The following is a 52,069-nucleotide window of genomic DNA, read 5'->3' on the forward strand; positions in this document are numbered from 1 at the left end:
CTATGGGTTAATGCGTCGGTAACTACGCCCGAAGAAATCGGAGCAGAAACGCCAAAAGGTGCGCAGGACAAGGCGAACAAAGCCGAAGAGACTGCAATCGCAGAAGCAGCGGAAGACGCGGCGATCAAAGCGAAGAAGGCCGAAGAAAAGGCGATCGAAGTAGCCGAAGAAATGGACGAAGAGATTAAGATCGAAATGAAGTCATATGTCGAAGGACTAACGGAAGAAGTCGAAGCCGAAGTCAAGAAACATGCGGATCAAAAGGCGAAAGACGCCGAACTGAATGCGAAACTATTCGCGGAAGGTTATGCGGAAAAAGAATGGCACTACGGCGAGACACCACCCGAAGACCTAACACAAGTATGGTTTGACATGTCTAGCAAGCCAAATAAGATCCGTAAATACAATCCAAACACAAAAACATGGGAAGCAGCGTCACCAACGAAACCAAGCGACATAGGGGCGGAAACACCTACGGAAACACTAAAGAAAGCGCAGGACGAAGCGAAGAAGGCGCAAGACGCAGCTATCAAGAAAGCCGAAGAAATGGACAGGGCGATCAAGACAGAAGCCGAAAGGATCGCTAAAGAAGCCGAAGGAGCAGCGAAGAAGCATACGGACGAAGTAACGAAGCAAGTCGAAGAGGCATTAAAGCAAGATGCTGATACAAAAGCGAATGCAGCGAGAGACGCAGCGATTAAAACGGCGAAAGAACTAGACGCAGCCTTGAAAACAGAAGCCGAAAGACTGGCGCAGCAGGCACAAAAAGAAGCAAATGCACATACGGACGAAGTAACGAAACAAGTCGAAGAGGCACTAAAGCAAGATGCGCAAAACAAGGCAGATGCAGCAAAGCAAGGCGCATTGAGCGAAGCCGATAATCGTATTCTAGCAGCTCGTAAGGAAGCCGAAAAGAATGCGAAAACAGAGGCAGAAAGACTGGCGGAAGAAGCACGCAAGAAAGCCGAAGAAGCCGCGGCAGCAGATGCAAAGAAAAAGGCAGATGCAGCGCAGAAAGCGGCAGAAGAAAAGGCAGCGAAAGAACTAGGGGACAGAATCGCAGGTTTATCGAATGTCGGCCGCAACTTACTACTAGGTACAAAGGGCGTAACGCATATCGTAAAAGACGGTGCTGCAAAAAATCATACGTACTTTAAATTCGTAGATTATGCGATCAAGGATATTCAAGGGAAGCCGCTAACGGTATCACTAAAAGTGTCGGGTAAGGTAGCGACGATCGGCAATACAAATCCGTGGATCGGTATGGAAGTAAGGATCGATTATGTAGATGGAACATCGCAATACATCAGCGGTAGAGGCGAGAAGATTATAAAACCAAACATCGAATATAGTCGCCTTTTACTATCGGGGACAGGTAGCGTATTCGATAAACCGATCAAATCACTATCCGCGTATGTATTGGCTCGCGACTTTACAGGCGGGACAATTACGCTAGAAGAATTCAAAGTCGGGATCGGTACAATGGCGACCGACTACGACCAACCACGAGAAGAAGAGCTACAAGAAGTACGAGACACTATCGGATCAGCAAGCGGTCAAAACTTAGCCTTAAATAGTGCTGCGAAATTAGGTTGGTTGGGTTGGTCGGCTACACAAACAGGAGTCACTGATAAATGGACGATCGGAACTACTGGCGCATTAAACGGGTTTACGCACGTATTCCGATTAATAAACAAACAACCTTCAACGGCCGAAAACTTCTTAATCAATACAATTCCAGTCGCAAACGCTCGAATCTTAGGGAATAAAGTACAGTTCGGCGGGTGGGTTTATACCCACTCAATGACAACGGGCGGTATTCGTTTCTATGCGAGATTCCGAGGTATGGACAAAGACGGAAAAGAGATCATGAAGTACGCAAACGCAGGCGCAGCAAACGACATTCGCGGCCGCGGGTGGGAATGGATTACGTTCGAATTTAACGACTGGGCAGGAATGACAAGCCTCGACGAAGTTCGAATCACGGCGAACTGTCTAAAAGGATCTAACGGCGAGGCTTGCGTCACTGGCGTAATGATGAAAGTAAGCGAGGTATCTTCACAATGGACGCCATCACCGCTAGATTTCGAAGAGCTAGCAAGCGACGCGGGTTTTCTCACAAAGGGTACGTTATCCGCTGAAAGATTATACGGACAAACGATCGATGGGAATAAAGCAAACTTCGTAAACCTTAATGCTAGCAACATTAGTACGGGTACGTTAAACGCAGAACGTATCGGAGCAAATTCGATTAATGCCTCGAAGCTGCAAGCGAATTCCGTTACGGCTGAAAAACTCGCAGCGAATGCAGTCACGGTAGACAAACTCGCAGCAAATTCGATCAACACTTCGAAGTTACAGGCGAATTCCGTAACCGTAGATAAGATCGCAGCAAATGCGGTTACTGCTGATAAGGTTGCGGCGAACGCGATCACGACGGACAAGCTGCATGTACTAGCGAAAAGTCTAGTCGCTAACACTTCGATAACTGGAAATGATTCTACAGGGTGGCAAGTATCGAAACATGCGACATCTACGGTAAACCTTCGAGGATCTGAAAATATGGGTGATGTTCTTGTCCATACGTTCACGACGACGGAGCACGATACACCTACGCTATATCATTCAGAGTTTTTCGAAGTAGATCCAAACCAAACATACAAATTCAGTATCGGAATGTTTGTCGAGAAGAACGAGAGAGAAGGATCGCAGTACTTCGGTGTACAAGCATACGACAAGAATAAAAAGGAACTTCCGATGCAGCCGCTAAATCCAACTAACGGCGCACTAAGCGGAACACCTCGTACGAATCCGTATTTTTGGTCAGGATTGGGTACGGTTGGACAGTGGCAGTTCATGGACGGTTATGCGGTAGCTTCGCAATCAGACGGAAACGAAGCGCCACAAGGTAGAAACATACAGTCGTCATATCGAATGCACCACGCTACAAAGTACTTACGTATGCGATTCTATAGCGGGTATTATCCGAAAGCGAAGAACAAAGCAGCGTCTATTTTATGGCATTCACCTTCGGTTACTGCGGTAGATAGCGGCGCAATCGTAGCGGATCGTATTACGGCAGGTAAGATCGATGCGAACAAAGTAGACGTTGTGAACTTAAAAGCGAATAACATTACGTCGGGTACTATGACTGCTGATCGAATTAATGGCGGTACGATCAACGCAGCGAATACGAATATTATCAACTTAAATGCAGGTAATATCACGAGCGGTACGATCGATGCAGCGAAGATCGGCGTTACGAATCTAAAGGCGGAGAATATTACGTCAGGGATTCTAAACGCAGCTAGAATCGGGGCGAACGCAATTAATGCAGACAAGCTCGCAGCGGGTTCGATCACTACCGATAAGATTGCGGCGGCGGGTATCTCAGCAGATAAGATCACGTCGGGTACAATCGATGCACGTAAGATTACTGTAATCGGAATTAATGCGGCAAACATTACATCGGGTACAATCGACGCAGCGAAGATCGGTGTTACGAATCTAAAGGCGGAGAATATTACGTCAGGTATCTTAAATGCAGGTCGTATTGGAGCTAAGTCGATCTCCGTCGATAAGCTAACCGTAGGTGATTTTACAAATATGTGCCCTAATCCGAATTTCGATAGAGGGTCGGACGCAGAGTGGAACGGAATAACTGTCAAGGCATGGAATGCTACGGGAATCCCTGCGGGATCACCAACCCCTAACGTCGGGTCTATGAAAGATAGAAGAGACGCAACATGCGGGCAATTAATCCCAGTTAACGGCGGCGATCGTTTTCTGATCGAATATTCATCGTGTCATATCAGCGGCAACAATCAATTCGCAGTCGGGTTCTTCGTATTCGATCAAAATAGAACGGTATTTAATTACCCTGCTATACGACGCAATGCGGGCGATTGGTCGAAGATGTCGGGCGAAATTCAACTACCTGATAACGCTAGATATATACAAGTATGGACGCAGATTAATGCAACGGAAAAGCACGGCGAGTGGGTGTTTACTGACGTAACGATCCGACGAATGACTGACAACAAACTACTCGTAAACGGATCTGTACATGCAAGTAAAATCGCAGCAAATGCGGTTACTTCCGATAAAGTGGCAGCGAATGCGGTAACTGCGGATAAGATTGCAGCCAATGCCGTTAACGCTTCGAAGATCGCAGCAGGTTCGATCACTACCGATAAAATCGCAGCAGCAGGGATTACGGCGGATAAAATCACGTCAGGTATTCTCGATGCGAATAAGGTACAAGTACGAAACCTAAGCGCAGCCGTTATCACTTCGGGAACGATGTCGGCGGATCGTATTACGGGCGGAACGATTAACGCTAACAATACGAATATCATTAACTTAAAGGCGCAGAACATTGCGTCAGGTACGATAAACGCCGATAACGTAACGATCAGTAACGGACGTGTAACGATCGGTAAGGATGGTGTACAAGTAACACAAGCCGACTTCCTAGTGAAAGACGCGAAGACAGGGTTTACACATTCTCTACAATCGCAAACCAACCTGATCGTCGACCACTCATTCGAAATGTTATCGGCGGACGGCGATATATGGAATCAATGTTATAGATTCATTAACTGGGAATTCATTACCGAGAATGATCGTTACGGTAGATGGGCTAGAGTCGGTTCACCTCGTATGATCGACGGATACAACACGGATGTACCCGAAGGATCAAGCGCATTCGGACGAAAGGCCGTCCTAGTTAATTCGAGCGCTTACGTATATCAAGACATCGATGCGAAGGCTAACACAAAGTATACGATATCATTCCACGCGAGTAAGCCGTTTTACATCGGAGCAGGTGCGCCACAAGTACAAGTCGAGTATGTCAAGAATGGTAGTGTCATAGGGTCGGAAGTTAAAAACTTCGCCATACCTTCGACGCCTGCGGGAGAGTTCGTACGTTATGGATTCACCGTAACCACGCCATCAACACTAAATCACGAGAGAACGAACAGGATTCGCCTACGTTTCCGTGTAAATGGCGGTGAACATGCGTTAATCGACGGCGTACAGGCGGTTCAAGGAGATAAGGCCGTACCTTACGATTCAGAAGATAGTCTATGGGTGATGTCAAATGGACACTTATCACCCGTTCGTATGCACCTTCGAAATCTTATGATGCAAGGTAATACGCGAGTAGAGGGCGGCGGATTAAGTATCGCAGGTCGAAACGCAAACGGCGTAGGTCTTGAAATGTCTGAACGTCTTCGTATATGGGGAAATAACCCAATCGAAGTTCGTCAAAGCCACGTAGAGGCTATGGGATATCGTTGTATTGATTCACGTCCTGCGGGGGTTGATCGCATGATATGGGTCGGTTGGCACGATCAGGCGGGTAACGCAATCTACGTATATATCGGCGGTTCGTGGAAAGTCGCAGTAAGACTATAACCAAAATAGAGGGCGGTCTAGCGTTTATGTTCGTGAGGCGCTAGATTCGCCTTAAATACAATCATGGAGGTACGCATATGACACAACAAACAACAATACAAGAAGACGGCCTTATTAAGTTGCCTCACGAGATCGTACGAAGAACGGGCGTATTGCCTGACATGGAAATGAGCATCGAAGGAGATCCATCGGGAACGATCACACTACGACCAAAAAAGCAGCGCCGAGACTTCTGCCAATCGTGTTTTAAAACGATCAGCACGATCAACTGGTCGGGAATTCGCGTATGTCGTGAATGCTACACAAAATTAACAGGTCGTATATGGGTAGATCCAACGCCCGAAGAAATCGAGCGCATTATTAAGGGTGAGCCTGCAAGACTGCGATATTACGTTGTCTATGAGCAATTACGAGAGCTAGACGAAATCGAGCGGCTATACGGTGAGCCATTGCCGTACGACGAGTTATATTGGTTTCTTCGACTTAGAAATCGTACGCCTATCGCTATGATTCACGGTGATTACACGGATTTATACGAGGAACTAGTACCATCTCTAGAAAAGCGAGAAAAAGAGCGTATCGCAGCATTAGAAGCATTTAGCGATAAGTACCGATTAGATCTTCGAGGCGCAAGGGAACGCGACTCATTCGGAATTGCTACACATCTAAATTGGAGACTATCGAACGACGAGTTTCTAGAACTACGTAAAATTATGGGAGGTAATGCGTAATGTCACAAGTACACATCGACGTAAATCACGATAATATCAGAAACGATCTAGCATTACAGATCGCAAGTTTAACGACGGATAAAGCGATCTTGTCCGAGCAGGTGCGAGTACTAGCTAACGATAAATTAAATTTAGAGGTACGAGTACAGAAGCTAGAGGCGGAACGATCCGCAGCTAACGCCGCGAAAGAGCCTTCGCAACCTATGACGGAAGTAATCGACGCACCACAAACACCCGAAATTTAACGAGAGATAGGGCGGTAAATTACCGCTCTTTTTCTTTTTGGATAATTTAGCAATCTGCGAAAGGGAGTGCGTGAGTATGACGGCAGAAGCAAGGGAAATGACGCTAGCCGACGTTATCTTCAAGCAGCAGCAATTAGAGCGAGCGATCGCAAAGCTGCGAGAGGTTACGTATTACACGAAGCAAGAGGCGGAGGAAGCGCATAGAAAGATCGCCGTACTAGAAAGGCGTATGGACGAAATAAACGCCCTCCTGATCGAATTAACGAAGTCTAGTGTTAAGCAAGGCGAGAAGATCGATAACTTCGATAAGAAGCAAGATGTTTTTATGTCGAATCAAATGCAGTTAGTCAAATGGTTCGTAGTGATTATCATTGCGATCTTAACGGTACTAGGCGGCCTAGTCGGAATAAAACTCGCATTTCCGATCTAAATACGGGACGAGCCGCGTTTATGTACATGTAGGGCCGCTCACTCGTTCTATAAAAATCAAATAGGGGGAATTTAAATGACAAACGTAGATGTAGTAATCGACGCAGGACACGGAGCGCACGATAGCGGCGCAGTAGGAAACGGATTGCTAGAGAAAGAGCGAGCGCTAACACTATCGCACATGCTAAACGAAGAACTTCAAGCGAGCGGTGTTAGTACGTATATGACTCGTACGACGGACGTATTCGTAACGTTGTCTGGCCGAGCTAAAATGGCAAACGATCGAGGCGCAAAGGTATTCATTTCGAATCACCTCAATTCTTCGGACAATCCTAGCGCATTAGGGTACGAGTCATTCGTATACAACCGTAATAACGCCCGTACGAATCAGCTACAAGACTTACTTCATGCGGAAGCGATGAAAGTACTAGCGCCTTTAGGTTTCCGAGATCGTGGTAAGAAAACGGCAAATCTTGCAGTAGTTCGCGAAACTAATATGCCCGCAGTTTTAACAGAGAACGGATTCATCAGCAACGCGTCAGACATGGCACATATCCATAAAAACGAAGTGCTACGAAAGTTAGCGCAAGGATACGCAAAAGCAATTTGTACGTTCTTAGGTAAGAGCTACAAAGACAGTGGGAACACTGGCGGCAGCACATCGCAACCAACGCCACCACCAACGAGCGGCGGTGGATCTTCGCAGCAAGGTATCGGAACAATTACGATCAATGGCGAAGGCGTTCGAATCCGTACAGGTGCGGGCACAAACTATCCATTCAAACGATACATTCCAAAGAACGTTTATATCCTATGGGCTATGGAAAATGGTTGGGTTTGCGTAGGTAATGGCGAATGGGTGTACGCTGATCCATCGTACACAACGTTAAAACTATACGGACAACAACCGCAAGCAGTAACAGGCGTTGTATACGTTACAGGTACTAACGTACGTGTTCGTAAAGGCGCGGGCACTAACTACGAGGTCGTTAAGCACATCAATAGCGGCTCATTCAAAGTATGGGGAATCGTAGGCGACTGGGCTTGCGTCGGTACAGACGAATGGGTCAAATTAGATCCGTCATATACACGTTTCGTACGTGACTAATAAACGAAAGAGGCGATCATATGTTAAAGAAAATCGGTAATAAGCTATACTTCCGAAAGCTAAAAGCTCGCCTACTTAACAAAGGGACGTTGCTAGCGTTAGTAGCGTTCCTAGTTAAGCAAGGACTGGCATACGGCTATATTCCAACGCAGGAAGTCGCAGACAGTATCGTAACGTTGGCGGATTGGTTAACGACTGTCCTGATCGGTCTAGGCATCATTAATAACGCGTCGATCGGTAGCGGTTACGGCGATAAACCTAGCGAGGCCGTAACGTTCTTAGGCGCGAGTGAGCGTTGGCAGCACGCACAAATTACGAAAATCGATCAAGATTTAACCGAACGCGGGCTAGGCTAGGCGTTTATGTACATGTAAGGGTTGTGGCGATCCTTATTGCGTGGTAGTTTGTGGCGAACTGCTGCGCGGCTTATTCTTATTCTTCATAAAACATCTATCTCCAAAAACTGCGACAACGTTGCGCCCTACTGACGAAGTTCTAGGGCGTTTCGTTTTGTCTTTAAAAGGATTTTGAATGTGGTACGTGAAATTATTACGCAACTTGAGTAAAATAACCTTTGAAAATTTTGCGATATCGATTTGACATTAAATTAACAAATATGAATGTAGCAAAAAACGACGAAAGAAGGTATTCGATGATTGTCGATATATTAATAGGAACATTCTCGATATTAATAGTCGGAAACGTAGTCTATGAAATTATAAAAGAAAGAAGGAAAGAGAAATGAAAAATTCCACAATTGAAATGTTCAGAAGATCACTAAAAATAGCGGTATGTCTAGGTTTTATGTATTACGTACTTGTGTTATTCTCGAAAGCAATAGTAGCAACGATGTAGGACGATCAGCGGCGATCGTTCTTTTTTATTGCGAAAAACGCGTCGGTTGTAGTCCTAAGTTGCAGGGTCGTTGCATGGCAAAAACTACGCAGCAGGGCAATATTTCGACGAGATTCCCGACGGTGCAACTTTTTCATTGACAATACGGCGATATCGGTGTATTCTAGTTTTAGGCAAAGAAAAAACCGCCAACGATTGCAGTCGCTAGCGGTAAAGGTAAAGCCTAAATATCAAATTAAAAATATAAAGAGTAACAACGTACTCTATATAATTCGTAAAGCCGTTGGCGCGGCAGAACGAAACCTACCACGATTATACTACATATATCCCCGTAGGTAAAGAGGCGTTGTTATATAAGGAGAATATTTATTATGACAAACGCAACTACAAACAAACACTACATGAGCGAATACGCTAATTTATCGCAATTCGATTCTATCGAAGCAATGGACGAGACGATCGCAATTGCTAAAAGTTACCACGCTGAAGAGTTAAGTTATACGCAAATGGAAGTTCTAGACTTCATCGCACAACATGCGGTTAAGGTCGTAGGCGTAGCGAAACTACTCGTAAAAACTATCGCAGGTGCAGTCGGCAAATCAATCCGTACAATTAACTACGCAACTAAGAAACTAGAAGATCTAGGAATCTTGTACAAAGTCGAGACTCGCCGAAAGAAATCAGGCGGACTAGGCGCAAATGTATATGTACTTTCAAACGCTATTGCAGGATCAGTTGCAGGATCAGTTGCAGAGCGACCATGTGACGAAATCCCTTGCGAGAGTAAGGACGAGCAGCCGAAAATCGAAAGTGAAACTCTTTCTAAAACCCCAGTTAAAACCTTAAACAATAAAACATTAAAAGACTTCGAAAAGAATAACAATACTAATCTAGTTAAAGATCAAAAAGTAAGGGAAGTCGAACTATTTGCAGATACACCACAATGTTTACGAACTGCATACGCAGGTTTAGAAAATGATCTAGGCAATAAACTAACAAAAGATATTATTCTAGCATTCAAAAATAGCGAACTATCTCAAAAGACAGAATGGACACTACAAGAGCTTTGTATACAAGACTGCTTATTTGCTACGGAATTAGGAAACCGCATAAGAGATTGTGTAATTAGGCATCGTAACGGCGATATACATACGACACTAGGCGGCTATATTTATACTACTGCGTTAGAAATGTTTAAGGATCGCTTAACTATGATCGAAGCGCCTACCGTTGATCCTAACGAAGAACTAGATCTATTTAACAACGAAATTGCAAATATATTAAAAAACACGAAGATTGAGCGACCTACCTTCGTAATGCCTACCGTTTATGGTAACGTACATATAGTTCCAAACGATTTCAATAACGACGATCTACCGTATTGAATATAAATCTATACATTCCGCTACACTTTTTTGATATTATGTAGTTGATCTATGGAAATTATACAAAATACTACCACTGACTATATTGCGATACAATATCAAGTGTAGTATAATGTAGTTATCGATAGTTAAATATATTAATTTGGTGGGGGTTATACATATGACGGTAGATTATATCGGCGTAGAGGCTGCGAATTCGTTCGTAAAAGTTGCATCAGTAAACGAAGATTTATGCTATTTGAACACATCGCGAAGAGTGGAATCATTCGAAGATACAACAGGGTTAACGGTTTATACATACGAAGGCGTACAATACGTTATCGGTGAAGAAGAGAGCGCAAGCAGTAGCGCAAGAAATGATGATCGTTATTCTAGCGCGGGATATCGTACAGAAACGATCCTAGCAGTAGCGCAACTAGTTAAAGACGGAAGCGAAGTTGTTATCGGTACGGGACTTCCTAGCGAAGATTATAAAAACGAAGAGAATCACGAAAAGGTAAAACGTAATTTGATCGGAAAACATACGGTTAAGATCAATGACATAGAAAAGACATTCGAAGTAGTTCGCGTTTATACGCCTATGCAGCCGATCGGATCGGTAGTGAATCGCATTTATGATTACAACCTAAAGATCCGTAAAGGTATGGAATGGGAAAAAGATGCGCGCAAACTAGTAATCGATATCGGGTTCGGTACTACTGACGTATGCGAGGCGAAAGGATTACGCACAATACGTTACGACGGCGTACAAGTCGGAATGATGGAAGCAAACCGCATCATTAAAGACGAGCTTACGAAACAAGGCGCTAGGGGTATCGTATCATTCTTGCATATGGATAGCCTGTTACGAAGTGCTAAACGTGAATACATTAAAGACGAATTCACCGACAAGGAAGTCTTATCGAAAGTAATAATTGAGACGGGCGGCAAAGAGTACGATATTAAAGATATTATGGAACAAGCGCTAGAATATACGGCACGTACCGTAATGCAGCGTGTGGATAATTTAGGATATGTATTAAAAGATTACGACGTAGTACTATTCACGGGTGGTAGCTTACTAGCATTACACGAATACATTAAACCGTACTTAACAGGCGTTAACACGAAAGCAGAACAAGGCGCACAAACGGCAAACGCTAAAGGCTACGCTAAATATGCGATGGTTCAAGACGTGAAAGCAACGGTTTAACTAAGGGGGTTTACTAATGGCTATCAAGCAGCATTCTTTCAAGGCGGACTCGTCAAAACCCGACGAAAAGATGATTAATGATTTTCTCGAAGGCAAGCCAACGCAGTACCATATAATAGAAGCAATGAAGATTTACGTTAGGATAGAGAACGCAAAACAGGCGGCAATTGAAAAGATGATTGCAAATATGCAAACAGGACTATTCGCGCAATCTAGCGAACAAGCACCACGAGAAGCGCCGAAAGCTAATGACGCAATTAAAGAATTCGATCTCTAATTTAATATAAAAATGACAAAAAGACGATACCGCGAAGGTGTCGTCTTTTTTGTTGGTCGAAACATAATACGACAAGCATTTATGTACGTAAAGGTATCGAAAAAAGGAGGAGATTTACAACAATGGTTAAAAATGATTTATTCGGCGGTTACGTCAATGTCACGGGGACGGGTTTCGAGAATGAAATACGCGTCGAAGTTATGACCGATAAGGGTTACAAGTACATATAGGTAGACGAAAAGACGTTTTACAAAATGCTCGAAGAAAATCTACACGTAAAGGTCGTGGCGTCATGATTAAAACAACAATAGTCGCCTTTGTAGCGGCAGTATTGTCGGCGGGGTTGTTTACTATTATAGGAAGTTTAAACGCGATCACGAAATATTAGAGCGCTGCTATCGAGGTGTTGAATAATGCACTATCAATTATGGATCGACTACCGTTATGTAAGTATCGGAACGTTGGGCGAAATGCAGGAAAAGGCGAAAGACTTCATTAAAAACTATCGACAAGGATGTAAACATATAAAAGTAGAGTATCGCTATGCAGGCGGGATCTAAAAGATCTCGTCTTTTTTGTGTTTACGGCGTTTATGTTCGTAGTCGAGTTTTTAGGAGGCGATAAGATTGCGCAACGATGAAATGCAAAACGGCGAAGTATTCGTCAAATTTTTCGTGAATGCCCGTAACGGCTTAATGGCAGCAATGGGCGCTGAATTGTGGCATACGTACTGCGTGCTTGCAACGTACATGGATCGTAACGGCAAATGCTATCCGTCGCAGGATCAACTAGCGCGAAATTTAGGGATTCGTAGGGAGACGGTGAGTCGTCGTATGAAACGATTATTAGATTTCCGTTGGAAAGGCGAGCCGCTTGTAACTGCGGAATGGGTACGTACAAATGATAATCAATTTACGAATATCGTATACACGGTAGATCCTTCGAAGGCTTTTCGCATATTTACCGAATGACACACGATCCCCGTGTGACGTCTACGTAACATGGCTCAGCGTCACACTAACTAGAACTAGTATTAAATAATAGCTATATATAAATATATGTCTGCGTAATTAAAAGAAATATACGCAGTATTGATATGACCTAAAAGATCGTCGTACTTGCGTTTATGTACTCGAAGGGAGCTGATAGCATGGCACGTAAAAAATTACCGCCTGCGAAGAATTGGAAAGAGCGAGACATAGACGATTGGAACGCAGTTACGTTTTTCAATTTCCTATGCGACAAACATCGAGAGGTACGAGGGATTGACTATTTTGCTAGTCGTGGCGTGAAATTGGATAACGCGATGATTAAACAAATGTATGAAAAGCACGGCAAACTCGAAACAAAAATGTTTATTGAAGAGTGCCTAAAAGAGTATAAGTCGTCACCGAAGTATAAAGTCTGCTCATTTATGTTCATGAGAACATATATGCTTGCTCAGGTGATGCCGAAAGTGCTCGATAGTATAAAATGTATTAAAGAGCTAGAAATCGCGTCAGAGGATAATCTCGACGATCTGACGTTCTAAGGAGGCGATAGTATGGAAAAGGGAATTCTAAGAAACGCACTACATGACGGACTAACACAAGCGGAGATCCTGCCGCATGTAATTGCGATACATGGATATAGCGGAAACGGCGGGCGTGTACACGCTGCAAATGTACCGAAGCAATATCGAAACGAGCTGATCGTAGACACGAAAGTACGCGAAAGCGAGCTGAAGATATATAACGCACTAGATCGTTACGTTAAAACGTTCTCTCGTCAATTCTCAGGTGAACAAATTATGGGGCTATACCTTTATTCACCTAACACAGGAAACGGCAAGACAACGACCGCCTGCGCCCTTATAAACGAATTCATTCTACGTCACTACGTCGGATCACTAAAACGGGGTTTGCGTCCATTGCAGCAGCCTGCGTATTTCTTCGATGCGAACGAGTGGCACATGCTCTATACGCAATTCAATAGGCCGAATGTGCCGCGACATATTGCTGAGGAAGCAGCCGCGGAATATTACCGAAGGGCAAAGATCGCGAGAGAAGTTCCGTTCCTTGTAATGGACGATATAGGAGTCAGAGAAGACATAACAGAGCCATTCCGAATGGACTTACATGCGTTAATCAATCACCGCAATGTCGAAGAGTTACCGACGGTCTACACAAGTAACGTACCGCTAAAAGAGTTAGCGGCGTTGTACAAAGATCCGCGACTACCTGATCGCATTCGTGATATGACGCGAGAATTAACGTTCACGGGAACAAGTAAGAGAGGTAAACGCAAATGAAGAACTTCGAAAAAGAAACGCTAGAAGAAATCGCGTCACTTTACGACTGGGCGTACGGCAGCGCAGGAAGTCGAAGGCTATCAAAGCAGAATGCACAATATGTATTATCTGAATTTCGTAAACTAGCAAAACGATACAAGGAATTAAAGGGGGCGTCGGCAGATGTCGAGAACGGGCGAGAAGCTACTATCGAAGATCATTCAAAATAACGATCCGCAAGCGATCATACGCTTTAATTTACGTTCAGATCATTTTAGAACGAAAGAAGAGCGCGACGTACTACGATTCATTAAAGGTTATGCGGAAAAGAATCGAAATCAAGCGCCGCCATTCAATACGGTAGTCGAGGAAGTACTAGACTTTAATTACGAGCCGAACGTAGGCGATACTTACGAATATCTAGTAAACGATCTAAAGGGTACGAACGCAAAGTATATGTATCTACAACTCTTACAAGGAGCAGCATCGAAGAAGTTTACCGAAATGCCCGATAGTGAGGGGATCGAGTACGGACAATGGCTATACGATCAGGTTAAGAATGTACTAGACGTTAACTCGATCGGCGGGAAAATTGGTATGGACGCAAAAGTCGATACCGAAGATTTCTTATACGAACTGAAACGAAGGCAGCAAGGTGAATCGTTTAAAGTATGGCTATCAAAGTTCGAAGATATAAACGAAGCGATCGGCGGCTACTTTACAGGAAATATGTATACGTTCTATGGGCGATCAGGTCGAGGGAAGTCGGCGACGACTCTAGCAGAATGCGTACATATGGGAATGGAAGGCGCTAACGTTTTAATATGGGCGTTGGAAATGTCGAAATACGAGGTACTTGTACGTATCTACTCGATCGTAGCTGCTACGAAAAAGCTATTCAAAACAAAGATCAAGGGCGTTGAGTACGGCGCAGGATTTAATACAAAGGATCTGTTAATGGGTACGATCAGCGACGAGCACATGACGCACTTCGAAAACTTCTTAAAGAATATCAACGATCACATTAAAGGGAATATCGTTATTCGCGGCGTAGACTGCGAAAATTTCACAGACCGTAGTTATAAGGCACTAGAAAAAGACATCATTAACAGTAATGCGGACGTTGTACTAGTCGATCCTTTTTACTACATGCACACACCGAAGAACGAATCAGGCGTTAACGGCGGGAACTTCGCAGCTCTATCGATGAAACTGCGGGCGCTCGCAGGTCGCACGAAGGTTGTTCTCATGGTAATTACGCAAGCAGAAGAAACAAAAGACGAGAATGACAAAGAGAACGACGAGCGGATCTTACGACCGCCAATGCGTGACGAGATTAAGAAGACGAAGCAAGTTCTCGAAGATGCGACGAACACGTTCGGAATCGACACGTTAGACGGCGAAGGAGTTATCAAACTAGGTAAGGGACGTAACGGCGGTGAGGGCGTATGCGTGAATATAATTTACCTTGCAGGGTACGGTATTATTTCGCAAATGCCTACAGGAACAGTCGCAGCCGAAGCGTTAAAAGATGATTGGTAGGGGGGCGATAATATGATTATGTTAGGTGTATCGATATTAATAGGAATTATCGCAGGATTTATAATCGACGAATTATGCGACAACGGTATAAAAGGATTTCTAGTTATGTTGGGGATCGTCGGTACTGCGCTCGTAATATTCTTCGGTCTATTCTTCACTATCGATAAAAATGTCGAAATGGTAACAAAACGCGATGTAACGGAATTAGTCGCATTAGGTGACGGACAACAAACGAAAGGTCGAATGTTCTTAGGTTCGGGATACGTAAACGGCGAATTAACATACAAGTATGCGTATAAAAAGGGCGAAGGTTATGGAATCGATATGGAGCGAGCGGATTACGTAGATGAATTACGATACATCAAAGACGGATCAAAACCACGTATCGAAAAAACCGAAGTCGTATATAAATCGACGTGGGCGAATGTACTAGTCGCGCCATTCTTCAATACTGCGAAACATATCTATGTACCCGAAGGTACGATACAAGAGACGTTTAATATCGATCTGAATTAGGGGGCGCACATATGGCGATCATTAAAGTACACGGAAGAGAGATCGACGTAGATGTAGAAAAGGAAATACAAAAATATTCGTGGGATCGTCCGAAGTGGAGGGCGGACAGGCTGATCGCTTGTTCTCCTTTCCGTGCGGATTCGTCACCGTCATTTTACGTTTACTTCGAAGATACTGCGACGGCATTTGCGGGGTCATGGGGCGATAGTGGTGGCGGCGAATTTCAAAAGGGACATTTTACGCAGCTACTCGCATTTCTAGAGAATTGCAGCGAAGAAGAGATCATCGAGTATCTATTATCTGAATATGCGTCAGAATGGGACGGTGAATCGAAACTAGAGATCGACCTGTCACGTTTAAAAATGAAAACGAAGGAGCGAGGACTAGATATGAAACTACTAGATAATTTAGCGATCACAAGTGAGTATCTACTAGGTCGCGGGATCTCATACGAGACGCAGCGATACTACAATAACGGATATGACGAGGCGAATAACATCGTTACTTTTCCGTACGTAACGCCAAACGGTCGTCTAGCTGCGTTGAAAAAACGACGTACAGATTCGAAAATGTTCTTTTATGCAGGTGGTGGTATTCCGATGCGCGAGCTTGTTTATGGTATCGATCTTGCATATCGTGACGATCATAAAATTGCAATCGTAACCGAAGCCGAAATCGATGCGGAATATGCATACGAAGTTACTGAGATCTTAGGTATTGCGATGGGAACGTCTTCGATCACTGACGAAAAGGTATCGGTAATCGAACGAAGCCCGATCGAAGAGCTTATCATCGGGTCGGATAACGACGAAGCAGGCGAAAAACTAAAGAAACAAGTAATTAACAAATTCGGTATGATCCGACTATATACGATCGAGTTTCCCGAAGGCTGCAAAGACCTTAATGATATGACACCGCGGCAATTAACGGAAGCGATCAAAAACAAAAAAGCCGTAGAAACTTCGCTATTTAATGTAGCGTAGTTCGCGGCTTTCTGCTATATTATATTAATACAGTAAAAAGAACACTTGTTCTCTATTTTAGATAAAATTCGCGTGTTACTATATCTATTGTGATAAATATACGTATATATATATAATTCGCGCTAACTACTTGCTATGTCTTCGATATAAAGCTACGAAATCATTAAAAAGCTCGTCTTGCTGCTGATCGCTTAGTGCTTCACTGTTTGTAACGTCGTAGATCATTCTTAAAATATCCTGACGTTTTGTTAACGTCTCTAGTACAGATGTCGGTATTTTACGATACGCGATCGCTATTTCGCATTCGTCCATCTCGTACACTCTCGCGATTCCGCTAATAGCTGCGGTAGAGGGTGCTTTTAAAGCTCGTTCGATTTCGCTTAGAAAAACGAAACCGATCCCGATCTTATCGCTCGCTTCGACTAGAGTAAGGCCTTTTCCCTCTCGTATGCGTCGAAGTTTCTGCGAGATATCAACAAATTCGGGGTGAATCTGCGGTTTCTTTTGCACTCTCTTTTTAGTTGATTTTTCTGCATTTTCTTTCATTAAAAACACCTCTGTAATGTAGTGATATCAACGCTTATATAAACCGACTATATACATCGGAATATCGTTTACAGTATGGATAAACTTTGCTATAATAGAAAAGTGTGGAAAAAGACTAACCACCTTTTACACAACTTGCGAAAAGAGGTCTAACCAATCTCTATTTTACGTATAAGGCTAACCATCTTATACCTTTATTTTTTTTGCGCAAAAACGAACTAAGGGAGCGTCACCACAACGCACCCCTAATCAAAAATACTATAAAAGTAAATATCGTTTGTATCGCTCACCACAAGCGAAACAATGCTTTATTGTACATGTTTTCTACCACAAAAACAAGTAGTACAATTCTGCCAATTTTTAATATGACATATATTGTAATAATGTAGAATATATTACCTATTATCTTCTACAAAACTTATTATATATTAGGATTTTTGAGTTGAAAAGAGAACGACTGTTCGGATTTGACTCTTTTTTTCGCATATTGCTTAATTTTTCTGGGTGAGTACCTGACTATTTTAGTCGGGTTACTCGCCTTTTTTATTTGCCTAAATTTAGCAAGTTGCGTAAATGAATGCGTCAACGGCGCGGGTTGGGGCGTACATGCGTTCTTAATTACGCAACTTGCGTAATTGATCTGACGAGCCGAAAACCTGACGAAAAAACTTTCCTAAAAAATTTTTAAAAAAATTTAACCCAAACGGAAAACAGGTCGGCGTTTATGTCCTTGTAAGCACAAAAACACATTTGAAAGAGGTCATGGATCATGAAAAGAAAAGAAACGAAATTGACAATGGATTTTACGAAAGCAATGCATACGGAATTAAACGAACTAGCTGCGGTTGCGGGCGAAGAGATCCGCAATGCATACGGAAAGGTATCGACTGATCGTATCTTCCAATCAGTAAACGGTGAATTCGATAAGGCGCAAGAGTTGTTCGTGTATTTCCTGGAAGATTTCGAGGCGATCCGCGAGAAGTACTGGCACGCAATGAATAGCGAAGAAAGTTTTATTATCGACTGCTATAACAAATTACGATATGCGGCACGAACTTACGACATCAATAAAGGTAATTTCATCGCAAGAATTGAGCCGTTAATCAGACGAGTGACAGGCGATCATTGTACGAGACGAGGCGATCGACGTAAGGTACTCGAATCTAGAGACGCAATTCTAGAAAAAGACGAGGGTACGAGCGGCGTTCAAGGAAAAAATCCAGTATTTAACGACGTGGACGAATCTGTAAATGTACAAGCTAGTGCGATCGAGACTGCGAGAGAACGTGAGCTAGTCGAAAAGTACGGCGATAACGACCGCAATAAAGCAATCTTGGAAATCATCATGCAAGAAAAATCATACATAAAGCAAGCTGACATTGCTAGACGTCTAGCCGATAAGTTATCTATATCTTTCGATAGCGCTCGCGGATCAGTACGAACATTCATTAAAAACATGAAGGAAGGTATCACGACAAATGACTACATCAGCGCTTAAATTTACATATCACGCAATTAAAGAAATGAGAGAAGAGTTACAACAAGACGAAATGATCGTCTCTAGTGGCCGCATGAGTGACGAAAAGGTTCGCCAATATATGCGTGAATTCATGAAAGAATCTACATATTTAGGTGAAATCACGGATCATACAGGAAAAACTGACCGATTATTCGCATATCGTCGATATTGCTTCGTATTAGATCGTACCGATGATGTAGTAATCACGGCGTATCGTCGAAACATTGCATCGGACGAGCTGCGCGACATTATTAAGCCGATCTTAATGTCGAAGCTAGAAGACATGGAGCGAGAGATCGCAAAGTTACAAGCTGAGTTCGATAAGCGAGATCGCGAATATAAGCTAGAACAAAAGATGTATGACTCACTAAGACGTAATGGCTATTCGACTGGGATTCATCGTCGATTGAGAGGCGAAGCACGATCGAAACTTATTGCGGCAAAGGTCGAGAAAAGCAAGATCGCAAAAGGAATCGCGCTATTTATATAAACAGGGGGAATTAACATGAAAAAAGGATTCACGTTAAATCTAGATTGGAAACAACAAATCGCATTAATGGGCGCACTAGCTGCCGTCATGTCCGAAGAGGATATCGAAATTAAAAACGAAGATCAGTACGATTTCGATGCGTGGCAAAAGGCGGGACGAGACGAACAATTCGAGCGACTGGGTAGTGACATCGATACGTACCAGTCAAACGAAGACATCGGCCGTACACTTAACGAGATCTTGGAAACCGTAGCGAAAGCATTCTTAAAATCAGGGGGTAACGAATAATGAAAATGCAAGAATTCAGACTAACACCAATCGAATAAAAGGTAATCGCGCTATCTATAATCGGAATTATGGAGCGCAACGGGGTTAAGGATCATGGCGTAAATGACGCGGTATTAATCTTCGACCTAGATAACGAACTTATGGCGCAGGTGGCCGAGGCTATTCCACCACATGAAATTAACAATCACGTAGTTAACGAAATGCGATCACTATTACCACTGTTTACCGAAGGGTACGGCAAATAAGGCGGCATATAGTCGCTCTTCCCTTTTTCGACTTGAAAAAAGTTATTGACATTTGACCGATCGTGCGATCGGTAGGGCGTTTATGTCTACGTAAGGCAATCGCCAAATAATCGATAAAGGGGAAATGTGAATATGTCATACATCGTATCTACAGGAACAGAGGCAATCGACGCAGCACTCACGGAGAAGGCAGATACTTCGAAAATGTTAACGTCCGTTAAAACAGGAAAAGTATTAAAGGTTCGTGCATTACCTACGGCGGTAGTTCGTTACTTCGCACATTCTGCGTACAAAGTGTTCTATACAACGCCATGTACGAAAACTAGCGGAAGGCCTGATCTATACGATTTAGCTTGCGACTTACTATACAAAGACGCAAAGGCTGCCGAAGATGCGGGCAAGTCTGCGGACGAAGTAAAAGAAATTAAGGATCGTGCGTATGCGTTAAAGGCGAAAGAACGCTATATGATCGGCTTCGTCAACTTAGAAGACGGGCAACCGATTATCGTAGACTTTACATCGAAACAAGGTAAGGCAATTGTAGCGGATCTTAAAAAGTATGCGAAGAAGTTAGACAAATACCCGTTCGAATTAACGAAGACAGGTTTGTCAACTGATACGCAAGTATCGTTCTCACTCGTGTTAGATCCTGAGGACGACTTAAAAGAATCCGAATACAAGAAGTTCGAAGAGTCAAAAGGCTTCGAATTCCCGATGAACGCATTCGGTGAAGTGTTACAAGTTAACGATCTTGAAAAACAGATCGAAGACTTAAAGGCATTCGGCTTCGATGTATCTCGACTAGGTATCGAAGAGACAACGCAAGAAAACGAAGGTGACGACGATACAGGATTCTAAGAGATAGGGCGCTATATGCGCTCTTTCTTTTTATCTAAATTACGAAAGGATTGATCGTATGAAACTAGATTTACAAATCAATTTAGAAATGGCGGATAATAGCGAGGCTAAGCGAAGCCGCTCGAAAGAAGTCAAAAAGAAAGTCGCGGAAGCAAACGAAACCGTCGAAGAAGCGCTACAAAGGATCTCGCAAATGTCGTTAACGAAGAAAGAAGTGCGACAATTACAAGCCGCAATCGAAGCGTTTGCCAAAGGTAAGGCGGGACGTACAAAGAGCGGTAAAATGGCGAAGGGCGAAGCGTTATCGATCGGCGAGAAGTATCTACGTAAGAAAGAAGCGCAAACCCGAAAAGAACGCATACAAGATGTACTCGACAATCACCCGAAGAATTTCCACGTATTAACGGACGATTCGCAACTAGAGCCATTCTTGCAAAGATTACGTAAAGAAGTGCGACAACAAGCGAAGCAATGGGCGGATCGTTTCGAAATGCTAGACGTAAAATCGTTAACCGCAAATGATTTCGAGGGAACGGGCATAGATTCGTTCTTAGATTTATCGATCGGCTTTTCGATATGGCTGCCGATCCTTAACGAAGGTTACTATCTTGCGTATGGTCACGTTGACATAAACGATCCCGAAATCCCGCGCGAGTACGCATTCAAAGAGGGCGACAAGCAACTAACGAGGTCGAAAGTTCTCGCCGCAATTTCGCCGTACTTATCGAATAAGGATCACGGAAAGTCGTTTCATATGGGAAGCGCCCGTTACGATTTACATATCGCCGAGAATGACGGCTACACAATTAACGGTTGCGTATGGGATTCACTGGACGCAATGAAGATCATGACAGAATCGCTAGACAAGTACGGACTAAAACCGTTGATTCAACGATACGGAAGTCGATTTTTAGGGATTCATAACGAAGTTTATACGTTCGAAGATCTATTCGGAAAACGATCACCTGCACCATTTAATACTACTATCGTAGGGATCTACGCAATATACGACGTTTACTACGGTTGGAAGTTGACCGAATGGCAATTCGAAACTATGAAGAAAACGGATCGATTGCTAGAGTGTTACGCAAAAATCGATAGTAGGCTGCCGCAAGTTGATACGTACTTAATGCGATCAGGATTCCACGTTGACCTAGACGAATTAAGCGGACTAGAAAACGAATTCCGAGAAAAAGCCGAAGAAGCTACGCAAGCCGTATTCGAAGTGTATCAAATCGACGATAAATTCTTAGAGGCCATGTCCTATACGAATAACAGTAAGAAGATTATCGAATGGCGCAAAAAGAATAAAAAGAAATTAGATACGCTAGACAAGCGATTATCGAAGCTATATGCGGATCGTAAGAAAGCCGAAGAAGACGGCAAGACTCATACGAAACGTTATGCGGACATTCTCGCACGGATCAAGAAATATAAAGACGAACGCGCCGAATTGAATGTGTTAATTAAATCGGACGATCACCCGCACAAGATCGAATCCTTCGAATTCACTAATGGCAATCACATCGGCTATCTTATCTACGATCATCTAGGCATTAAGGATCGTACACACAAGATACAAAAAGGTAAGAAGCGATCGACTTCGGCGGACGTACTAAAGATCTACTTCGAAGACGAGCCGACATTAAAACCGCTCGCAACGGTGGCGGAATATCAAACGTTATTAAACACATTCGTACTAAAGATCCCGCAAGTAATGGAAGTAGACGGTCGCTTTCATTCGAAGTTTGATGCGGGCGGAACGAATACGGGTCGATACAGTTCGGCTGCGTACACTGGAAGACCGATCGATATACTGGACGAATTTAGATAGGGCGCTATATGCGTCCTTTTTCTTTGTCGTTAACCCAGTTCTGAAAGTTTACTGCGTTTATGTACGTGTAAGGGGAAAACACCTTAACAAACAATTGAAACGAGGTAATTAATTATGACAAACACATTCAAAATCGGACAAAAGGTATCGGGCGGTTTAGCGCTTTTAGCGATGGAAACGCACAAGATTAAAAATATCGATCACGGCGGTTTCGTATTTTGGTATGAAAACGGCAAGTTAATGGGATACGCACCTGACGTAAGAACAAGCGAACGCGAGCGTAGTATCGCATATTTCCACAAAAACACATTCGAGGTAATCGGACTTATCGAGTCTCCATTCAAAACAGGCGATTTCGTACGAGTAGATTCACATCAAGTGGACGTATTACTAACTATGGGTGAGGTCGTGGAGGTAGTCGGATATGACGAAACGAAGCACTTCCCGATTCGAGTTAAGAAGGAAGATGGGCGCGAAGCGGTAATTATCGAGAAGTTTGCTAGGAAGCTATCAGAAAGCGAAGTTGCGGAGATCAAAGCCGCAAGACATAGAAAAGCAATTAACGAATTAGAAGTAGGCGCATTCGTGCGAATTACAAAAGGTAGTCAGTTCGGCGATGATTTCGAGACTGGCGACATTGTAGTCGTAGTTTATCAGGAAACGAAAGAGAGTAACTGCCCGATCAAAGTAGCGCCGCTACATAATCCGAAAAAGGCATTGTCAGAGTGGGCGCGATGTCAAGAAGTCGAAGTCGTTACGGAAGAAGAAGCGATTAATGCGAAAATGAGCGAAAACGGTTTTACGTTCTCAATTCATGCGTTCGATTTCGAGATCATGACGCCGAAGGAGATCGAAGAGTACGAAGCGTCTCTAATCAAAACGGAAGTTGGATCATATCTAGTCGTAACGAACAGTCACGGAAATCCGAAGTTTAAAGTAGGTGAAGTTGTAATCGTAACGGGGATTCCAAGTGCTAGCGGCATCCATGTTAAAAGTGTAGACGGTAAGGAGAGCGGGTATAAGTTCTTAGAAAACGTACGAAACACAACGGCGAAAGAGATCCGTGATGCGCAAACAGTTAAGTACAACGAAGGTGATTACGTTGTAAGTGTTGACGGCTGCAACTACCCGATCGGGGAAGTGCTAGAAATTACGAAAGTCAACGGTAACGATCACTACGACGTAATGAATTTAGAAGGTAAAACAGGCGGAAAGCAATCATATAACATTCGCAAGGCTACTGAAGAAGAAGTTAAGAAGGCGAAGAAAGAAGCTGCTGCGAAAAAAGAACGCAAGATTTTCGAAGATTTAGGACGCAAATACGGCGAACTAAAAGAGGGCGATGTCGTACGAGTTATCGACAATTGCCTCGGTCGATTAAAAGAAGGGGATATCGGCGTAGTCAGACATCAGGATCGATTTAACTTCGCTGACGATGATCGATATAGCGCTACAGTAACGGTTAATGGTCGCGATAAGGTCGCAAACAATGCACTAGTTAAGTTAGTCGTATCAGTAGAGCACCGATTAGATAAATAACGAATAGGACGCCTTCGGGCGTTCTTTTTATATCCAAATAAACGAAAGAAGGGTGATAATATGGCGGCATTTCCTATCGACGTTAACGATAGCAATTACATCGATATAGTAAAGAAACTTGTACAGAATGACGATAAAGTATCGAAGGGATCAAACCTGCAAAACATTCCCGCAAGATCGAAAGAAGGTAAGCGAGTACGTGGCGCGTTTAAGCCGAAAGAAGGTTGGTTCTATCTAGCGGCCGATCTATCGCAAATAGAGCCGCGAATCATGGCACATATCATGTGGATAGTGTACGGCGATAACTCGCTGCGATCAATCTTCCTAGAAGGTCGCGACCTATATACGACAATGGCGATGATGGTTTTCAATCTAGAAGAAAAGTACTGCGTCGATAAAGCGTACGATCCTACAGGACGTTTCCAACCTCGCACAATGATGAAAACGGGCGTACTAGCGAAATCATACGATCAGAAAGTCGATAATTTCTGTACGACGATGGGCGTATCTCGTGAAGTGGGCGACATGTTCTATGAGAAATTCGATACGGCGTTTCCATCTTTTATACAAATGGTTCGTGATAAGCGTAAATTCGCGTACGATCACGGCTATAGTGAGACATTGTACGGACGAAAACGCCGATTCCCGTATCTTGCTGAGTACTCGAAACTAGTTCGACGTAATGAGCGCAAACTAATGGATCTGTACATCGAACGTAAGCGAGTACGCAGCCAATATGTGAAATCAAAAGCGAAGCACCTGCAAGAAAGACTCGATCAGCTCGAAGAAAAGATCAAGCCACTGGCGGAAATGCGAAACCTTGTATCGTACTGGGAACGTGCTAGCTTTAACTCAGTAATTCAAGGTACGGGCGCGGACATTCTAAAGATCAATATGATTCGATTATACGAAGAATGCGTTAAGCGCGGTTGGTATCTAAACGCAAGTATTCACGATGAAGTAAAGGTCGAAGTACCTGCGAAGGATCTAACGAAAGAAAACTGCGATCTTATTACGGAGATCATGACGAAATCCGTAGAACTATCTCTACCGCTGAAATCCGATACAGTAATCGAGACTGTATGGGGTGCTGAATACGATCCCGACGACTGGGACTTCGAAACACAACAACCGAAATCTGCATAAGTTAACCGAAAAGGCGATCGACCTGCGTTTATGTACGTGTAAGGCTGATCGCCTTAATTCATTTGAGAGGATTGATGTAAATGTTTAAGAGAAAGTTTAGTTACACACCGCGTACAAAGTTAGGTGAAAAGATTTCCGAAAAGCTAGACGGCAAGACGTACGCGCCATTTAGCGGCATAAAGTGGGACGTGTTCTACGTCGTATCGTTCGCGATCTTCGCATATATATCGGCGTTTGTGAAAGGTAGCGTGGTTTGGTTCGTACTCGATACGATCTTTCTAGTCGCTGCGTCTATTACATTAGGGATCAACATCAAAGGATTGGAGGAAAAGAAATAATGACAACACTATATAACTACGAAAATGTACTAGCGGAAGCACCTGCGAAAGAGGTATTTACGGTATTCGACTTCGAGACGACGGGACTCGATTACAATACGGAACAGGTCGTAGAAGTGGCCGCAATTCGTACGGATCTAAAGCAAGAACTAGGACGCCTACATATGTACGTAAAATTACACGAAGGTAAAAAGCTACCTGACTTCCTGATCGATAACACAGATCTACGTGAGCACATGCTAACAAATGGCGTACACGAATTACAAATGATGATCGTACTTAACGCGTTTATCGGTAATAGCACGTTAGTAGCGCACTACCTGCCGTTCGATTCTGCGTATCTATCGAAGTTCGGTATTAATCACGAACATTTCCTATGCACACGATCAATCGAGCGTTTCTTAAATCCGAATGAAAGCGCAAGTTTAGGTCCTACGGCAAAACGTCGCGGCGTTAAATTAGAGGGCGCACATAGAGCGATGAACGATATCGAAGCTACGATCGGCGTACTGAAATCGCAACTACAGGAGATCGAAGAACGCAAGATCCCGCGCGCTCACATTTCGAATATAATTATCGATAGCGAAGAGCGTCCGAACAAATTCAGCCCTAAGTATGCGAAGGTAAAAACACCGAAGGAAATCGATCTAGTAGGTAAGCGTGTAAAGGTACGAGATAAAAACAATCGATTCCATAACGAAAAAGGGACGATCATCGAAGCGTACTTACAAAACGTAGTCAAAGAAAACAAAGGCATGAAGATCGAAGGTAACGAAGGTGAACGCATTCTAGTAATTCAGCTAGACGAAGGGATAGGACAGGTCGTATTAAACGATAAGTTCGTTAAGTACAACGGGGGTTACAAGGCATGAGAGAATACGCAATCAATCGAATTATAAGTGAACGAAACGTAGTTAAACGTACATTCGTTGTGGATAACTTCGGGCTACGTCCCGTTGCGCTGCATGACACGATCATCATTATCGAGATCGGAGCACCAAACTGTACGCAACAAATTACGAAACGATTTCCTACGAAACAATGGCAAGAAATTAAAGAACGCGGCTTCGTAACAGTCGGTTAATATAGATCGGAATAGGGCGGCATATGGTCGCTCTATTTATTTATTTATTTATTTATTGTCGACATGACGTAGGTATCGGTGAAATATAATAGACAAGAAAACAAAACAGCCAATCTACGAGCTTAACCTCGGATGTGACGACTAAGGTGCGGGATTAAAATATAAAATGATGATAAGTTTGTTATATCAATGGAAGTTACAAACGCATTTAACGAAAGAAGACATAAATTACTAGCCGAAGGCGAGATCGAGCCGAAGTATTACGCAATCTTCGATCTAGGTAACATTTTCCTAGCGGGTGTAGTCGGAGCAAGTGACGAAGACAAGGCGGCAAGATTCTTCGATAACGTGATCGGCTGCGAGACGGAACTAGGAAAGAAGTATGGTTGTACTGAGGTAGAAATTACGGACGATAAAGCCGTAGAAATGATTGGATCAGGTGCAACATATTATGACGCATTCACATTCGAAAAGGTGGCAAAATAACATGATGAAATTTTACGGAATTAAAGACTTTAATATCAAGAAAGGTAGCGAGATCGTGGCGGTAATACAGACGAAGTCGCACGTAGATGCACGTTGGTTCTACGTTAATAAACTGAAAGACGGCGAAACGTTTATCGTAGATATCTCTTCGCATGAATTGGACGGAATGCAAGCGAGGAAACTGCATAGCGGCGTAGAGTTTCATACGTTCGAAGGTGTAAACGAATATCTGAACATCGCATAGGGCGACATAGTGTCGCTCTTTTTTGTGCGCAAAAATAAACTTGACATATCGCCTAGTGTATGTGTCGGACTGCGTTTATGTACTTGTAAGGCACGAACGATCCATGACAACTATATAGGAGGCGATAAGGTGGAATTATTTACACCCGTAGACGTTTTAGGGACGGCGAAAAAGAAAGGCGCACCTAAGGCGAAGAAAGATATCTCAGAACTACCGAAGCGTGGCGGTGATAGCGAAGTCGCAAATCGATTTATCGAAATGCTCGATAAGTGGCACGGCCATAAAGAGGTTTGGGACGACGAGCTAGACGCACAGATCCATTATTGGGAATACGAAATTCGTACGACTAACAAGAAGCGCTTACCGTGGGGTAAGAAGGGCACGAAGTACTTTACGCCATCGAGTACGAATAGCGATAGCCGCGAATTGTACATGAAACATTCGGGCGCTGCTCGCGATCAACACACTGGGCGACCGCATCAGGGACGTTGGACTCGAATGGGTACGGCCTTCGGCGATATGGTCCAACGCGATCTATTATTCATCGAGAAACACTGGAAACGTGAATTCGGTGAAGATCCGCCGTTCGTTCCGTACTATGTCGAAGTCAACGGCAAGCGTTATCCTGCGTGGGAAAAATTTAGCCAAACGATCGAGCACGTAGAGCATAACGGACAAATTGTATCGATCTTAGGTCAATGTGACGGCATCTTAGTAGATACGAAAACAGGCGAACTAGTACTGCTCGAAGTTAAGTCGAAGCAAACGACGTCCGCGCAAACTGGATTCTACTCTATGAAGGAAGTCGGCGAGGATCATAAAATGCAATCGATCACGTACTCAATGCTATTCAAAAACATGCACATCAGCCGAGGTATCGTCCTGTACGGCAACCTATCGAAAAAGGCTTGGATCATGAGCGAAGAGGACTACGTAGCAAACCCCGATATCAGGGCTTTCGAAATCAAATTCGATCGTGAGACACAAACGCAAATTCTCGATAAGTTCAAGCATGTGCTAGATTGCGTAGAGAATAACAAGCCGCCGAAGTTCGATATTACAAAATTTACGTTCAACTCATATAAAGAGGCGACTGTATCTTCGCTAACGGCCGAAGAATACGCGGAAATAGGCGAGCAAGTCAAACGTATTTCAAGATCCCGTATGCCGCAATGGAAGAAAAATAGCGTGTTAGAGGCATGGCGCTATATCGAGGGAAATTGGAAAGGTGACGACGCGCAATGCGACGCCGATTTTTAGGACTCGATCTTTCTTTAGCGAGCGCGGGCGTGGCGATCATCGATCTAGAAGGCGGGAAGCTAGATCTTGTTCACAAATTCCGAATTAAAACGAATCCGAGGCAACGACACGGCCAACGACTACACGTAATCGCAACGGAATTAAAAAAGGTATCAATAGAATTCGCGCCATTCGATACGATTATTCGTGAAAAAGGGTTTAGTAGATTCGCACAAACTACGCAAGCACTATTTAAAGTCGTTGGGATCAGCGACCTTGTACTTCGCGATTATGCGATCGAAGAAATTTCACCTACTACTATCAAACGCGTAATGACGGGCGACGGCAAGGCGGATAAGGATGAGGTAGAGAAGTCCGTACGTCGCTATCTAAATTTAAGCGATGATTTTATCTTTATATCTGACGATGAATCGGACGCCTGCGCGGTAGTTCTGACGCATCTAGTAGAGAAAAAGATCATCGAGAAGAGGGGTTTCTAATATGAACAAGGGGGAAAAGAATGTGATAGTATGCGACGGAATCGTAGGCGTTGGTAAGACGACGCTAGCGAAATTAATAGAGAAAGAACTAGGCATCAAACTATACGAAGAAATCGGAAGTCGGGACACTCTAAACCTGCTCGATCGTTTCTACGCAAAGAAAACGCGATGGGCGTTTACGACGCAAATCCACTTCCTTAATACGCGATTCGCACAAATTAAAGAGATCCATCGTACAGGCGGCGGCATCTTAGATCGCTCGATCTTCGGCGATCGTATCTTCGCGGAAATGTTAGCGGAAGATCTCGAAGACGGCGGCGAGGGCATGACGTGGGAAGAATTCCACACATACGATACGCTACTAGATTCAATGCTAGAACATGCGCAAGCACCTACATTACTAATCTATCTAGATTGTGACGTAGATACGGCCATGAAACGAATTGCGAAGCGTAATCGCGGCCTTGAAAGTGAAGTAGAGCGCGGCTACTGGGATCGCCTTTACGCAAAATATACGAAATGGTACGAGAAGTACGATATTTCACCGAAGATCAAAATTAATGTTGCCGAGCTAGAGTACGTCAATAACGAAGAAGACAAAAAGAAAGTCGTACAGATCGTTAAGGACGCACTAATTAAAATCGGGAGGTTGCCCGCATGAACTGCGAAGCTGTAGCCAGAGGTAAAGAGTGCGGAAAGCCTGCGGAAAGCCTGCGGTATGTAGCGGCGTTGTTCTAACAATGAGCGGCGTCGTTACCGTACACGCCTGCGAAACGCATCATAAAAGAAGCGGATTTTTCGAAGACAAACAAATAGATAATCAGGAGGTAACAGAATGATTAGAGGGATCTTAGGCATTATCGGAATTCTAGCGATCGCATTCTTATTATCAAAGGATCGCAAAAATATTAAATTACAGACGGTAGGCGTTGGGCTGGCAATGTTGATCGGCTTCGCTGCGTTCGTTATGAAATCGGACATCGGGATCGCTGCGTTAGAAGGCGCTAGTAACGGCGTTCAACACTTCATGGATTATTCGAAGGGTGGTATCGAATTCGTATTCGGTGATCTAGCGACAGGGAACTTCGTATTCTTCTTCCATGCGTTAATGGTTATCGTGTTTATTAGTTCGCTAGTATCGTTACTATACTACTTCGGGATCATGCAACGAATCGTTAACTTCTTCGGCACAATCATTTCGAAATTAATGGGTGTATCAAAGCTAGAGGGCGTTAATGCGATCGGCTGCGTAGCGTTAGGCGCATCAGAAGCGCCGATCTTAATTAAGCCGTATCTTACGAAGCTAAACAAAACTGAGTTATTCACGATCATGACGTCGGCGCTAGCGTCGGTGGCGGGTTCTATCCTAGTCGGATACGCTGCGCTAGGCATTCCGTTAAACTACTTACTTACGGCTGCGGTTATGGCGATTCCTGCGGCATTACTAATCGCGAAGATTATTATGCCAACTACGGAAGAGTCGCAAATCAAAGACGTAAATCTAGTTAAAGATGAAGAATCTGCGAACATGTTCGACGCAATGGCGAAGGGCGCGCAAGAGGGTATTCAAATCGTAGTTTCCGTAGCTGCTATGTTAATGGCGTTTATCGCAATCGTAGCATTCGCTAACGGTATTCTAGGCGGAATCGGTTCGCTATTCGGCATTGAAGGATTAACGATCGAGTTAATTCTAGGTTACTTATTCGCGCCGTTGGCGTGGCTTATCGGCGTGCCTAGTGGCGAAATTATGCAAGCCGCATCATTCATCGGCCAAAAGACGGTACTTAATGAATTCGTAGCATTCGGGCATTTAGTTGACGTCACAATGTCACCGAAAGCGATGCTAGTAGTTACATTCGCATTGTGCGGGTTCGCTAACTTCTCAGTAATCGCGATCTTACTAGGGTCAATCGGAGCGTTAGCGCCTTCTATTCGTAAGGACGTAGCGCGACTGGGATTCCTAGCATTGATCGGCGGGCTGCTAGCGAATTTATTAAGCGCTGCGGTTGCGGGTATGATGTTCTAAAAAATAATGAGAGTTAAAAGACGAGGTCTTCGGATCTCGTCTTTTTGTTGTTTAATGGCGTTTATGTATGTAGGAGGCGATAGTATGAAAAAGGATCTACAAATTAAACCTCGATACGTGTTGGTAATTTATGACACGCCCGAAGAGAGGGACGAGGCTAACAAGCTATACAACGAATACGACGAGGATCTAGTGTTCATTCGTAAAAACGTAAAGCTCGAAGCGATCAGCGTAGGACAATCGATCCATGGCAAGCAATGGCGAGGGCAACGACCAACGAAAGTAATCGATTGTACGGTACGCCGACCTATCAATTTTGAATGGTGGTATCGAGGTGTGAAGCCATATCTCGTGAAAGATTGCAAATTCGATAAAGGAGAGCGATTCGATGTCTAAAGAAAAAACATTCGTAATCAAATTCACGGGCGATGTATCTGCGCGAAGACTAGAAGACGCGCTATATCATGGCCTAGAGCGCAACGAGGAAGCGTGGGAAAAGTTTAGTATTGAAGAGGTGGCCGAAGATGATTAAGCTAACACATGCGAAAACAGTCGGCGAGCTGATCTAAGTCTTATCGCAATGTAGATTCAGTACACCGATCAATACGTCTTGTAACGAATGTCGTCACGGTTGGTCTGGCGGATCAGTAAGTGTCGAAGATTTCACGGATCAGACATACGGGTATATAGATCTACACATAAACCAATTAGGCTATAAATCGAATTTAACGCGCGATAAGAAGGTATTTAAATGCTATAAAATGGCGCACCTACTAGGACATGATACTTCGGAAATGCCATGCTGCTTTTACGATATGTTAGACGGAAATTTACATGTCGCATATACGAGTTTATGGAAAGAGCTATACGAAAGGTCTACGAGAATATGAACGAAGCTATTCGCGATAATATTACGCAAAGACGTCATCAGATCTTAGTACATTCGTGCATTTACTATCAATACAATACAAATATCATAGACGATCACACCTACGATCGTTGGGCGATGGAGCTAGGGCGACTACATGCGGAATATCCTGCGGAAGCAAAGGCCGCTGATATGACGAAAGAGTTCGAAGGATTCACGACGGAAACCGCATCGGGATTCGACCTGCCGTACCACGATCCGCGAACGGTAAGTACGGCGGCATGGCTGATCGATTATCATAAAAAGCAAATAAAAAATAGGCGCTCAAATTAATGAGTCGCCTTTTCTTTTTGTCGTAGATTGTGAATGCTATCGCTTTCCGTGTATTCCGTATTCTGTATCGGTACTGTAACCATAATATCAGTGATGTTACAACCCAGTACGCTGCATATACGCACAAGATGTGTAACGTTTAGTAGTAACGCTCTATTCTCACAAATGTCATTTACAGTCGGCTGATTTAATCCGCTTAGTTCGGCTAGAGATCGTTGTGATAAACCTATCTTTTCTAGATATTCACGTAATACGAATCGTATGCCTGTACCTGTATTTGTTCGATGTAGTGGCTCGAAATCCTTGTATTTAGCTTTTTCCCAACGCGGATCGTCTTTCGTGGCGTTGTGGAAATTCACATACTTTAAGTTGTTCATCTATATAACCCCCGATAATATCGATATCCTATTAATATGCACTCATTTTATCACATTTATTCGCATTGTTGCAACGTTTAAAAATTATTATTGACATACATGCGATATCGTTATATGGTTAGCTCAACAAATTAATAAGATGTAGTTATCACAATGGAACAGTTGAATTTATTTGTAATCCCAACAAATACTGTAATAGGAGCGCGATTAGAGGTAAATGTGGACATCTTATCACTAATAATTGAAAATTTAGGGATATCGTAAAGATCATTAGAAGAGATCGAAGCGATCGATTAATTTTTAAATATTACTCAAGTTGCGTAATATTTAAAAATAAGTCTATATGGGGGTTTTGTTATGGTAAAACTTACAACTACATTAGAGATCAACGTATTAGTAGAAATGGCGGCACATGCTCGACTAGTTGCGTCGCAATCCGATAATATGGATCTAGTGATCGCATCAGGTGAATTGGTTAAATCGATCGAGGCAATGATTGATAAGACTTCGTATACGTCTGCGGAATTTCATCAAATGTCTATCGATAGGTATAAGAAATTAGTAGAAGAACAAACGAAGGACGCCGAATAGGGCGTCTTTTTAGTGCTCAATTACTTGATTAGTTACGCAAGTTGTGTAATGATGTTCGTGGATAATTAAATTTGGATGTTATTATATATGAATTTACAACAAACCGTACGATCGTCTATCACGGTAATCTTTAGGCTGGCCGCTCTAGTTACTGCGGTTCTCTTCGGCATATTCGCACTAATGAGCTTTTTGTCGACTGATTACGCGGAAGACGGTATTTTTAACGGAATAGTATTTCTAGTATCAGGCGGACTAACTGCCGCAGTGTTTATGTTCATGGCGGTAGTAATCGAATTAAAAGAGGCTACATTAATAGAGCTACGACAACTTAACGAAAAAGAATAGAACGACGACGAAGGACGCCTATGGGCGTCTTTTTTTGCGTTTATGTACTTGTAAGCAAAACGGAAGGAGGGCGATATATGAGTTCGAAATTATACGCAAAACTGGGAACAATGGCGGCGGGGAAGTCGCTAGAACTTCTAAAGACTGCGGACACCTACGAAAGATCGGGACGTCGTGTATTGATATTTACACCAAATATCGATAACAGGTACGGCAAAGATCGCGTCGTAAGTCGTACAGGACTAGGGCACGAAGCTACGTCGGTACATATCGACGACGCCGAACAAATCTATCGATCAGCGGTATTCGAACGGCCTGACGTAATTCTAATAGATGAATGTCAGTTCTTTACGAAGCGAGTTATCGAAACGTTAGCGGTCGCGATCGTTGACGGCCTTAACATTCCTGTAATCTGCTACGGACTAAAAACGAACTTCAAAGGCGAGTTATTCGAAGGATCTGCGGAACTATTCGCACTAGCGGACGACATTTCCGAAATTAAGGGATTGTGTCAATGCTGCGACCGCAAAGCTACGATGAACTTACGTTTTGTAGACGGGAATCCCGCAAAAGAGGGAGACGAAGTACTGATCGGCGACGAAGAATATCGAAGCGTTTGCCGTAAACATTTCTATAACTGGGAGGAATTTTAATGCAACCACAAACAAACGAAAGGCCAAAAGCGAAGCCGATTCCCTGCGAATTGAGAGTCGCACCAACAAACCCGAAAGGCTTTCACCTGATCGAACTTAAAACAGGTCGTGAGAAGGTTGTAGCATTCGGCAATATCTTTCCGCTCAAAGGATCAAAGAACTTCTTAAATGGTTTGAAAAAAGAGCTAAACATTACGATCGACAATCAGGTCGAGTATTTCCGCGGCGTGCGTAAGGCAATCAAAGAAGGATTGATGTCGTAATGAGGAAAATCAAATTTCTGTTACTGATATTCGGTTTTATGCTGCTATTCGTCGGCATGACGGTATCTATCGATAAGATGCGATCGTCTGACGCGAAGATCGAAGCACTCGAAAATGATCTAGCACGCGAAAAAGTTGCGCACAATAAGGCGAAGGGTGATCGCAAAAAGCTAGAAGACGAGACATTCGATCTATACAAGCGCATTAACAATCTAGAAAATGATCTAGGCCAAGCGCAATGGGATCTAGCGGTCGAAAAAGAGAATCACGAAAAGACGAAACTCGAAGATCGCACCAAATCGGAAACGATCGAACACCTGACGAGCGAGGTCGAACGCTTAAAAAAGTTACGAGCGTCCACCGTTAATAAGTCGAAGAAGGTAGAGCTACCGAAGGAAGTTCCGAAAGAAAAGGATCAATCCGAAGAGGCGAAGCCGTCCGAAAATAAGAATGGTGGGCGCAAAATAGATATGAGAGTTACGGCGTACGGCGCTGATTGCAGCGGCTGCGAAGGAAAGACGGCAAGCGGAACGGACTACACACAAGGTCGTACGCTCGCATGTCCACCGCAATATAAGTTCGGTACAAAGATCGAAATTCCCGATCTAGACGGTACTTATGTGTGCGAGGATCGCGGCGGCGCAATACAGGGCAATACGTTTGATATGTTTCGCGGATCTAGCGAAGCGGCGACGTCTTTGTTCGGTGTGAAATATGTAACGGGATATATACGAGAGTGAGGGCTATATGCCTTCGCTCTTTTTTATTTGCCTAAATGCCGATATGACGCTGCTGCTGCGTTTATGTACTTGTAAGGCAAAACAACGAAAAGAGGCGAAGAAATGAAAAAGATGATGGTAGATAGATTATTTGTATGGCTGGGTGCGGGTATGTTTGCGTTAGGCATTCGATACGGCATTAATCAGATCGTGGAAGGTGGTAAGGAATCATGAAAAACACAGTACTAATCGGCATCGCGGGCAAGATGCGAACGGGAAAAGATACGATCGCCCGATTAATGGCGAAGGATCGTCGCGGAGGTTTCCAACGTGGTGCATATGCGGACGAGCTGAAAAAGCAGGTGGATCGCAAGTACGGAAAGCAAGAAGGTGGAAAGCGTCGTGCATTGTTGCAACACGAAGGGCAAGAAGAGCGCAAACATGATGCATTAGTTTGGATCAAACGACTACAACCGAAGATTGACTTCTTACGATCAACAGGCCATAACGTGGTTATCACGGACGTACGACAACAAAATGAAATCGATTCGTTGCGAGAACAGGGCACATATATCATTCGTGTAAACGTAGACGACGAGATCAGAAAGCAACGTATTATCGATGCGGGCGACGAGTTCAAAGAAGAAGACTTCTATCATGAAACGGAAACGGCGATCGATAAATTCGAGGTAGATTACGAGATTTACAATAACGACGGCTTAATTCAGCTCGTACAACAACTAGACGCAATCTTGATCGATATTGATAGAAAAGAAAAGCGCCGTATTGCGGCCGATAAGTCATGGCGCGAATTTATGAAGAAGATCAATCAGGATATGAAGACTATTTCACGTAGGGAGGCTATGCGATATGGGCGTATCTAACTTCGATAAACAAGCGGCAACGAAACGATTAGAAGTACGTTTCGAGCTTCGCACGGTAGCGGGCGTCGAGGCGTTACTAGAACAACAACATAACATACGATCTGCTGCGGAATCACGAGGCGATACGGCTGCAATCGATCTACTGGCGGATCTAGAAAACGCAATCTATCAGGCGGAATTAACGGACTTACAAGCACGCTGCATGGATCTTCGATTCGGTAGAGATCTATCAAACATAGAAACTGCGCAAATTATGGGCGTCGATAAGTCTACGACAAGCCGTAATACAAAAGCTGCATTAAAAAAGATCGCCGCTGTATATACGGCGTGGGATTACTAGGAGGGCTACATATGGAAAAGCAAATTACTAACATCGAAGAATATAAACTCAATTTCACGAGAATGTTTGTCGGCGACTTTAAAACGGTCTTCGTCGAAGAGGCTCGCAAACTAGTTGATCTAATGCTACCGATTCATGATCGTATGGCTGCGGTGGAATTCTTAACGGATCAATACATTAAACAGGTCGGAAAACCGCCTGCGGACGTACGACTACGCAACGATAAAAATAAAATGATCGGCGTACTTGAATATCTAGCGGATCATATTCTATACGAATCGCTAGAGGGCGATACACGCGTCGATAAAATGACTTTAGAAGAGTACCCAGTAATGACGGACAATCAGGCAAAAAACCGCATCATCAGTCGTGGAGAAATTACGGTAGATGTACAACGCGCATGTAGAACGGTTGGTGCTGACGATATTAACTATCGCAAACCTACACGACGTATTCTGCGCCCGTACGAAGAGGATAGCGTAAATAAGCGTAAAGACGCAAAGTTAGCGAGCGAGAACGAGGCGTACCGCAAGGCGACGCAATCTAGCAAGATCACACGATCAAAGGTAGCTGCGTAATGACACTAGGACAGTTACTCGCGTATTTCAGAAGAAAGCCGCACGTACGAAAAGTTCTTAAAGCTAACTATCTTGATCTAACGAAAGCCGAATACGCTAACTTATGCGACTGGGAAAACATTCGTGTAAATAGTAACCCGATCGATGGAGATTATCGACTCGATGACGGTGTTAATATAGTCGAAGTATATAGTAATACCCAACCATTTAAATTGTGGGTAGAAGTCAGTAATAAGCAAGTAGTTAGAGCCTCTTTAATGTAGGTTCTAACTTTTTATCGACATCTTCAAGATATCATATCGCTTATTTAATTAAGCAACATGCGAAATAACAAAAGGAGAGCGGTCACTATGAAGAAAGAGCGAGTAAAACAAAGTGTTGGCGCGCTATTACAGGAAAACGACGAGCTTTTAGTATCTGAGATCACAACGAAACTAAATACGCGTTATCACGGCGGTTATGCGCAATATACAAACGAGTATGTACTGGATCTATTGAAAGAGATTCAAGTAGAGAATGACATACACGGCGGCTCAATCGAATTGACCGCACCGATGCAAGAAGCTGCGGCACAACCTGACGTTATCTTCGTTCCGATGCCGTACGACTTATTCTACAAATTGAAACCGTGGAAACGATATACGCCTAGAGCGATCAAAAGACGTGCGGTTCGTAAAATATTCTATTAAATCGAAAGTGGTCGATCATATGTTAAAGAAAATCACGAAATTGACAACTGCTGCAATCATTGTCCTAACGATCGGAGGTTGCGCAAATACGGACGTATATGACGGCAATTTTACGAAAGAACAATATACAGTATCCGCATTAAATCATACAGATTCCGAAGTCTGGGCGGAAAACGAAAACGGCGACGTAGTGTTATATGAAGACGACATCTTCGAGGTCGTTCGTACATTAGAGGTAGGCGATAAGATCGAAGTTACATTCTGCGACGGACACGACGAAATTACTAACGTGAGATTAATCGAAGGAGGTAACGTAAAATGATCGAAAAGTACATGAAATTGCTAGAGCGTGTATATGATCTATTTGAAAATCGTAAATGTACCGCTGCATGGTTCGATGATATTGCGAATCACATACATAATGAATTATGGAAGATCGAGACAAGGGACGCCGCGTAGGGCGTCTTTTTTGCGTTTATGTACATGTAAGCACAAACGATAAGGAGGCGGATATATGAGTAAAATCTATATCGCGGTAAGCAAAGAGACAGGGCAATTATTGACGGGCGCAAAAGGACAAGCGGCATTTTTAAATCGTAGTTTCTTAGGTCGTTCGATGGGACAAACGAGCAATCGGAAAGGCACGTACGACGTAATCGAACTAGATTCGCAAGAATTGATCCGAACGACGCTTAATGAACAAGAATTTAAGATCGTAGTAAGACATACAGAAGGCGGAATGTGGAGCGGATCACATGTAGAAATGGAAATGCCGAAAGGGATCTGCGACATTAGTATCGGCGATCTACACGAATGTCCCGAAGACGCAAATCTAGAGCGTGATCTAGACTTCGTTTTAGATATTCCCGACATGATGGAAGCTGCGTATAAAGCTGGCTTACGTGGTGATAAATTCGTCGTAACCTATGAAGAAGAAGAAGGCGAAGAAGAATAATGCCAAATGTAAAGAAACGACTGATACGAGGATATGCGGTATTGGCCACAATGGCCGCGATCCTTATGTATGTATTAATTACACAATAAAAGGGACGCCGAATAGGGCTTCTTTTTAATAGGAGGGCGTTATATATGTTCAAAACAGGCGACAAGGCAATATTAAAGATCTCATTCGAAATGGTAGAGCGCGGCGGTGACTATACATTCGACGATCACGAAGATGTAGAACGACACGTACGCGGCGATATGGTCGAGATCCTGCGAGTGATCGATAATAAGACGGACAAGCGCAAGCACGATAAACTGGCGGTTATTTATAACCCGAAAACATTCGCATCGACTACGGTAGCAATTAACCACCTAGAGCCGATCAAAGGCGAAATCAATATAAATGTACCTGTAAAGATAGAAGTAGATGCGAAGAAAATCGCGGACGCACTAACGAACATGAACGAAGCAATTAAAAAGGGCGTAAAGGTAAATGTAGGCGATCCGAAGAAAATCGAAAAAGGTACGTTAGGATCGTACGATATGAAGGCGACTGGCGTAAGGACTTATTTAAAGATACATCGATACACGTTGGCGGAATGCTGCGACCAAATAACAAAATAACATTCTAAGAGGTGGGCGGAAATGGGGAAATTACAAACGAAAAAATCGAAAGTCGAATATATACTGCGAAAATATCCTGCTACGAGGATCAACGATAGACTACTTATTCTTATGTACTGGAAGCACTTCGATAACATTACGACGATCGACGATTGCGCTACGGCGACGCCTTCGGAAACGATCACGAGATTAAAGCGTAAGATCAACGAAGAAGGGCGATACGTGGTATCGGATCAGGAACGTAAGGAGATCTTAAAAGCTGAATTCGAAAAGGCTGCGGAATTTAAAGAGAAACTACGAAATAACGAATACGACGACGGCATGATCGCAATACAACCGCCTAGCGTACGAAAAAGTGTGTTCGTAAAACACCTAAAAAGCGATATGAGAGCGATCGCGGATCTACAATATGTAGGCGGTGTATATGTATTCTATGATAAGTTCAGCAATCCGTTATATGTCGGCATATCAAACGACTTATTAAAACGGACAGGACAACATATAAATCATGCGAGTTCTAACGAACGATTACGTGAGTTAATCGCAAATGGTACGGCACATCGTATCGACTATATGTACGTTAACAAGATTAGTCATAGAGAGATTTACGAGACATACTTAATTAAGGCGTTGCGCCCTTTCTGTAACTTCGGAAAGACTGGGCTGCGCCGTAATGGTAACGAAGACATACAAAGCGAATACATGACTTATTATAGGAGCGCTTAACGGCGCTCTTTTTCTTTTTGACCTGCTGCGGCTGCGTTTATGTACATGTAAGCAAAAATACAATTGAAATGAGGCGTTATATATGGGATTAGACGTACAGGTAAAACAATTTATACCTACGGTTGGCGACATCGTATCGATTAAATGGCGTGGGGATTCGAAGTCGAGCGGTTATATACTATCGGATCAGTCGAGTATCGGCGAAGCAATCGCATTCGAGGTATTTCCGAAAGATAAATATAAACTATCGTTAACGCCGATCGGAGGCGCTAAATAATGAAAGTAAAAGTAAAAGTAAAAGTAAATAGTAAAGAGAGAACGAGAACTATACGAGGCGGTAACATTGTATCGCTGCGACATACGGGATCAATACGATCTAGCTACTATATCGTATGTAACGATAACTACTTAATTAATATGGGAACTGGTAGTTTCCGCTATAGAAACGACAAACCTGCGTCGTTAGTCGAGATATACGATCGTGACGATTACGAGTTAAACCTAGTAGAGAAGGGCGGTAACTAATAATGATTAAAGGACAACCGAAAATCGGCGATAGGGTAGTAATTAGATGGAGCGCCCCCCTGCTTATAGAGTGAGAGGGCGCAATGATTTAGATATCTGTAAGATTGTAACGGACGGTAAGCGACTATACATCGAAGGACATAGCGCATATACGGGCGTAAGTATGGACTCATTCAAACGTAAGCATTGTAGAACAGTGGGCGCATTATTTACGGCACTAGGGCAATACGTACACATGGGCGTCATTAAGTCGTTTCATGTGAGACGGAAGGCGTAAATATAAATAAAAAAGGCGGGGATCTCTTGACAGATCGCCGCCTTTTATGATTCGTGCTATTATTCGCCTTGTTTTTATGCCTTGCGTTCCCTCTTTACCATATCGGTGATTATCGCTGCGGCTACTGATAAGGCGAAAATTACGCCGAATGATGCGACGTATAGGTTTCCGAATGCTTTCGCTACGCACATAAATATGAATGCGAATACGATTAGGAATGTTATATTTCGATTCTTTTTCATAGTATATTCGTGAATATTTCGTGTTATAATTAAGTAATAGATAGAGCGTGCTGTCACACGCCCTACGCTATTTTACTTTCTTGAGAATCGACTAGCGATTTTGAATCTACGCTTTTTCTTACCATCTTCGTTTATGTACTCAAATTCCCACTTGACTGCAATGAACGGTAGTAAGTATTTAGCGATATCAAATCCGTATGTCGATATGAAGTGTAACACGATATCCACTTCGTAACCTCCTTTCGAAAGTATTGTACTCTCTCAAGCACATATTTATTATAACATTGATATGACGAACATTTCAATGATATTTTTAAATTGCAAGAAACGGCGTGATTGATACTATTATTATAAGCCGATTTAATCATATTTATTCGCTATATATATACGTATAAGTGTGCGGTATATGTTCGATAAACAATCGACAAATGTACGATATCACTGCCGTTTCATTTGTGCTTACATTCTATTAACGTATGTACGTACAATAGAAGACATGCTTTATATGTAATTTTTCGATAAATGTATCGCTAAATATAACGACAAATGTAGCGTTAATTAATACATAACTACTTCGATCGAATGGCGATAGATACACGTCAATGTAAACTATTTAAATGTGCGGTAGATATACGTTACCAACACGCATAATGTACGTTAAATAGAGCGGTATATATAGTCGATTTCTGTACGTTTATAGCGCTATATACAGGGCGGTATATAACAAGGCGTATATAGGTCGGTAGTAATAGGCGGTATGTGTACGTACGTTTACGTATAATAGATATCTCATACGAATAATAATGTACGTTGTGTGTACTGCATATGTCGATAGTGCATACAGTTATATAGTGGTAGGTGTACGGTGCACTACGGTACGACATGATATAGTATGGCGGTATATGTGCGCATAGATATATTAGTAGTGTGTGCGTTGTGTTATCGAATGTTTATCGAAAAGTATTTGCGATTGAATTCATCAACAAACTTCGCTGAGAAAGAAGAACTTCAAAACTCAGGGGGTTGAAAAGAAGAGTCGAAAGTTTTATTCATTCTTTTATGCATTCGATTGAAAATTCTTGCGTTAAAAGAATGGCATTAAATCAACGTTTCTTTTTGTGCATAAAACTTTTATCGAATTAAATTGATTGTGAAAGTCTTTCGAATGCTTTTAAATCAACGTTTAAAAGAGAAGTTTGAAAGTAACAAAATATCATTCTGTTGCATTCTTTATTCATCTAATTGAATATCACATTCAAAAAACCGAATCCCAAATCGAAAATTTTCGAATCCCCCCAAGCCCACGGGCGACCACCCCCGCAGCAATGGTTCTCAAAAAGCGCGCACCATTTTTAACTCAGGGCGTTGATCCTAGCGCAGCACCTTCCGATCTCATACACACAACCTACTTCAATATAATTTGTGAAATCCTATCGAATCCCAACGATCCCGACGGCTTCCTACCGAAAATCCTCTTTTTATGATCCTATCGACTTCCTAACGATCAAATACGCATATCTATCGTTTATAATTACGCAACTAGCTAAATTAGCGATATTAACTACATTTCGAGACCTATCGTATTCCTAGTGCATAAAACGTCATACAAGCGAATATGAGGAATTTAAGAGATATATCGTATTTTCTAGCGCATTCTTTTCTATCGTAATTAACGCATAATCTATCGCCCATTATCTTTTATTACTTAATATACGCAGTCTAGTCGGCCTTTCTTGCCTCATTTATGTACTTGCTGCGTAATCCCTGAGAGTAATTTATTACGATCAGATATATTTATATACTAGCTATCGTTTATTAATAGTTCTAGTTAGTGTGACGTCTAGCCATGTTACACCAACGTCACATGGATTATTATTTAAATAATACAATATACATAAAAGCCCGAGATTGCTGGGTAAATAGAATAGTTTACACGATGTATACAATTAATTCGTAGCTAGTCGTACCTATATTATGAAGAGATAAACGCAAATAAAGCGCCGCCCGTCGTGGGTAGCGCTTTTTCTATTACAACGATAGTGAAACCGTGTTATACACTTCGTCGATTGTATCTTGCGTGATTCCAATATAATGTAGCGTAATTTTTTCGCTCGAATGATTGAAAATGCGTTGCAATGTCGCAATATCGACGCCGCCTTTATATGCGTGGTAACCGAATGTTTTACGTAGTGTATGCGTACCGATCTCGCTTAATCCTGCGCGATCCGCAGCATCGTTAAGAATTCGATAAGCCTGTACGCGTCCGATCGGCTTCGATCCCTTGCGTGAAGGAAACAGGTATTCTTCGCTATATCCCTTAATTCCTGCATCTTTGATCTCTTTTTTAACTGCGTCGCTGATCGTCAATTTGCGGCGTTTTTTCGTTTTGGCCTCGATCAATTCGATATGAGACTTAAAACGGCCGCTAGGCGTATAAATGTCCGACGCTTTTAACGAAAGCAGATCCGAGATTCGCAGACCTAAATTAATTCCTAAAACGAAAAGCAATTTATTACGACCGTGTAGGGCGCGTTTCATTTTGTTGATATTGCGTTTATTTCTGATTGGTTGTACTTCTTTCATATTTGTTGACCTCCTGAATGTATCGTGTTCCGTTTTTTTGTGACATTCATTATTTCATGATATCGCGAGGGTGTCAACGGATTTTTAAATAAAATTAAGGGGGTTTTATAATGGCAAGTAAAAAAGAACTAGAATCAAGGTTAAATCTAAAGCAGCGCGAAGCCGCTTTTATGTTAGTCGAAAACGAGTTAGCGATGGACGAAGATCGCAAGACGCAGGAGGAAATCGCGAACGAACTAGGGATTACTCGCATGTGCCTGTACAAATGGCGCACGAAAAACAAAGCATTCATCGACTATAAGAACATTATCGCGGACGAGTTTCTAGCCGAAATGAGACCGTTCGTATATAAACAGTTAATGCGTACGATCGGCGGCGCACAACCATCGATCAAAGGTATCGACTTATACTTCCGACGTCATGCGTTACTTACTGATAAGAAAGTTATCGAAGACAATACGACGGACGGCGCTCGCAGCAACGCGGATCTAGCGAAAGAATTAGAGGAAATCAAAGCTATGACGCAGAGCGCGAAAGAAGGCGATCTATAATGTGGATCGGCAGCAAGTTTTTAAATCGCGAAGAAAGAGCGGAAAGGATTGCGATCGTAAAAGATCGCCTTTCTTCTCTTTTAGATCTTTACGAATCGGGAAACGCAAGCGAATACCATATCGATATGATGATGCGGGAGAAAAACGAACTCGTTCGACTAGAGCGCGTTCACCGCGCCGAAGTAGATAACGCATTCTTTACGATGGAATATCTATCGGATCAATGCAACCCCGAAAATGATGATAATATTATTCAAAATTCTGACGATGGTACACCGCATCAAGGTCTTGACGAAATGGCGGGAATACATCGCGAGTTCTTCGGATTATGTGACGATGTAGACGCGGGAACAGGTACAAACCTAGCGATCGCCGCGCCTCGTGGACACTCGAAGTCGGGTATCTTCTCGAATGCGTACGTATTGAAGGGCTTAGTATTTCGTCAGTTATCGCATCGTTACATACTAGTAATTTCGGAAACCGACGATCTATCGAAAAAGTTGATCGGGTGGTGTAATAAGCAGCTTAAATTCAATAAGAAGCTGATCGAGGACTTCGGATTACTTCTATATGAAAACCCAATGGCAAACGAACGCGATAATGAGTCTTCTTTCATTACGCGAGCGAATCAATTAGTCGAGGCGAGTTCATCAGGGAAGCAATTACGTGGTAAACGTCACGGCGCGCTGAGACCGACAACGTGCGTGGTCGATGATCCATCATCTATGAATAACGAAGGTACTAAAGAAGCTCGACAAAAGCTGATCGACTGGTATAACGCCGTTGTATTACCGATCGGCGGGAAAACTACGAATCACATTCTAGTAGGTACGATGGTTTCTGCGACTGGATTACTAGCGCACGTATTAAAGCGCCGAGATTTCCGACCGTGTTTCTATGATGCGATCGTTTCCGAGCCAAAATTTCCGAAGATGTGGGAAGAGTACATCGATAAATACCTGCATGGTACGGACGGCGAGGCCGAAGAGTTTTACGAAAAGAATAAAACTGCGATGATGCTAGGCGTTGAAACCGCGTGGGAATGGCGTTGGACGTATAAAGCGTTAATGGAGCGTAAAGCGAATATGGGTACGAAGACGTTTAACTCAGAGTATCGAAATCGCGCATTTAGCGAAGATGAAAAGTTCTTCTTTACGGATCAATTCGGGTATTACGTATACGACTTCGATCACTTCACGGGCGAAAGAGCCTGCGTATACGACGGGGAAACGTATAGACTACGCGATATGTCAATATCGGCCGCGTGGGATATCGCAATGGGTAAAAGCGCCCGCTCGTGTTACAACTCGTTAGTAATAACGGGACGTCACGAAGCGTCAGGGCGTATTTTTGTGTTGGACGAGTATGCAACCAAAGAGCCGCCGCACAAGTTCATGAAGGGCATTATCGATCGTGTGCGAGCATATCGACCAAACCTACTCGTCGTCGAGACGATCAACGCGCAGCACGAGTTCTACCGTCAATTACAAGAAGAGTTGCCACGTCAGGGATTGTATTCTACGAAAGTAATCGACGTTAAAGGGCACAAGTCTTCGAAAGAGCAGCGCATCGAGTCACTAGAGCCGTATTGTGTTAACAAAACGTTGATCTTTAATAGACATCACAAACTATTACTAGATCAGCTAGACGCATATCCTTACGGTGACTATGTAGATTCTGCCGACGCCCTTCAAATGTCTGTAGAGCACGTCGCACGTCCACGATCCGTTATGCGAGATAAGCCTATTTGGTTATAGTCTAGCGTTTATGTACATGTAGGGAAGATACGCCTTCGGGCGGTCTTCCCTAACATGAAAATCGGAGGTTGTTAAATATGGCAAAAATCAAAGCATCTTACGTTAATCATAACAATGTTCTTAAATTACCGAAACGACCGTTAAAAGTCTACCTGGCATCGCCGTTCTTCAATGACGAAGAGATCGAATGCGTTGCATTCGTAGAAAAGGTATTACGCGATAAAGGCCTAGAAGTATTTAGCCCTCGCGAACATCAAAATGAACATTTAGAATTCGGATCGGTAGAGTGGCGAAAAGCTACGTATTTAAACGACTGTCATGAGATCTTAAAGTGCGATATCGTTGTCGCAGTTCATTCGACTGATAGCGGCACAAACTGGGAACTAGGAGCAGCATCGGCCGTACAACGTCCAGTAATCTTATTCGACGATAATACGGATCTACCACGAAATATCATGTTAACCGAATCATGTCATGCATTCTTAGAAGGTCGCGAAGCATTAGAGAAGTATAACTTCGATGTACATGTTCACGAACTGGAAAAGGTGTACTACGAAGGCACGGTTATTTAATTGCAGCGCTCTATAAGGGCGCTCTTTTTATATAGGAGGCGATAGAATGACGAATCATAATTTTCATGACAAGCACGATAGCACACAAGAAACGGAATTCAAACCGAATGACACCTTATTCGAAGTCGGGAAGCTATTTCCGCCGACGGACGATCTAGAGCGTCTAGCAGATTACGAGACAGGTAAGCGACTGTATGAAGGAGAATTCAAAACGCTACCTAAGCGAGCGCAGGAAATGTTAAAGGATACACCGCACGCAGAACGATTAAATTCGTTATATCTAGCGGTCAATCTTCTCGACATTATCGTCCACAAGCCCGCTGATCTTATGTTTAACGAAGATCCAACGTTCGAAAGTGGCCTAGATCCCGATTCGATCGAGCAGCAGCGATTATCCGCAATCGTAGAAGAGAACGATCTTTCTGCGTTAGGTCAAGAATTAGTCGTGGGCGCAGGTTTCCGAGGGGATTCGTTCATTAAGACGTATTTCTCATACCGTCAAGACTTTAGCGAACTTCCGTACATTCCGAAGGGCGTCGAAATGGAAGCGATCATCGAGTCGCAAGATCCATCGACTGTATTCCCTGAGTTAGCGCGAGGATCAAAGAAGAAATTCAAGGCCGTAAATATTGCGGCGATCGAATGGGTTATACAAAAGGACGGAAGCGAAACGCCATATCTGAATGTAGAACGACATATCGCAGGATACATTCATTATAGAAGATTCCGACTATCCTCGAAACCCAACATCATTACGAAGTACGGCATTAATCAGCCACAATATGAGATTTTAGACGAAGTACACGAAGGTTTCAGAGTAGTAGAAACGGGCGTACCTATGATCCTAGTACGACATATTCCGTACAAGGCAACCGATACACACTGGCGAGGCATTAGTACAACGAAGAAAGTCAAATCGTTAATCTATGCGATCAATGACCGCTTAACTCAGATCGACTATATCTTAATGAAACATAGCGATCCTACCGCATACGGCGTAGACTTACAAAACGTCAATCTTACGTGGGGTGGCCGTTATATTCCAGTAAGAGACGGAGAAGTCGCACCCGCTTATATGACGTGGGACGGAAAGCTAACAGACGCGTTCAAGCAACTAGAGACGTTAATCAATCTAGTTTTCCAAATCTCAGAGACGCCACAATGGTTATTCGGTACATCGATCGGTAACGTCGGCGGGACTGGGACGTCACATACGGACGGTTCAGCTATCAAAGCAAGATTTATGCCGATCCTATCGAAAGTCAAACGTGTTCGTACGAACGTAGACCGTGCTTTCAGAGACTCGTTATATTGCGCCCAGTTACTAGAGAACTACGCAAACGAAGGATCATTCGAGCATTACGAAGCGATTTACCCGAAAATCAGATGGAGAGACGGATTGCCTGCGAACGAGAAAGAGCAAGCGGAAATCATGCAGATCCGTACTGGTGGTCTTCCTACGATCGATCGATTAACTGCTATCAAAGAAATGGATAGTCTAGACGACATTCAAGCGAAGGCCGTAGTCGATAGAATTCTAGAAGATGAAAAAGCGTTAAAGCCTGCAACGCCTAACGTCTTCAACGAAGAAAGCGAAATCGAACTAGATCTTCCAATGAATGAAGAGGACGAAAAAGTAAATGAATGATAAGCGAATCGAGCCGTCTTACGTATATAACGTTGGGCGGCTTGTCCGCATTTATAGACGGGCATTACAGAACATGCAGGCACAAATCGATCAGATGGAAATCGCTGATCTGAATAGAGCGACTGGAATTGCACTTATGCATAATATTCAATTAGAGCTTATCAAGGTAGACAAAGAAGCGGCCGAGTGGATCAAAGAAAATGTCCCACTTGCTGCGAAAGAGGGAATCGCACAAACGCTACATGCGCTAGGATACGCGGACACGATCGAAGCTGCCTATCGAATTGCTCGATTTAGTCAGACAAACGCAGATATGGCACGAGTAGCAGCAGCGGACACGATGAAAAACGTTCTTGCGATTACCGATAACATGGCTACGGAAATGCAGCGAGGTATACGCGCCGTATCAGCCGAGGTTATAGCGACAGGGATCGCAACGTCTCGTAATTCTACCGTTATGTCGGATCAGATGAAAGAAAAGATCAACGAGCTAAAGCAGCAACTTAAATATTGCGTTGATACTGGGATCATCGACAAGGGCGGTCGCCGTTGGTCGGTCGAGCGCTATACGGAAATGCTAGCGCGTACGAAACTAACTGAGATCCAAAAACAAGCTACGGAAAACGAGGCGATCAGTCGAGGCGCTTATTATGCGACGATCTCATTCAACGGATCTACAAAAGATGCGTGTCGATTCCATCAAGGGCGGATCATTAAACTAAAGGCCGAAGCCGAAGGGTCATACCCCACGTACGACGAGTTGAAAGCAACAGGGCAGATTTTCCATCCGAATTGCAAACATCATATCGTGCCGTTTCGTGATTACGACAAACTAGACGATCACTCGAAGGAACTTGCGAAAAGGCAGCAGATTATCGGAGAAGCTGCGGAAAAAGCAGGCGGACGCGATCCAAATTTAAGAAATGAAGAAAAAAGTTAAAAAGTTTACGCAATGTATACAACAAACGATCGATTAGTCGTACCTATAGTATGAGGAAAGAGATAAGAAACAAGCCTTACGACGGGGTTAAGCATCAGAATTTATAACCGACGGGTTTAAAACGGGGGTATCAGAATGACAGAGAAATTAGATAACCAAACTCACGAAGAGGAAATCAAAGAAGAAATCAAAACGGACGAGCTTAAAGACGACGAAAAAGTTGTCACACTAAAGCAATCCGAACTAGACGCACTTATCGTACGTAATAAGAACAAGGTAAAAGAAAAGTTCGCAGATTACGACGAATTAAAAGCGAAAGCAGAAGCGGCAGATCAAGCAGCCGAAGAAGCACGTCTCGCAAAACTGGACGAGCTAGAAAAGGCGAGAGAGATTGCAGCGAAGAAAGACGAAGAGATCGCAGCAGCACAAGCACGCATCGCAGCATTAGAGAAGGCGGATCGTGACATGAAAGTGACGAACGCATTCAACGCAGCAGCGAAAGCAGCAAACATTCCCGAAGAGTATTTACAAGATGCTCGAATGTTAGCGGGCGTTAATGACGAAACGGAAGTCGAAAAGATTGCCGAGATCGTCGAAAAGCTAGCGAAAGATCGCCCTTACTTAGTTAAGGAAAAAGAAGTAAAGCAGAAGGAAATCGGCGGCGCTTCGAATGGTGCGAAGAAACCACTCGAAAAGACTGACGAGCAAATTCTAGAAGAGTTAGCGGCAAATGTTCGCCGTTACGGTCGCATCGAAGATAAGGTCAAGTATGCGCAAATGAAAAAGAAGTTAGGGCGTTAAGCCTTTAACATAAATCACAAATCAAATCAAGTCGCCTTTTGTGGGCGGCTTTTTCTATTACAAAAATATCAGGGGGTTTTATAAATGACAAAGATCTATACAGAGGACTTAGTAGGAAAGAAAGAATCGGTAGTAGATGAATTTTTACTATTAAATCCACTACAAACACCAATGTTAAACCTAATTCAATTCGGTAGCACAGTAACGAACGTCGAGCACGTATGGTTCGAAGATGAAATGTTCGCACAAGAGAGCGCATTGACAAAAGCTCTAACTGCTGACGACACAACTGTAGAAGTAGAAAGCGGCGAAGCATTCCGATCTCGTCAAGTAATTCGTATCGGCGAAGAGTTGATCTTAGTAGCTAAAGTCGAAGGCGAGAAGTTAACAGTAGTTCGTGGTTACGCTGATACTGCTGCGGGTACTGCGGAAGTAGGCGAAGTGGTAGAAGTAATGTTCGTAGAGGGTGAAGAAGGATCAGACGCTCGCGACGGTCGTCACAAACCACGTAAGCGCGTATCTAATATTACGCAAATCTTCGACGAAACTGTAGAAATCACAGGTACGGCAATGGCAGTCGCTCAATATGGCGTTGACAACGAGTACGAAAAAGAGAAACAAAAGAAACAACTAGAATTAGCGCTAGCATTAGAAAAAGCGGTAATCAACGGTATCAAGTACGAGCAAGGTAACAAACGTATGATGCGCGGTATTCGCTCATTCATCGAAACAAACGTTATCCCTGCGGGTGGTGCTGCGATTTCTGACGAGCACTTAATCGATGCTTTCCGCATGATCTTCGAAGCGAGCGGTTTCAATCAAGGCGGTAACTACAAGATCGTAGTAGGCGCTACGCAAAAGATCGCGATCTCACAATTCGGCAATGCTCAAATCCGTTTAACTCGTCAAGATAACGGACGCGGACAAGTAGTAGACCACTACGTATCTGACTTCGGTAACGCTGAGATCTTATTAAATAACAACATGCCTGCGGGTGAGGTATTAATCATCGATGCAAACCGTATCGATATCCGTCCACTACAAACGCGTGAATTCGCTCACACTTACTTAGGTAAGAAAGGCGATTACATGCAAGGTATGATCGTCGGCGAGTACACGCTAGAGTTCTTACAAGAAGCGGCACACGCTAAAATCGTAGGTCTTGCGACTGGCAAGAAAGCACCTGCTAAAGCAACTACGGCACGCGCAGCAGCTAAAAAATAATCGAAACTGATCGGCTAGGGCTTCGGCTCTAGTCGCCTTTTCGTATACGGGAGGTCGTGATAGATGGATAGAATTGCAGCAGCAACGGAACACATCGACGCTTACGTAATTAGTAACGAAGATTGGCACGATGCCGACGAAGCAAAGAAAGTTCGCCTTATGAATGCGGCAGGTAGGACGCTAGAAAAGAAATTCAAGGGAAATACGATCCCCGACAAAGCAGTTTACGAATTCGCTGCGTACCTAGCTATCGTTTACAATGACACGAACAAGATGCAGCAACAAGGAATCGCATCATTCAGCGTTACAGGCGTAGGTTCTTTCACGTTCAAAGAAAACAATGTATCTAGTGCGGTAGGGCAATCGCTAAAGGATCTTATACCTGACAGTGTAGTAGAGCTTATCGAAGAAGTAAACGACGATCTACACGTATCGGGTCGAAATGTGGGGTGGCTTACATAATGGCAATCGTACCATTAAAACAAACAGTCACTAGACGAAGGGCGGTCGGAGATCTCGATATATGGGGAAAGCCCGAAAGGATTGAAGAAGCCGAACTTACATGTCGTGCGGTCGAGGGATCGCACACCACAACGGATCGAAATAGTCAAATGCACGGCGCAACAATCGTTGTCGATCTGAAATTATTGCTAGACAAGCTAGCTGATATCGGTTACGA

At 43.3% G+C, this 52,069-nt stretch carries 71 protein-coding genes; 65 read left to right on the plus strand and 6 right to left on the minus strand.

What is annotated here, in order from left to right; genetic code table 11:
• Nucleotides 1-546 precede the first annotated feature (546 nt).
• From GBN91_RS29025 to GBN91_RS27275, 19 genes are all read left to right on the plus strand, one after another.
• Complete coding sequence (locus tag GBN91_RS29025) at nt 547-5,421, plus strand: hypothetical protein (protein ID WP_193222130.1); 4,875 nt, start codon at nt 547-549, stop codon at nt 5,419-5,421.
• A gap of 77 nt (nt 5,422-5,498) precedes the next feature.
• Nucleotides 5,499-6,152 carry a PHD finger domain-containing protein gene (locus GBN91_RS27210; protein ID WP_061655081.1) on the plus strand — a complete coding sequence of 218 codons (654 nt, stop codon included), beginning with the start codon at nt 5,499-5,501 and terminating at the stop codon, nt 6,150-6,152.
• Between the two features lie 89 nt (nt 6,153-6,241).
• On the plus strand, nt 6,242-6,397 hold the full coding sequence (locus GBN91_RS29030; RefSeq protein WP_154695877.1) for a hypothetical protein: 156 nt from the start codon (nt 6,242-6,244) through the stop codon (nt 6,395-6,397).
• A 76-nt stretch (nt 6,398-6,473) separates the two neighbouring features.
• Nucleotides 6,474-6,827: a hypothetical protein gene (locus tag GBN91_RS27215; protein WP_061655083.1), complete on the plus strand. Its 354-nt coding sequence runs from the start codon at nt 6,474-6,476 to the stop codon at nt 6,825-6,827.
• Between the two features lie 75 nt (nt 6,828-6,902).
• A complete protein-coding gene (locus GBN91_RS27220; RefSeq protein WP_061655084.1) occupies nt 6,903-7,934 on the plus strand; it encodes an N-acetylmuramoyl-L-alanine amidase in 1,032 nt (343 codons plus the stop codon).
• Between the two features lie 20 nt (nt 7,935-7,954).
• Nucleotides 7,955-8,290 carry a hypothetical protein gene (locus GBN91_RS27225; protein ID WP_061655085.1) on the plus strand — a complete coding sequence of 112 codons (336 nt, stop codon included), beginning with the start codon at nt 7,955-7,957 and terminating at the stop codon, nt 8,288-8,290.
• A 260-nt stretch (nt 8,291-8,550) separates the two neighbouring features.
• Nucleotides 8,551-8,679: a hypothetical protein gene (locus tag GBN91_RS29525; protein ID WP_264299212.1), complete on the plus strand. Its 129-nt coding sequence runs from the start codon at nt 8,551-8,553 to the stop codon at nt 8,677-8,679.
• Nucleotides 8,680-9,160: 481 nt separating this feature from the next.
• Nucleotides 9,161-10,174 (plus strand): helix-turn-helix domain-containing protein, encoded by a 1,014-nt coding sequence (locus GBN91_RS27230; protein WP_152122748.1) that lies wholly within the window; start codon nt 9,161-9,163, stop codon nt 10,172-10,174.
• Between the two features lie 160 nt (nt 10,175-10,334).
• On the plus strand, nt 10,335-11,366 hold the full coding sequence (locus tag GBN91_RS27235; protein ID WP_061655087.1) for a ParM/StbA family protein: 1,032 nt from the start codon (nt 10,335-10,337) through the stop codon (nt 11,364-11,366).
• A gap of 16 nt (nt 11,367-11,382) precedes the next feature.
• Nucleotides 11,383-11,643: a hypothetical protein gene (locus tag GBN91_RS27240; protein ID WP_061655088.1), complete on the plus strand. Its 261-nt coding sequence runs from the start codon at nt 11,383-11,385 to the stop codon at nt 11,641-11,643.
• 12 nt (nt 11,644-11,655) lie between these two features.
• Complete coding sequence (locus GBN91_RS29035; RefSeq protein ID WP_193222131.1) at nt 11,656-11,847, plus strand: hypothetical protein; 192 nt, start codon at nt 11,656-11,658, stop codon at nt 11,845-11,847.
• A gap of 209 nt (nt 11,848-12,056) precedes the next feature.
• On the plus strand, nt 12,057-12,203 hold the full coding sequence (locus GBN91_RS29040; protein WP_154695878.1) for a hypothetical protein: 147 nt from the start codon (nt 12,057-12,059) through the stop codon (nt 12,201-12,203).
• Nucleotides 12,204-12,269: 66 nt separating this feature from the next.
• Nucleotides 12,270-12,614, plus strand: coding sequence for a helix-turn-helix domain-containing protein (locus tag GBN91_RS27245; RefSeq protein ID WP_061655089.1), 345 nt, complete (start codon nt 12,270-12,272; stop codon nt 12,612-12,614).
• A 155-nt stretch (nt 12,615-12,769) separates the two neighbouring features.
• A complete protein-coding gene (locus tag GBN91_RS27250) occupies nt 12,770-13,174 on the plus strand; it encodes a hypothetical protein (RefSeq protein ID WP_226800206.1) in 405 nt (134 codons plus the stop codon).
• Between the two features lie 420 nt (nt 13,175-13,594).
• Complete coding sequence (locus tag GBN91_RS29370; protein WP_226800209.1) at nt 13,595-13,933, plus strand: P-loop NTPase family protein; 339 nt, start codon at nt 13,595-13,597, stop codon at nt 13,931-13,933.
• A complete protein-coding gene (locus GBN91_RS27260) occupies nt 13,930-14,142 on the plus strand; it encodes a hypothetical protein (RefSeq protein ID WP_152122750.1) in 213 nt (70 codons plus the stop codon). The genes GBN91_RS29370 and GBN91_RS27260 overlap by 4 nt, the downstream gene beginning before the upstream one ends.
• Nucleotides 14,096-15,454, plus strand: coding sequence for a DnaB-like helicase C-terminal domain-containing protein (locus GBN91_RS27265; protein ID WP_061655093.1), 1,359 nt, complete (start codon nt 14,096-14,098; stop codon nt 15,452-15,454). The genes GBN91_RS27260 and GBN91_RS27265 overlap by 47 nt, the downstream gene beginning before the upstream one ends.
• 12 nt (nt 15,455-15,466) lie before the next feature.
• The gene (locus GBN91_RS27270) at nt 15,467-15,970 is read left to right on the plus strand and encodes a hypothetical protein (protein ID WP_152122752.1); all 504 of its coding nucleotides are present in this window, start codon (nt 15,467-15,469) and stop codon (nt 15,968-15,970) included.
• An 11-nt stretch (nt 15,971-15,981) separates the two neighbouring features.
• Nucleotides 15,982-16,953: a toprim domain-containing protein gene (locus GBN91_RS27275; protein ID WP_061655095.1), complete on the plus strand. Its 972-nt coding sequence runs from the start codon at nt 15,982-15,984 to the stop codon at nt 16,951-16,953.
• Between the two features lie 126 nt (nt 16,954-17,079).
• Here the strand turns inward: GBN91_RS27275 and GBN91_RS27280 are convergent, their stop codons facing one another.
• Both GBN91_RS27280 and GBN91_RS29375 read right to left on the minus strand, forming a co-directional pair.
• Complete coding sequence (locus GBN91_RS27280) at nt 17,080-17,499, minus strand: helix-turn-helix domain-containing protein (RefSeq protein WP_061655096.1); 420 nt, start codon at nt 17,497-17,499, stop codon at nt 17,080-17,082.
• Between the two features lie 803 nt (nt 17,500-18,302).
• Nucleotides 18,303-18,494, minus strand: coding sequence for a hypothetical protein (locus tag GBN91_RS29375; RefSeq protein WP_180227091.1), 192 nt, complete (start codon nt 18,492-18,494; stop codon nt 18,303-18,305).
• Here GBN91_RS29375 and GBN91_RS27285 point away from each other — a divergent pair.
• The 19 genes from GBN91_RS27285 to GBN91_RS27365 all read left to right on the plus strand — a co-directional run bounded on the left by GBN91_RS27285 (nt 18,494) and on the right by GBN91_RS27365 (nt 32,536).
• Complete coding sequence (locus GBN91_RS27285) at nt 18,494-18,997, plus strand: hypothetical protein (protein ID WP_142338766.1); 504 nt, start codon at nt 18,494-18,496, stop codon at nt 18,995-18,997. The genes GBN91_RS29375 and GBN91_RS27285 overlap by 1 nt on opposite strands.
• A complete protein-coding gene (locus GBN91_RS27290; RefSeq protein ID WP_061655098.1) occupies nt 18,978-19,508 on the plus strand; it encodes a hypothetical protein in 531 nt (176 codons plus the stop codon). The genes GBN91_RS27285 and GBN91_RS27290 overlap by 20 nt, the downstream gene beginning before the upstream one ends.
• A 15-nt stretch (nt 19,509-19,523) precedes the next feature.
• Nucleotides 19,524-19,796: a hypothetical protein gene (locus GBN91_RS27295; protein ID WP_061655099.1), complete on the plus strand. Its 273-nt coding sequence runs from the start codon at nt 19,524-19,526 to the stop codon at nt 19,794-19,796.
• 377 nt (nt 19,797-20,173) lie between these two features.
• Nucleotides 20,174-20,899 (plus strand): hypothetical protein, encoded by a 726-nt coding sequence (locus GBN91_RS27300; protein ID WP_061655100.1) that lies wholly within the window; start codon nt 20,174-20,176, stop codon nt 20,897-20,899.
• A gap of 58 nt (nt 20,900-20,957) precedes the next feature.
• Nucleotides 20,958-22,733: a bifunctional 3'-5' exonuclease/DNA polymerase family protein gene (locus GBN91_RS27305; RefSeq protein ID WP_080450901.1), complete on the plus strand. Its 1,776-nt coding sequence runs from the start codon at nt 20,958-20,960 to the stop codon at nt 22,731-22,733.
• Nucleotides 22,734-22,847: 114 nt separating this feature from the next.
• Nucleotides 22,848-24,272 (plus strand): hypothetical protein, encoded by a 1,425-nt coding sequence (locus GBN91_RS27310; RefSeq protein ID WP_152122754.1) that lies wholly within the window; start codon nt 22,848-22,850, stop codon nt 24,270-24,272.
• 60 nt (nt 24,273-24,332) lie between these two features.
• Nucleotides 24,333-25,418: a DNA polymerase gene (locus GBN91_RS27315; protein WP_061655102.1), complete on the plus strand. Its 1,086-nt coding sequence runs from the start codon at nt 24,333-24,335 to the stop codon at nt 25,416-25,418.
• Nucleotides 25,419-25,671: 253 nt separating this feature from the next.
• Nucleotides 25,672-26,628, plus strand: coding sequence for a 3'-5' exonuclease (locus GBN91_RS27320; RefSeq protein WP_226800213.1), 957 nt, complete (start codon nt 25,672-25,674; stop codon nt 26,626-26,628).
• Complete coding sequence (locus tag GBN91_RS27325; protein WP_061655105.1) at nt 26,625-26,840, plus strand: hypothetical protein; 216 nt, start codon at nt 26,625-26,627, stop codon at nt 26,838-26,840. The genes GBN91_RS27320 and GBN91_RS27325 overlap by 4 nt, the downstream gene beginning before the upstream one ends.
• 189 nt (nt 26,841-27,029) lie before the next feature.
• A complete protein-coding gene (locus GBN91_RS27330) occupies nt 27,030-27,326 on the plus strand; it encodes a hypothetical protein (RefSeq protein ID WP_061655106.1) in 297 nt (98 codons plus the stop codon).
• Between the two features lie 55 nt (nt 27,327-27,381).
• Nucleotides 27,382-27,570, plus strand: coding sequence for a hypothetical protein (locus tag GBN91_RS27335; protein WP_152122756.1), 189 nt, complete (start codon nt 27,382-27,384; stop codon nt 27,568-27,570).
• Nucleotides 27,571-27,699: 129 nt separating this feature from the next.
• Nucleotides 27,700-28,830, plus strand: a complete 1,131-nt coding sequence (locus GBN91_RS27340) for a hypothetical protein (RefSeq protein WP_061655108.1) — start codon at nt 27,700-27,702, stop codon at nt 28,828-28,830.
• Complete coding sequence (locus GBN91_RS27345; RefSeq protein WP_098877697.1) at nt 28,812-29,309, plus strand: crossover junction endodeoxyribonuclease RuvC; 498 nt, start codon at nt 28,812-28,814, stop codon at nt 29,307-29,309. The genes GBN91_RS27340 and GBN91_RS27345 overlap by 19 nt, the downstream gene beginning before the upstream one ends.
• Before the next feature lies 1 nt (nt 29,310).
• Nucleotides 29,311-29,970, plus strand: a complete 660-nt coding sequence (locus GBN91_RS27350; RefSeq protein WP_061655110.1) for a deoxynucleoside kinase — start codon at nt 29,311-29,313, stop codon at nt 29,968-29,970.
• Nucleotides 29,971-29,998: 28 nt separating this feature from the next.
• Nucleotides 29,999-30,148 (plus strand): hypothetical protein, encoded by a 150-nt coding sequence (locus GBN91_RS29050; RefSeq protein ID WP_193222132.1) that lies wholly within the window; start codon nt 29,999-30,001, stop codon nt 30,146-30,148.
• A complete protein-coding gene (locus tag GBN91_RS27355; protein ID WP_061655111.1) occupies nt 30,145-31,335 on the plus strand; it encodes a NupC/NupG family nucleoside CNT transporter in 1,191 nt (396 codons plus the stop codon). Before GBN91_RS29050 ends, GBN91_RS27355 begins: the two co-directional genes overlap by 4 nt.
• Before the next feature lie 84 nt (nt 31,336-31,419).
• Nucleotides 31,420-31,731 (plus strand): hypothetical protein, encoded by a 312-nt coding sequence (locus GBN91_RS27360; RefSeq protein WP_061655112.1) that lies wholly within the window; start codon nt 31,420-31,422, stop codon nt 31,729-31,731.
• Complete coding sequence (locus tag GBN91_RS29055) at nt 31,724-31,867, plus strand: hypothetical protein (protein WP_172793962.1); 144 nt, start codon at nt 31,724-31,726, stop codon at nt 31,865-31,867. The genes GBN91_RS27360 and GBN91_RS29055 overlap by 8 nt, the downstream gene beginning before the upstream one ends.
• Before the next feature lie 354 nt (nt 31,868-32,221).
• Nucleotides 32,222-32,536 (plus strand): DNA ligase LigA-related protein, encoded by a 315-nt coding sequence (locus GBN91_RS27365; RefSeq protein ID WP_152122758.1) that lies wholly within the window; start codon nt 32,222-32,224, stop codon nt 32,534-32,536.
• On the opposite strand, the gene GBN91_RS27370 is transcribed toward GBN91_RS27365, so the two are convergent.
• A complete protein-coding gene (locus tag GBN91_RS27370) occupies nt 32,533-32,913 on the minus strand; it encodes a helix-turn-helix domain-containing protein (RefSeq protein WP_061655113.1) in 381 nt (126 codons plus the stop codon). The two genes, GBN91_RS27365 and GBN91_RS27370, sit on opposite strands and share 4 nt — an antisense overlap.
• 357 nt (nt 32,914-33,270) lie before the next feature.
• Between GBN91_RS27370 and GBN91_RS27375 the strand changes: the two genes are divergently transcribed.
• The 18 genes from GBN91_RS27375 (at nt 33,271) to GBN91_RS27450 (ending at nt 41,072) form a co-directional block, all read left to right on the plus strand.
• Complete coding sequence (locus GBN91_RS27375; protein ID WP_061655114.1) at nt 33,271-33,504, plus strand: hypothetical protein; 234 nt, start codon at nt 33,271-33,273, stop codon at nt 33,502-33,504.
• Between the two features lie 189 nt (nt 33,505-33,693).
• Nucleotides 33,694-33,849, plus strand: coding sequence for a hypothetical protein (locus GBN91_RS29060; RefSeq protein WP_193222133.1), 156 nt, complete (start codon nt 33,694-33,696; stop codon nt 33,847-33,849).
• A 77-nt stretch (nt 33,850-33,926) separates the two neighbouring features.
• Nucleotides 33,927-34,502: a thymidine kinase gene (locus GBN91_RS27380; RefSeq protein ID WP_061655116.1), complete on the plus strand. Its 576-nt coding sequence runs from the start codon at nt 33,927-33,929 to the stop codon at nt 34,500-34,502.
• The gene (locus tag GBN91_RS27385; RefSeq protein ID WP_098605635.1) at nt 34,502-34,765 is read left to right on the plus strand and encodes a hypothetical protein; all 264 of its coding nucleotides are present in this window, start codon (nt 34,502-34,504) and stop codon (nt 34,763-34,765) included. The genes GBN91_RS27380 and GBN91_RS27385 overlap by 1 nt, the downstream gene beginning before the upstream one ends.
• Nucleotides 34,765-35,505: a 3D domain-containing protein gene (locus GBN91_RS27390; RefSeq protein ID WP_152122760.1), complete on the plus strand. Its 741-nt coding sequence runs from the start codon at nt 34,765-34,767 to the stop codon at nt 35,503-35,505. The genes GBN91_RS27385 and GBN91_RS27390 overlap by 1 nt, the downstream gene beginning before the upstream one ends.
• A 209-nt stretch (nt 35,506-35,714) precedes the next feature.
• Nucleotides 35,715-36,368 (plus strand): deoxynucleotide monophosphate kinase family protein, encoded by a 654-nt coding sequence (locus GBN91_RS27395; protein WP_061655119.1) that lies wholly within the window; start codon nt 35,715-35,717, stop codon nt 36,366-36,368.
• Nucleotides 36,355-36,708, plus strand: a complete 354-nt coding sequence (locus GBN91_RS27400) for a sigma factor-like helix-turn-helix DNA-binding protein (RefSeq protein WP_061655120.1) — start codon at nt 36,355-36,357, stop codon at nt 36,706-36,708. Before GBN91_RS27395 ends, GBN91_RS27400 begins: the two co-directional genes overlap by 14 nt.
• Nucleotides 36,709-36,719: 11 nt before the next feature.
• Nucleotides 36,720-37,286, plus strand: coding sequence for a hypothetical protein (locus GBN91_RS27405; protein WP_061655121.1), 567 nt, complete (start codon nt 36,720-36,722; stop codon nt 37,284-37,286).
• Nucleotides 37,286-37,549 carry a hypothetical protein gene (locus GBN91_RS27410; RefSeq protein WP_061655122.1) on the plus strand — a complete coding sequence of 88 codons (264 nt, stop codon included), beginning with the start codon at nt 37,286-37,288 and terminating at the stop codon, nt 37,547-37,549. The genes GBN91_RS27405 and GBN91_RS27410 overlap by 1 nt, the downstream gene beginning before the upstream one ends.
• 87 nt (nt 37,550-37,636) lie before the next feature.
• Complete coding sequence (locus GBN91_RS27415; RefSeq protein WP_061655123.1) at nt 37,637-37,975, plus strand: hypothetical protein; 339 nt, start codon at nt 37,637-37,639, stop codon at nt 37,973-37,975.
• A 19-nt stretch (nt 37,976-37,994) separates the two neighbouring features.
• On the plus strand, nt 37,995-38,297 hold the full coding sequence (locus GBN91_RS27420; protein WP_061655124.1) for a hypothetical protein: 303 nt from the start codon (nt 37,995-37,997) through the stop codon (nt 38,295-38,297).
• A complete protein-coding gene (locus tag GBN91_RS29065) occupies nt 38,294-38,434 on the plus strand; it encodes a hypothetical protein (RefSeq protein ID WP_154695881.1) in 141 nt (46 codons plus the stop codon). Before GBN91_RS27420 ends, GBN91_RS29065 begins: the two co-directional genes overlap by 4 nt.
• A gap of 55 nt (nt 38,435-38,489) precedes the next feature.
• Nucleotides 38,490-38,930: a hypothetical protein gene (locus tag GBN91_RS27425; protein ID WP_061655125.1), complete on the plus strand. Its 441-nt coding sequence runs from the start codon at nt 38,490-38,492 to the stop codon at nt 38,928-38,930.
• 134 nt (nt 38,931-39,064) lie between these two features.
• Nucleotides 39,065-39,544, plus strand: a complete 480-nt coding sequence (locus GBN91_RS27430; RefSeq protein ID WP_061655126.1) for a hypothetical protein — start codon at nt 39,065-39,067, stop codon at nt 39,542-39,544.
• Between the two features lie 21 nt (nt 39,545-39,565).
• The gene (locus GBN91_RS27435) at nt 39,566-40,270 is read left to right on the plus strand and encodes a nucleotide excision repair endonuclease (RefSeq protein WP_061655127.1); all 705 of its coding nucleotides are present in this window, start codon (nt 39,566-39,568) and stop codon (nt 40,268-40,270) included.
• 82 nt (nt 40,271-40,352) lie between these two features.
• On the plus strand, nt 40,353-40,547 hold the full coding sequence (locus GBN91_RS27440) for a hypothetical protein (RefSeq protein WP_061655128.1): 195 nt from the start codon (nt 40,353-40,355) through the stop codon (nt 40,545-40,547).
• Nucleotides 40,547-40,795, plus strand: a complete 249-nt coding sequence (locus GBN91_RS27445) for a hypothetical protein (RefSeq protein ID WP_152122762.1) — start codon at nt 40,547-40,549, stop codon at nt 40,793-40,795. The genes GBN91_RS27440 and GBN91_RS27445 overlap by 1 nt, the downstream gene beginning before the upstream one ends.
• Before the next feature lie 46 nt (nt 40,796-40,841).
• Nucleotides 40,842-41,072, plus strand: a complete 231-nt coding sequence (locus tag GBN91_RS27450; protein WP_098605623.1) for a hypothetical protein — start codon at nt 40,842-40,844, stop codon at nt 41,070-41,072.
• Nucleotides 41,073-41,146: 74 nt separating this feature from the next.
• Here the strand turns inward: GBN91_RS27450 and GBN91_RS29070 are convergent, their stop codons facing one another.
• The 3 genes from GBN91_RS29070 to GBN91_RS27455 form a co-directional block, all read right to left on the minus strand.
• Nucleotides 41,147-41,314 (minus strand): hypothetical protein, encoded by a 168-nt coding sequence (locus GBN91_RS29070; RefSeq protein ID WP_193222134.1) that lies wholly within the window; start codon nt 41,312-41,314, stop codon nt 41,147-41,149.
• A gap of 72 nt (nt 41,315-41,386) precedes the next feature.
• Nucleotides 41,387-41,542: a hypothetical protein gene (locus GBN91_RS29075; protein WP_154695902.1), complete on the minus strand. Its 156-nt coding sequence runs from the start codon at nt 41,540-41,542 to the stop codon at nt 41,387-41,389.
• Between the two features lie 1,800 nt (nt 41,543-43,342).
• Nucleotides 43,343-43,897, minus strand: a complete 555-nt coding sequence (locus GBN91_RS27455) for a tyrosine-type recombinase/integrase (protein ID WP_061655961.1) — start codon at nt 43,895-43,897, stop codon at nt 43,343-43,345.
• Between the two features lie 110 nt (nt 43,898-44,007).
• Between GBN91_RS27455 and GBN91_RS27460 the strand changes: the two genes are divergently transcribed.
• From GBN91_RS27460 to GBN91_RS27500, 9 genes are all read left to right on the plus strand, one after another.
• A complete protein-coding gene (locus GBN91_RS27460) occupies nt 44,008-44,448 on the plus strand; it encodes a phBC6A51 family helix-turn-helix protein (RefSeq protein ID WP_061655960.1) in 441 nt (146 codons plus the stop codon).
• The gene (terL, locus tag GBN91_RS27465) at nt 44,448-46,205 is read left to right on the plus strand and encodes a phage terminase large subunit (RefSeq protein ID WP_080451004.1); all 1,758 of its coding nucleotides are present in this window, start codon (nt 44,448-44,450) and stop codon (nt 46,203-46,205) included. The genes GBN91_RS27460 and terL overlap by 1 nt, the downstream gene beginning before the upstream one ends.
• Before the next feature lie 77 nt (nt 46,206-46,282).
• Nucleotides 46,283-46,777: a nucleoside 2-deoxyribosyltransferase gene (locus tag GBN91_RS27470; protein WP_061655958.1), complete on the plus strand. Its 495-nt coding sequence runs from the start codon at nt 46,283-46,285 to the stop codon at nt 46,775-46,777.
• A 967-nt stretch (nt 46,778-47,744) separates the two neighbouring features.
• Complete coding sequence (locus GBN91_RS29385; protein WP_226800216.1) at nt 47,745-48,425, plus strand: phage portal protein; 681 nt, start codon at nt 47,745-47,747, stop codon at nt 48,423-48,425.
• Complete coding sequence (locus tag GBN91_RS27480) at nt 48,418-49,365, plus strand: phage minor capsid protein (protein WP_061655956.1); 948 nt, start codon at nt 48,418-48,420, stop codon at nt 49,363-49,365. Before GBN91_RS29385 ends, GBN91_RS27480 begins: the two co-directional genes overlap by 8 nt.
• A 135-nt stretch (nt 49,366-49,500) precedes the next feature.
• Nucleotides 49,501-50,166, plus strand: coding sequence for a hypothetical protein (locus GBN91_RS27485; RefSeq protein WP_061655955.1), 666 nt, complete (start codon nt 49,501-49,503; stop codon nt 50,164-50,166).
• Nucleotides 50,167-50,250: 84 nt separating this feature from the next.
• Nucleotides 50,251-51,390 (plus strand): SU10 major capsid protein, encoded by a 1,140-nt coding sequence (locus tag GBN91_RS27490; RefSeq protein WP_152122764.1) that lies wholly within the window; start codon nt 50,251-50,253, stop codon nt 51,388-51,390.
• 63 nt (nt 51,391-51,453) lie between these two features.
• Nucleotides 51,454-51,852: a hypothetical protein gene (locus GBN91_RS27495; protein ID WP_061655953.1), complete on the plus strand. Its 399-nt coding sequence runs from the start codon at nt 51,454-51,456 to the stop codon at nt 51,850-51,852.
• On the plus strand, nt 51,852-52,069 hold a 218-nt coding region (locus GBN91_RS27500; RefSeq protein ID WP_152122766.1), incomplete at its 3' end, for a hypothetical protein. The genes GBN91_RS27495 and GBN91_RS27500, both read left to right, overlap by 1 nt.

The organism is Bacillus sp. B1-WWTP-T-0.5-Post-4, from assembly GCF_009183795.1.
Classification (GTDB): Bacteria; Bacillota; Bacilli; order Bacillales; family Bacillaceae_G; genus Bacillus_A; species Bacillus_A cereus.

What these genes read in the sequence shown, in the direction of transcription:
- GBN91_RS27460 (WP_061655960.1), top strand. Translation starts at nt 44,008, where the DNA reads ATGGCAAGTAAAAAAGAACTAGAATCAAGGTTAAATCTAAAGCAGCGC.
- GBN91_RS27385 (WP_098605635.1), top strand. Translation starts at nt 34,502, where the DNA reads ATGCAACCACAAACAAACGAAAGGCCAAAAGCGAAGCCGATTCCCTGC.
- GBN91_RS27295 (WP_061655099.1), top strand. Translation starts at nt 19,524, where the DNA reads ATGAAAAAAGGATTCACGTTAAATCTAGATTGGAAACAACAAATCGCA.
- GBN91_RS27290 (WP_061655098.1), top strand. Translation starts at nt 18,978, where the DNA reads ATGACTACATCAGCGCTTAAATTTACATATCACGCAATTAAAGAAATG.
- GBN91_RS27215 (WP_061655083.1), top strand. Translation starts at nt 6,474, where the DNA reads ATGACGGCAGAAGCAAGGGAAATGACGCTAGCCGACGTTATCTTCAAG.
- GBN91_RS27495 (WP_061655953.1), top strand. Translation starts at nt 51,454, where the DNA reads ATGGATAGAATTGCAGCAGCAACGGAACACATCGACGCTTACGTAATT.
- GBN91_RS29525 (WP_264299212.1), top strand. Translation starts at nt 8,551, where the DNA reads ATGAATGTAGCAAAAAACGACGAAAGAAGGTATTCGATGATTGTCGAT.
- GBN91_RS27415 (WP_061655123.1), top strand. Translation starts at nt 37,637, where the DNA reads ATGAAGAAAGAGCGAGTAAAACAAAGTGTTGGCGCGCTATTACAGGAA.
- GBN91_RS27420 (WP_061655124.1), top strand. Translation starts at nt 37,995, where the DNA reads ATGTTAAAGAAAATCACGAAATTGACAACTGCTGCAATCATTGTCCTA.
- GBN91_RS27315 (WP_061655102.1), top strand. Translation starts at nt 24,333, where the DNA reads ATGGCGGCATTTCCTATCGACGTTAACGATAGCAATTACATCGATATA.
- GBN91_RS27330 (WP_061655106.1), top strand. Translation starts at nt 27,030, where the DNA reads ATGGAAGTTACAAACGCATTTAACGAAAGAAGACATAAATTACTAGCC.
- GBN91_RS29055 (WP_172793962.1), top strand. Translation starts at nt 31,724, where the DNA reads ATGTCTAAAGAAAAAACATTCGTAATCAAATTCACGGGCGATGTATCT.
- GBN91_RS27250 (WP_226800206.1), top strand. Translation starts at nt 12,770, where the DNA reads ATGTACTCGAAGGGAGCTGATAGCATGGCACGTAAAAAATTACCGCCT.
- GBN91_RS29040 (WP_154695878.1), top strand. Translation starts at nt 12,057, where the DNA reads ATGCACTATCAATTATGGATCGACTACCGTTATGTAAGTATCGGAACG.
- GBN91_RS27310 (WP_152122754.1), top strand. Translation starts at nt 22,848, where the DNA reads ATGACAAACACATTCAAAATCGGACAAAAGGTATCGGGCGGTTTAGCG.
- GBN91_RS27230 (WP_152122748.1), top strand. Translation starts at nt 9,161, where the DNA reads ATGACAAACGCAACTACAAACAAACACTACATGAGCGAATACGCTAAT.
- GBN91_RS27300 (WP_061655100.1), top strand. Translation starts at nt 20,174, where the DNA reads ATGTCATACATCGTATCTACAGGAACAGAGGCAATCGACGCAGCACTC.
- GBN91_RS27380 (WP_061655116.1), top strand. Translation starts at nt 33,927, where the DNA reads ATGAGTTCGAAATTATACGCAAAACTGGGAACAATGGCGGCGGGGAAG.
- GBN91_RS29385 (WP_226800216.1), top strand. Translation starts at nt 47,745, where the DNA reads ATGAAACATAGCGATCCTACCGCATACGGCGTAGACTTACAAAACGTC.
- GBN91_RS27435 (WP_061655127.1), top strand. Translation starts at nt 39,566, where the DNA reads ATGGGGAAATTACAAACGAAAAAATCGAAAGTCGAATATATACTGCGA.
- GBN91_RS29025 (WP_193222130.1), top strand. Translation starts at nt 547, where the DNA reads ATGGACAGGGCGATCAAGACAGAAGCCGAAAGGATCGCTAAAGAAGCC.
- GBN91_RS27470 (WP_061655958.1), top strand. Translation starts at nt 46,283, where the DNA reads ATGGCAAAAATCAAAGCATCTTACGTTAATCATAACAATGTTCTTAAA.
- GBN91_RS27375 (WP_061655114.1), top strand. Translation starts at nt 33,271, where the DNA reads ATGGTAAAACTTACAACTACATTAGAGATCAACGTATTAGTAGAAATG.
- GBN91_RS29065 (WP_154695881.1), top strand. Translation starts at nt 38,294, where the DNA reads ATGATCGAAAAGTACATGAAATTGCTAGAGCGTGTATATGATCTATTT.
- GBN91_RS27400 (WP_061655120.1), top strand. Translation starts at nt 36,355, where the DNA reads ATGGGCGTATCTAACTTCGATAAACAAGCGGCAACGAAACGATTAGAA.
- GBN91_RS27325 (WP_061655105.1), top strand. Translation starts at nt 26,625, where the DNA reads ATGAGAGAATACGCAATCAATCGAATTATAAGTGAACGAAACGTAGTT.
- GBN91_RS27440 (WP_061655128.1), top strand. Translation starts at nt 40,353, where the DNA reads ATGGGATTAGACGTACAGGTAAAACAATTTATACCTACGGTTGGCGAC.
- GBN91_RS27390 (WP_152122760.1), top strand. Translation starts at nt 34,765, where the DNA reads ATGAGGAAAATCAAATTTCTGTTACTGATATTCGGTTTTATGCTGCTA.
- GBN91_RS27280 (WP_061655096.1), bottom strand. Translation starts at nt 17,499, where the DNA reads ATGAAAGAAAATGCAGAAAAATCAACTAAAAAGAGAGTGCAAAAGAAA.
- GBN91_RS27240 (WP_061655088.1), top strand. Translation starts at nt 11,383, where the DNA reads ATGGCTATCAAGCAGCATTCTTTCAAGGCGGACTCGTCAAAACCCGAC.
- GBN91_RS29035 (WP_193222131.1), top strand. Translation starts at nt 11,656, where the DNA reads ATGACAAAAAGACGATACCGCGAAGGTGTCGTCTTTTTTGTTGGTCGA.
- GBN91_RS27285 (WP_142338766.1), top strand. Translation starts at nt 18,494, where the DNA reads ATGAATAGCGAAGAAAGTTTTATTATCGACTGCTATAACAAATTACGA.
- GBN91_RS27485 (WP_061655955.1), top strand. Translation starts at nt 49,501, where the DNA reads ATGACAGAGAAATTAGATAACCAAACTCACGAAGAGGAAATCAAAGAA.
- GBN91_RS27490 (WP_152122764.1), top strand. Translation starts at nt 50,251, where the DNA reads ATGACAAAGATCTATACAGAGGACTTAGTAGGAAAGAAAGAATCGGTA.
- GBN91_RS27270 (WP_152122752.1), top strand. Translation starts at nt 15,467, where the DNA reads ATGATTATGTTAGGTGTATCGATATTAATAGGAATTATCGCAGGATTT.
- GBN91_RS27455 (WP_061655961.1), bottom strand. Translation starts at nt 43,897, where the DNA reads ATGAAAGAAGTACAACCAATCAGAAATAAACGCAATATCAACAAAATG.
- GBN91_RS27365 (WP_152122758.1), top strand. Translation starts at nt 32,222, where the DNA reads ATGAACGAAGCTATTCGCGATAATATTACGCAAAGACGTCATCAGATC.
- GBN91_RS29070 (WP_193222134.1), bottom strand. Translation starts at nt 41,314, where the DNA reads ATGAAAAAGAATCGAAATATAACATTCCTAATCGTATTCGCATTCATA.
- GBN91_RS27360 (WP_061655112.1), top strand. Translation starts at nt 31,420, where the DNA reads ATGAAAAAGGATCTACAAATTAAACCTCGATACGTGTTGGTAATTTAT.
- GBN91_RS27430 (WP_061655126.1), top strand. Translation starts at nt 39,065, where the DNA reads ATGTTCAAAACAGGCGACAAGGCAATATTAAAGATCTCATTCGAAATG.
- GBN91_RS27450 (WP_098605623.1), top strand. Translation starts at nt 40,842, where the DNA reads ATGGAGCGCCCCCCTGCTTATAGAGTGAGAGGGCGCAATGATTTAGAT.
- GBN91_RS27405 (WP_061655121.1), top strand. Translation starts at nt 36,720, where the DNA reads ATGGAAAAGCAAATTACTAACATCGAAGAATATAAACTCAATTTCACG.
- GBN91_RS27305 (WP_080450901.1), top strand. Translation starts at nt 20,958, where the DNA reads ATGAAACTAGATTTACAAATCAATTTAGAAATGGCGGATAATAGCGAG.
- GBN91_RS27425 (WP_061655125.1), top strand. Translation starts at nt 38,490, where the DNA reads ATGAGTAAAATCTATATCGCGGTAAGCAAAGAGACAGGGCAATTATTG.
- GBN91_RS27480 (WP_061655956.1), top strand. Translation starts at nt 48,418, where the DNA reads ATGAATGATAAGCGAATCGAGCCGTCTTACGTATATAACGTTGGGCGG.
- GBN91_RS27210 (WP_061655081.1), top strand. Translation starts at nt 5,499, where the DNA reads ATGACACAACAAACAACAATACAAGAAGACGGCCTTATTAAGTTGCCT.
- GBN91_RS27370 (WP_061655113.1), bottom strand. Translation starts at nt 32,913, where the DNA reads ATGAACAACTTAAAGTATGTGAATTTCCACAACGCCACGAAAGACGAT.
- GBN91_RS27345 (WP_098877697.1), top strand. Translation starts at nt 28,812, where the DNA reads ATGCGACGCCGATTTTTAGGACTCGATCTTTCTTTAGCGAGCGCGGGC.
- GBN91_RS27260 (WP_152122750.1), top strand. Translation starts at nt 13,930, where the DNA reads ATGAAGAACTTCGAAAAAGAAACGCTAGAAGAAATCGCGTCACTTTAC.
- GBN91_RS27225 (WP_061655085.1), top strand. Translation starts at nt 7,955, where the DNA reads ATGTTAAAGAAAATCGGTAATAAGCTATACTTCCGAAAGCTAAAAGCT.
- GBN91_RS27395 (WP_061655119.1), top strand. Translation starts at nt 35,715, where the DNA reads ATGAAAAACACAGTACTAATCGGCATCGCGGGCAAGATGCGAACGGGA.
- GBN91_RS27265 (WP_061655093.1), top strand. Translation starts at nt 14,096, where the DNA reads ATGTCGAGAACGGGCGAGAAGCTACTATCGAAGATCATTCAAAATAAC.
- GBN91_RS27275 (WP_061655095.1), top strand. Translation starts at nt 15,982, where the DNA reads ATGGCGATCATTAAAGTACACGGAAGAGAGATCGACGTAGATGTAGAA.
- GBN91_RS27220 (WP_061655084.1), top strand. Translation starts at nt 6,903, where the DNA reads ATGACAAACGTAGATGTAGTAATCGACGCAGGACACGGAGCGCACGAT.
- GBN91_RS27235 (WP_061655087.1), top strand. Translation starts at nt 10,335, where the DNA reads ATGACGGTAGATTATATCGGCGTAGAGGCTGCGAATTCGTTCGTAAAA.
- terL (WP_080451004.1), top strand. Translation starts at nt 44,448, where the DNA reads ATGTGGATCGGCAGCAAGTTTTTAAATCGCGAAGAAAGAGCGGAAAGG.
- GBN91_RS27350 (WP_061655110.1), top strand. Translation starts at nt 29,311, where the DNA reads ATGAACAAGGGGGAAAAGAATGTGATAGTATGCGACGGAATCGTAGGC.
- GBN91_RS29370 (WP_226800209.1), top strand. Translation starts at nt 13,595, where the DNA reads ATGCTCTATACGCAATTCAATAGGCCGAATGTGCCGCGACATATTGCT.
- GBN91_RS27355 (WP_061655111.1), top strand. Translation starts at nt 30,145, where the DNA reads ATGATTAGAGGGATCTTAGGCATTATCGGAATTCTAGCGATCGCATTC.
- GBN91_RS27445 (WP_152122762.1), top strand. Translation starts at nt 40,547, where the DNA reads ATGAAAGTAAAAGTAAAAGTAAAAGTAAATAGTAAAGAGAGAACGAGA.
- GBN91_RS27410 (WP_061655122.1), top strand. Translation starts at nt 37,286, where the DNA reads ATGACACTAGGACAGTTACTCGCGTATTTCAGAAGAAAGCCGCACGTA.